The following is a 57,396-nucleotide window of genomic DNA, read 5'->3' on the forward strand; positions in this document are numbered from 1 at the left end:
CGACACCGTCGGGATCATCGGCGGCGGTGAGATCTACCGCGCCGCACTGCCGTTCGCAACCGATCTGTGCGTCACCGAGATCGACGTCGAGGTCGAGGGTGCGGATGCGTTCGCGCCGGAGATCACCGGGGGGTGGACCGTGGCGGAGTCGGGTGAGTGGGAGACCTCGTCGAGCGGAACCCGTTATCGCTTCGTCGACTACCGTCGCGCGCCGCAGGGCTGATGGTGCCGGAACGTCTGTCACCGGCCCAGGCGCGTCGAACCGCCCTGGCCGCACAGGGATTCACCGATCGCCGGCCCAGCGCCGCACCCACCATCGCGCACCTCAAACGCGTTGTCGCGCGGACGAGACTGCTGCAGATGGACTCGGTCAACATCGCGGCGCGTGCCCACTTCATGCCGCTCTACTCACGCCTGGGCCCGTACGATCCGGACCTGTTACACCGCGCGGCGTGGCGGCCGAGCCGCGGTCAGCGTCTGCTCGTCGAGTACTGGGCACACGAAGCCGCGCTCATCCCGGTGGAGGACTGGCCTCTCTTCCGTTGGCGGATGGACGAATTCGCCGACGGTCGGTACCGACACACGAAAGACGTCATGCGGCGCAACCGGACGCTGGCCGTCGATGTCCGCGCCGTGATCGAGGCGCGCGGGGCCAGCACGCCACGCGCCATCGAAGCGGAACTGGGCATCGAGCGCGAGCCCGGAGCCGCAGGCAGCTGGTGGCAACGCGGCGAGGTCAAACACCTCTGCGAGGCGATGTTCGCCGCTGGGGACCTGTCGGCGGTGCGGACCGACAACTTCGTTCGTCACTACGATCTCACCGAGCGGGTCGTCGGACCCGAGATCGCCGGACGGCATCCGGATCGTGCTGACGCGCAACGAGAGCTGATCTCACAGGCCGCGCGGTCGCTGGGCGTCGCGACCGCGGCCGACCTGGCCGACTACTACCGGATCCGGCCCGCCGACGCGCGGGCCGCGGTGGCCGACCTCGTCGACGCGGGTGAGCTGCTCGAGGTCACCGTCGACGGCTGGCGGGACACCGCCTACCTGGCGGCAGGCGCGCCGATGCCCCGGCGCGTGAACACCTCGGCGATCCTGTCGCCCTTCGACCCCCTCGTCTTCTACCGTCCGCGCGCGGAGCGGGTCTTCGGATTCCACTACCGCATCGAGATCTACGTACCCGAACACAAGCGCGTCCACGGTTACTACGTGCTGCCGTACCTGCTGGGCACCGACATCGCGGCGCGCATCGACCTCAAGGCCGACCGCAAGAACCGGACGCTGCTGGTGCTCGGGTCGTACTGCGAACCCGGGCACCCCCACGGCCGGGTCGCCGAACGCCTCGCCGCCGACCTCCGGACCTTCGCCGGATGGCTCGACCTCGACGGGGTCTCGGTGGCCGAACGCGGCGACCTCGCGGGTGAGCTCCGGCGAGTGATGCAATGCTGAGCATCGAGGATTTGTGACACTGATCCTGGGTACAGAGAACCCGATGTGGCCGATCAACCGATGGGAGACGAAGCGATGACCGTGTCGTACGACGGCAACGACTACCGACTGGTGATGTTCGACCTCGACGACACCCTTGCGCCGTCGAAGAGTCCGCTCGACGACCAGATGGTCGAATTGCTGCGACGCATGCTCGACGTCAGCCTCGGCTGCATCATCTCCGGCGGCAACTTCACACAGTTCGAGAAGCAGGTGCTGGCACGTCTGGGCAGCTTCGACAGCGTGGGTAACCTTCATCTGATGCCGACCTGCGGTACCCAGTACGTGCGGTGGTCCGGTACCGAGTGGGAGACCGTCTACGCCGAGTTCCTCAGCGACGACGAGAAGCAGCGCACCCTCGACGTGCTCGAGGCCGGGGCACGAGAACTCGACCTGTGGGAGAGCGAGACCTGGGGAGACATCCTCGAGGACCGCGGCAGCCAGATCACGTTCAGCGCGCTGGGCCAGCGGGCGCCGGTCGACGCCAAGGCGGCCTGGGATCCCGACGGCGCCAAGAAGGAATCCCTGCGCGCCTATGCGGCGGAACGCCTTCCTGATCTGGAGGTGCGCAGCGGGGGATCGACCTCGGTCGACGTGACGAAGAAGGGCATCGACAAGGCCTACGGGGCACTGAAGCTGATGGACATCCTCGGGCTCAGCACGTCGGACATCCTGTTCTTCGGTGACCGTCTCGACGAGGGCGGCAACGACTATCCCGTCAAGGCGCTCGGCATCACCTCCATCGCGGTGCACGGCTGGCCGGACACCCACGCCAAGCTCTCGGCGCTCCTCGATCAGGTCGACGCCGCCAGCCAGTAGCTAGTCGACCGGCCCGCCGGCCGGCATCACCATCTGCGTGCCGTTCGGGACGCGGTAGGACTTCGCGTAGTACTGACCGGAACGCGGGTCGGTCTTGTCGTGCACGAAGTACCAGTCCATCTGGGCGGCCGCCGGGGTGACGGTCAGCACCGAGTAGCCATGCGCGTCGAACTCGCTCCAGCGCACATGATGATTCGTCGCGCCGAAGGCCGACGACACGGCCACACCGGCGGTGTTCGCGGGCACGTTGAGCATGTCGTCGATGTTGGTCGAGGTCACCGAGGTGCCGACGAGCTCGGTGGCGACGCTGCCTGCACCCGGATAGTTCGACACGTCGACCGGGATGTCGCAGGCCCACGACGAATGGATGTCACCGGTGATGAACACGACGTTGTCCACTCCGCTGCGGCGGACGGTGTCGAGCAACCGGCGACGGTCGGCCGCGTAACCGTCCCACTGATCGGCGTTGTAGGGGATGCCCTCCTTGGGAATCCCGAGCAACGCGGTCACCGCACCGGTCGTCCGTGGATCGAGCGGGGGGAGCAGCACCGGCGCGATCATCACGGGGTTGCCGACGATCTTCCACCGGGCCTGCGAGGATGTGAGGCCGTTGGTGAGCCACGACATCTGGGCACGTCCCAGGATGGAACGCGCCGAGTCGTCGATGGCGGCCGACCGGGCGCTGACCTGGAGGTCGCGATAGGAACGGAGGTCGAGCATCGACAGTTCGAGCAGGCGGCCGTACTGCAGGCGCCGGAACAGGTGGCGACCCGCGGCATCGACCGCGGGCCGGACGGGCATCCACTCGGCGTAGGCCCGCAGGGCTGCCTGGCGACGCGCTTGCCACGACCCCTCGCCCGGCTGGTGGTTCTCGGCGCCGCCCGCCCAGGAGTCGTTCGACGACTCGTGGTCGTCCCAGGTGCAGATGAACGGGACATCGCGGTGGAGGGCGGCGAGGTCCGGGTCGGTCTTGTACTGCGCGTGCCGCGTCCGGTAGTCACGCAAGGTGGTGATCTCGTGACGCGGATCGTGGATACGCACCGCCCCGGTCTTCCCGGTGTATCCGCCCGTCTCGTACTCGTAGAAGTAGTCGCCGAGATGGACCACCGCGTCGAGGCCCGGTTGTGCTCGGAGGTGGCGGTAGGCGGAGAAGTACCCGGCCTCCCAGTTGGCGCACGACACCACGCCGAACCGGACCTTTGCGACGTCGGCGCCGGGCGCCGGGGCGGTGCGGGTACGACCGGTCGGTGAGACCGCACCCGCCGCCGGACCGGTCAGCACGGTGAACCGGTAGTGATACCGGGTACGGGGAGCGAGGCCGGCGGCGTCGACCTTGACGGTGTGATCGGTCTGCGCCGAGGTCCGCACCTCGCCGGCGGAGACGACGGTGGCGAACGCGGCGTCGAGCGCGACCTCCCAGCGCACCGAACACGGCGGTCCGATGCCGGCGCCCGGTGCGGACGCCGGGGTCTGGGTGACACGGGTCCACAGGATGACGGCGTCGGGCAGTGGGTCTCCGGAGGCGACTCCGTGGCGGAACACTTGCGCGGCAGCGGGGCCTCGGGGTGGCGACGGGGCGGCGTGCGCGATCGCGGTCGGTGTCGCCAGGGCGGTGCCGGTGACGACCGCGCCGGTACGCAGGAATCCTCGTCGTGTCGTGTCCTCGGACTTCATCGACTTTTTCACTCCCCCTGCGACGGCCGCGCAAGCAGGGACTCTACCGGTAGCGCCGCGTGCGGTCAGGGTGAATCCGTCTCGGCGCGGAGGCGGAGGGCGGCGCGGCCGGGCGGTGGGGGACAATCGGGAACCGCAGCGCCCGCGCACGCGTGGCCGAGCCGAGGCGAAAAGAGGAGACGGCGTGTCCGAGTTGGTGCCGCTGAAGGTGCAGATGGTGGCGATGACCCAGTTCGCCCCGCCGGAGGACGTGCCGTGGAGCACCGACGCCGAGGGCGGTGAGGCGCTCGTGGAGTTCGCCGGTCGCGCTTGCTATCAGAGCTGGGACAAGCCCAACCCCCGTACCGCGACGAACGCGGGCTATCTGCGGCACATTCTCGAGGTCGGCCACCTGTCGTTGCTCGAACACGCGTCGGTGACGTTCTACATCAGCGGGATCTCGCGGTCGTGCACGCACGAGCTCATCCGACACCGGCACTTCTCGTACTCCCAGCTGTCGCAGCGGTTCGTGCCCGAACACGACTCGAATGTCGTTGCGCCCCCGGCGATCGTCGGCGACGACGAGCTCGAGGAGCTGTTCGTCGCCGCCACCGACGCGTCCCGCGCGGCGTACACGGACCTCCTCGCCGCGCTGGAGGCGAAGTTCGCCGACGTCCCCAACGCGATCCTCCGACGCAAACAGGCTCGTCAGGCGGCACGTTCGGTGCTGCCGAACGCCACCGAGACCAAGATCGTGGTGACCGGCAACTACCGCGCGTGGCGGCACTTCGTGGGGATGCGCGCGACCGAGCACGCCGACGTGGAGATCCGCCAGTTGGCCGTCGAATGCCTGCGCCAGCTCATGCGGGTGGCGCCGACCGTTTTCGGCGATTTCGAGATCGGGACTCTCGCCGACGGCACCGAGGTCGCCACCTCACCATTCGTGCTGGAAGGGTGAGGATGGTCACGGATGGGGAGGCGGTAGCCTGAGCACCATGAACGCAGTCCAGGAACCGCTGCACGAGCATCCCTTCGGGACGAACGTGGTTGCGATGGTCACCCCCTTCCATGCCGATGGAAGTCTCGATCTGGACAAGGCCGCCGTCCTGGCCGACCACCTCGTCGCCAAGGGGTGCGACGGCCTGGTCGTGTCCGGCACCACCGGCGAGTCGCCGACCACCACCGTGCCGGAGAAGCTCGAGTTGCTCCGTGTCGTCCTCGACGCGGTGGGCGACCGTGCGCGCATCACCCAGGGTGCGGGCAGCTACGACACCGCCGAGAGCGTGCGGTTCGCCATCGAGTCCGAGAAGGTCGGTGCCCACGCGCTTCTCGTCGTGACGCCCTATTACTCCAAGCCCCCGCAGGCGGGCATCCTCGCGCACTTCCGGACCGTCGCCGACGCCACCGCGCTGCCGGTGCTGCTCTACGACATCCCGCCACGGTCGGTCGTACCGATCATGAACGAGACGATGCTCGCACTCGCCGAACACCCGAACATCCGAGGCGTGAAGGACGCCAAGGGCGACCTCCACTCGGCCGCCGGTCTCATCGCCAGCGCGGGGCTGGAATACCTCTCCGGCGAGGACGCACTGAACCTGCCCTGGTTGTCGATCGGTGCCACCGGTTACGTGAGCGTGATCGGCCACCTGGTCCCGGATCGCTTGCGCGACATGCAGTTGGCTGTGGAGAAGGGCGACATGCAGTCGGCTCGGGCGATCAACACGTCCATGCTCCCGCTCGTCAATGCGATGGGTCGCCTCGGCGGCGTCACGATGGTGAAGGCGGCGCTGCGCATCCTCGGACTCGACGTCGGGGACCCGCGCCTGCCGCAGGTGCCCGCGACCGGACACCAGATCGAGGAACTGATCGTCGACCTCCGGGCGGCAGGTGTACTGCTCTGATGACCGACAACGACAACAGCACCAGCGCCGACAACAACCGCCCCCGGCGACGCCGCGCGGACTCGCGCAGAGCGGGTCCGCCGGTCTCGCCGCCCGTCCAGGCCGCGGCGCCTGCGACCCCGGCTCCGGCGACCCCACCTGCCGCGGAACCGCAGACCGCGGAACCGCAGACCGCTGCGCCGAAGAGCGCGCCCGCGAAGTCCGGTGCGGCGCGCCAGACGGACTCGGGGGAGCCGAAGCACGCCGCGAAACGATCCGGCCCGTCGGCGTCGAACAACCGACGTGGACGGCATGAGCGTGGCGGCGACTCGCGGGGTCGTCGGAACGAGCCGCAGGCCACCCCGGCACCGGTCGACCGGTTGGGCACTCCGCGCCGCCTGCCCAAGGGCGGGCTCCGCGTCGTCGCGCTCGGCGGCATCGGCGAGATCGGTCGCAACATGACCGTCTTCGAGTACGACGGCCGGCTGCTCATCGTCGACTGCGGCGTGCTGTTCCCGGAGGACCAGCAGCCCGGCGTCGACCTGATCCTGCCTGACTTCCGCTACATCGAGGACCGCATCGACGACGTCGACGCGGTCATCCTGACCCACGGTCACGAGGATCACATCGGCGCGATCCCGTTCCTGCTGCGCCTGCGCAGTGACATCCCGGTGATCGGGGCGAAGTTCACGCTGGCCCTCGTCGATGCCAAGTGTCGCGAGCATCGGCTCCGCCCGAAACTCGTCGAGGTCATCGAGGGGCAGCGGACGACGCACGGGCCGTTCGAGTGTGAGTACTTCGCCGTCAACCACTCGATCCCGGATGCGCTCGCCGTCGCGATCCGCTCGCCCGCAGGCGTGGTCCTGCACACCGGCGACATCAAGCTCGATCAGCTCCCGCTCGATGGCCGCCTCACCGACCTGGCCGGATTCAGTCGCCTCGGCGACGAGGGCGTCGACCTCTTCCTCGTCGACTCGACGAACGCCGAGGTCCCCGGCTTCGTGACGCCCGAACGTCAAATCGGCGGGGTGCTCGACCAGGTGATCGGCAAGGCCCGTCAGCGGGTCATCGTGGCCTCGTTCGCGAGCCACGTCCACCGCATCCAGCAGATCATCGACGTCGCGCACAACCACAACCGTCGCGTCACGTTCGTCGGCCGGTCGATGGTGCGCAACATGCAGATCGCGCAGGATCTCGGCTACCTGTCGGTGCCCGACGGCGTCGTCGTGGACCTCGACACCGCGGCGACGCTGCCCGATCACCGCGTCGTCCTGATCTCCACCGGGTCCCAGGGTGAACCACTGTCCGCGCTGTCGCGCATGGCCCGTGGCGAGCATCGTCAGATCAACATCCGGGCCGACGACCTCGTCGTCCTGGCGTCCTCGCTGATCCCCGGCAACGAGAACTCCGTGTTCGCCGTCGTCAACGGACTGGCCAAACGCGGCGCGACCGTCATCACGCAGCAGAGCGCGAAGGTGCACGTCTCCGGCCATGCATCGGCGGGTGAGTTGCTGTATCTGTACAACGCCGTACGACCCTCGAACGCCATGCCGGTGCACGGCGAGTGGCGTCACCTGCGCGCCAACGCCGCGCTCGCGGTGGCGACCGGGGTGCCCGAAGACCGTGTGGTGCTCGCCGAGGACGGCGTCGTCGTCGACCTCGTCGACGGTCGCGCGGAGATCGTCGGACGTGTCCCGGTCGGGCACGTGTACGTGGACGGTTTGTCGGTCGGAGACGTGGGGGAGTCCACGCTCTCCGAACGCCTGGTGCTCGGCGAGGGCGGGTTCATCGCCATCACCGTCGCCGTCGACGCGACGACCGGTCGTGCGGTCAACACACCGGAGGTGTCCGGCCGCGGGTTCTCCGACGATCCCGGAGCGCTGAAGGAGGCCGCCGACATCGTCAACCAGACACTCGACTCGCTGGCCGCCGAGGGTGTCACCGACACACATCGGATCGCACAGGGCATTCGACGCGCGGTGGGTCGCTGGGTGTCCACGGCGTATCGGCGTCGTCCGATGATCGTCCCGACGGTCATGGCCGTCGGCGACTGACGGCCGTCAAGAAACGAAACCTCCGCCGTGTCGCTACGGTGGTCGTGTGACTGGTGCGCAGAACGAAAGAGCAGCCCTCGTCGAGACCCTGAGGAAGGTCGGGCCCAACGCGCCCACCCTCTGCGAGGGCTGGACCACGCGTGATCTGCTGGCCCATCTCGTCGTCCGGGAACGCCGCCCCGACACCGGGCCCGGCATCCTCATCCCCGCGTTCGCGGGGTACACCGAGAAGGTGCGGGCCCAGGCCGTCGACAAGGATTGGGACTCCCAGCTCGGACTCCTCGCGTCGGGTCCGCCCGTCTTCTCCCCGTTCAAGCTCATCGACCGATTCGCGAACCTGGCCGAGATGTTCGTCCACCACGAGGACGTCCTGCGCGGCGGAGCGGACCCGGCGGGTCCGTGGACACCTCGCAAACTGTCGCCCGAGCTCGAGGCCGAACTTCGTGGGCCCGCGAAGTCCATGGGCAAGATGACCCTCAAGAAGGTTCCGGGGCGGGTGACCCTGCGCACGACCGACGGCGACGACCTGGTGACAGCCGGCTCCGGCGACGAGGTGGTCGTCACCGGCCGAGTCGGTGAACTGGTCCTGTTCGCATTCGGACGCGAACCGCTCGACGTCACCTACTCCGGCGACGACGCCGCGATCGCTCGCGTCCGGGAGAGCTCGCGCGGCCTGTAGCCGGTCACAACTTCGACACGCGTGCCGTTGTCTGTGTTGCCCGTGTGACTGATGTGACCGACGCACACTAGTCTGTCGGTATGGCTTCGAAGGCAAGCACGGGTTCACGCGCGTCCGCGACACGTGGCGCGACCGGGACCGGCGCGCGCACGCGCAGCGGCGCGTCGGCGAGCGCCAAGCGATCCGGCGGCACGACCTCCGGGACCAGGGCAGCAGGAACACGGAATTCAGGGGCGCGGGGTTCGGGGTCCAAGAGTTCAGGGGCCAAGAGTTCAGGAGCAAAGACTTCGGGGGCCCGGGGTGCAAGCCGATCGGGTTCCGGCGGGTCGTCGCGGAAGATGACGCGTTCGGCGACCGCGTCCCCGCGGAAACGGGACACGTCCGCGTCCGCGGAGTCGGTCGACCTGCACCGTCGTTCCGTGGCCGCGGCCGGCGCGTCGGCAGTGGGGAAGGGCATCGGCGCGGGCTGGTCGCTGTTCGCCCGGGGGGTCGGCAGCGCGGCGCGGGTCGGTTCGGGTGTGGGGCGCGGACCTCGCGTCTCCGATGCCGACTTCGATCTCGACGACATCGATGGTGACGACTACGACGGTCACGGCGACGATCCGTTCGACGAGGACGGTGGCCGGCGGACCGAGGTGGGCGGCCACAGCCACCGCCGAGACGGAACCGCGCTCGGCCTGCTGGCACTCGGACTTCTCGTGGGTGCCAGCGTGTGGTTCGGGGCCGCGGGTCCGGTCGGGGCCTTCATCGAGGCGCTGACCCGTGCGGTCATCGGATCGGCGGCGGTTCTGCTGCCCCTCGCCCTGGTCGCCCTGGCGATCGTGCTCATGCGTCGTCCGGCCGCCCCGGAGCGCCGAGGACGCTACCTCGGTGGCGGCTTCCTGGTGGTGCTGCCTGCGCTCGGCCTGATGCATCTGATCGCCGGCGCGCCCCTCGACCTGCCCGGTCGTTCGGGTGCCGCGGGATTCGTCGGATTCGCCGTCGGCACTCCGCTCACGGCCGGTGTGACAGCCTGGGTGTCGGTGCCGATCCTGTTGCTGTGCATGGCTTTCGGCGTGCTGATCCTGAGTGGGCGCACGGTGCGCGAGGTCGTCGACGCCGCGGGCGGGTACCTCGGCCTCGGAGTCGCGGGCGCGCACGACGCCCCGTGGGACGACGTCGACTGGGACGCCGACGACTACGACGATCCCGATTTCGGGGACCCGGCTGACGACGCCCCTCACGGATCCGACCCAGACGGATCCGACCCAGACGGTTACGACCCAGACGGGTATGACTCCGGAGCTCTGGCGTCTCGATCCCGCCGTCGGCCTTACTCGTCCGACCCGTACGACAACTACCCGCCGGATTCGACGCCGTCGCGGTCGTCGGGTCGCACGTCGCGGCGGACCCCGCCCGGTCTCGCCGACCTCGCGCCCGTCGAGGAAGCGGTCACGGAGAATCTCGCCGATGCCCTGACCGAGCCCCTCGGTGCCGAGCCCGATCAGCCCACCGAGGTGATCGCACCGCGTACCGCGACGTCGCCGTCGCGCCGGGCCACGCCCGCGCCGCGACCCGCGAAACGGCCGGAGCCCGATCCCCAGCCGGAGTCCGCAGCCGACGAGGAGGCGTTCACCCCGTCGGAGCCCGTGGCGGAGGGCGATTACATCCTGCCTCCCCCCGGTCTGCTGCTCGAGGGTGATCCACCGAAGATGGGCAGCAGCGCCAACGACGACATGATCGACCGGATGACCGGCGTCCTCGAGCAGTTCAAGATCGACGCGGCGGTCACCGGTTACACCCGCGGACCGACCGTCACCCGCTACGAGGTCGAGCTGGGCCCGGGCGTCAAGGTGGAGAAGATCACCGCTCTGCAGCGCAACATCGCCTATGCGGCTGCCACGGACAACGTCCGCCTTCTCGCGCCGATCCCGGGCAAGTCCGCAGTGGGTATCGAGGTGCCGAACTCCGACCGGGAGATGGTGCGCCTCGCCGACGTGCTCAACGCGTCGTCGACCCGCAAGGACAAGCACCCGCTGGTGATCGGTCTCGGCAAGGACATCGAGGGCGACTTCGTCAGTGCGAACCTGGCGAAGATGCCCCACCTGCTGGTCGCCGGCTCGACCGGTTCGGGTAAGTCCAGCTTCGTCAACTCGATGCTGGTGTCGTTGCTCAGCCGCGCGACGCCCGAACAGGTTCGGATGATCCTCATCGACCCCAAGATGGTGGAACTCACGCCTTATGAAGGCATCCCGCACCTGATCACCCCCATCATCACGCAGCCCAAGAAGGCCGCCGCGGCCCTCGCGTGGCTCGTCGAGGAGATGGAGCAGCGCTACCAGGACATGAAGGCCTCGCGGGTGCGTCACATCGATGACTTCAACTCGAAGGTCCGCTCCGGGGACATCACCACCCCGCTGGGAAGCGAACGCGTCTACAAGCCGTATCCCTACATCCTCGCCATCGTCGACGAGCTCGCCGACCTGATGATGACGGCGCCTCGTGATGTCGAGGACGCGATCGTGCGCATCACCCAGAAGGCGCGCGCCGCGGGCATCCACCTGGTGCTCGCGACCCAGCGTCCGTCCGTGGACGTGGTCACCGGTCTGATCAAGACCAACGTGCCGTCGCGACTGGCGTTCGCGACGTCGTCACTGACCGACTCGCGAGTCATCCTGGACCAGCCCGGGGCGGAGAAGCTCATCGGTATGGGCGACGGTCTGTTCCTCCCGATGGGTGCGAACAAGCCGGTGCGCATGCAGGGCGCCTACATCACCGACGAGGAGATCGCTGCCGTCGTCGACTTCACCAAGGAGCAGGCGGAGCCGGAGTACACCGAGGGTGTCACCGCGGCCAAGGCCGGGGACAAGAAGGACATCGACAGCGACATCGGCAACGACCTCGACGACCTGTTGCAGGCGATCGAACTGGTCGTGTCGAGCCAGTTCGGGTCGACGTCGATGCTCCAGCGCAAGTTGCGGGTGGGCTTCGCCAAAGCGGGCCGGCTGATGGACCTGATGGAGACCCGCGGCGTGGTCGGTCCGAGTGAGGGTTCCAAGGCGCGCGAGGTGCTCGTCAAGCCCGACGACCTCGCGGGTGTCATCGCCTCGATCACCGGCGGCGGGGACGAAACGGACAGTACGGACAACTGACGCAAGTCTCTGATCAGGCGCTTCTGCAGCTCGGACACAGTTTGTATTAAGGTGGCCGGAGATCCATGAGGGGAGTATCCCCGACGCGGCGTCTCCGTCAATACGGTCCGGATGCGCGACGATGCCGATCATCGTCGCGGCCGGGACCCGGAGCGTCGGCCGCCTTGCCCGGCGGGAGAGACCTCTGGCTCGTCAGCCGTTGCTGCCTGCTGGAGGTAATTCTGTGGATGTCTCTGTATCCGTTTGGCTGATCACCTGTGCGGTGATCCTCGGACTGTTCGTGTTCGACTTCTTCACACACGTGCGCGTGCCCCACGCGCCGTCGCTGAAGGAGTCGGGCATCTGGTCGGCGGTCTACATCGGCTTCGCCGTCATCTTCGGTCTCTTCGTCTGGTGGAACTGGGGTTCCACCTTCGGCGGTGAGTACTTCGCCGGGTACGTCACCGAGAAGGCCCTCTCGGTGGACAATCTGTTCGTCTTCGTCATCATCATGGCGAAGTTCGCGGTGCCCAAGGAGTATCAGCAGAAGGTCCTGCTGCTCGGCATCCTGATGGCCCTGGTCATGCGCGGCATCTTCATCGCCGTCGGCGCCGCCGCGATCAACGCATACAGCTGGGTGTTCTACCTGTTCGGTGCGTTCCTCATCTTCACGGCGATCAAGCTCGTCCGTGAGAGTGACGATCCCGTCGAGCACGAGGAGCAGCGCGAGACCCGCCTCGAGCGGTTCGTCAAGCGATACCTGCGCACCCACGATTCCTACGACCGCGACAAGCTCTTCACCCGCGTCAACGGCAAGCGCCTCGCGACACCGATGCTGATGGTGCTCATCGTCATCGGCTTCACCGATGTCCTGTTCGCGCTCGACTCGATCCCGGCGATCTACGGCCTGACCTCTGAGCCCTACCTGGTCTTCACCGCCAACGCCTTCGCCCTGATGGGTCTGCGTCAGCTGTACTTCCTCATCGGCGGACTGCTCGACCGTCTCGTGTACCTGTCGATCGGACTCTCGATCATCCTCGCCTTCATCGGCGTCAAGTTGGTCCTGCACGCGCTGCACGAGAACACGCTGCCGTTCATCAACGGAGGCGAGCACCTGAGCGTCCCGGAGGTCTCGACGCCGCTGTCGTTGTCGGTGATCATCGGTGTCCTGGTCATCACCACGGTGGCCAGCCTGATCAAGAGCCGCGGGGTCGCCTCGAAGCCGGACGCCGAGGCGTCCGGTTCGGAGAACGCGGGGTCCGAACCGCTCGACCGCTAGGTCGACGCGACGGGTGGGCGCGGGGTCAGGCCGGGAACGGCCCGAACACCTGCGTCCACTCGTCGATGCGCACCGCGTCGACGGCCTCGTGGGCCTGGAACGGATCGTTGGCGAGGAACGCCTCCGCCGCCTCCAGGTCGGCGGCGCTGATCACGATCAGTGCACCCGAGCCGTCCGGGTAGGGCCCGGCGATGAGAACGTTGCCCGCCTTGTTCTCCTCACCGAGCCACTCCCGGTGCAGCTTGCGGTGCTGGTCGCGCAGCGCGGCCTTGGCGGGGCGGTAGGTGTACTGCACGGCGAAGTAGGGCATGGTCACTCCTGCTCGATGGTTGCCAGCATCCGGGTGTTCCCCAGCGTGTTGGGTTTGACGTAACTCAGATCGAGAAATTCGGCGACACCGGTGTCGTAGGACCGGCACATCTCCTCGAACACCTCGCGGGTCACCGGCGTGCCCTGGATCTCGGTGAACCCGTGACGCGCGAAGAACGCGGTCTCGAAGGTCAGCACGAACACCCGGGACAGCTGCAGCTCACGTGCCACACTCATCAGTCGGTCGACGAGGAGGTGGCCGATGCCTCGGCCGGCGTGCGCGGTGTCGACCGCGACGGTGCGGACCTCGCCGAGATCGGCCCAGAGGACGTGCAGGGCACCACATCCGACGACCAGGCCGTCGACGTCGGCGACCCAGAACTCCTGGACCGATTCGTACAGGGTCACCAGGTTCTTCTCGAGCAGGATCTTGCCGGCGTACTGGTCGATGAGTTCCTTGATCCGGGGGACATCCGACGTGCGCGCGCGGCGGATCGCGACCTGATCGACGGGGGGCATGAGATCCCACCTTAGTCGTGTGACAGGGCTGCCCGCCGTGCGGAGGCGACCTGTTCACCACGGTCGGCCGGTCGGCCGATACCCTGATGGGCGTGCACGTGAGAATTGCCCTGAACTGCGGCGCCCCGCCGCGCTCGGGGGTGTGCTCGTGACCGACCGGATCAGGCGGGCGGTCGACGAGAAGGGCATCGCCAACGTCGGCCGCGGACCCGACCCCATCACCGACCCCGTCGACCCCGTTCCGGTGGTCAACATCGCCAACGCGCTGACGGTGTTCCGGATCGTCCTGGTCCCGGTGTTCCTGGTGACGCTGTTCATCGACTCGGGAGAGTCCACGCTGTGGCGGTCGATCGCGACCGTGGTCTTCGGGGTCGCCGCGCTGACCGACCGTTACGACGGCCGCATCGCCCGCGAACGCGGTCTCATCACCGACTTCGGCAAGATGGCCGATCCCATCGCCGACAAGGCGCTGATCGGCGGGGCCCTCGTCGGGCTGTCGATCCTGGGCATCCTCCCGTGGTGGGTCACGGTCGTCATCGTCGCCCGTGAGGTGTGGGTGACGGCCCTGCGGTTCTGGGTGCTGCGGCACAAGGTGATCCCGGCCAGCCGCGGCGGCAAACTGAAGACGCTGCTCCAGGCTCTCGCCATCGGCATGTACCTGCTCCCGCTCGGCGACCCGGGGCAGCTCGCCGCCCACGTGCTGATGGGACTGGCGTTGGTGGCGACCATCTACACCGGGCTCGACTACACCTGGCAGGCGATCAAGGTGCGGTCCGAGCGCGACGAGCCGGCACCCGCGCCGGCAGCCACGCCCCGGCGTGCGGTCGGAGGAACCGGCGGCGGTCGGTGACTTCGACTATCGTCGGTCAGACGGTGCCGCGGGGACCCACCGGGAACCCATCGGCGATGCGGTGCGTTGGGTAGTGCAGTAGAGAGGAGACTCGATGGCGATGCTCTTACGGGAGGCGCTCGGCGACAGCCTGCGTCGGGTCCGCACACAGCAGGGTCGCACTCTGCGCGAGGTGTCCACCGGCGCACGCGTGAGCCTCGGCTATCTCTCGGAGGTCGAACGCGGGCAGAAGGAGGCCTCGAGCGAACTGCTCGCGGCGATCTGCGATGCGCTCGACGTCGAGATCGCCGATCTGCTCCTCGAGGTCGGTAGCGCGATGCGACCGGCCGGTGCCGAACCCGTCGTGGTCGGCGCGGGCCCGCTGGGCGACACCGCCGATGCGGAGACCGGCCTGAGTGCGACCAAGGTCGTGATCCCCGCACCTCCGGCGCGCCGCGACACGACGGCGCTCGCCGCGGCCTGACGGTCGACTGCCCGGCAGCCGACCGAACGACACCGTCTCATCGCGATCCCGCAGACGCTAGATTGGTCTGCAGAGTTCTCAGACCCCTGAATGGAGTACGAAGAGCATGGCGAACCCGTTCGTGAAGTTGTGGCGCTACCTTTCAGCACTCGGCAACGCGAAGATCGACGAACACGCGGACCCGAAGGTCCAGATCCAGCAGGCGATCGAGGATGCGCAGCGTCAGCACCAGGCGTTGTCGCAGCAGGCGGCGTCGGTCATCGGCAACCAGCGTCAGCTGGAGATGAAGCTGAACCGTCAGCTCGAGGACATCGAACGACTGCAGGCCAACACGCGTCAGGCGCTCACGCTGGCCGATCAGGCCGCGGCTGCCGGCGACACCCAGAAGGCCACCGAGTACACGAATGCCGCGGAGGCGTTCGCCGCTCAGCTGGTCACCGCGGAGCAGAGCGTCGAAGACCTCAAATCGCTCCATGACCAGTCGCTGCAGGCCGCCGATCAGGCCAAGAAGGCGGTCGAGCGCAACGCGATGATCCTGCAGCAGAAGCTCGCCGAGCGGTCCAAGCTGCTCAGCCAGCTCGAGCAGGCCAAGATGCAGGAGCAGGTCTCGGCGTCGCTCAACCAGATGAGCGAGCTGTCGGTGCCCGGCAACACGCCGAGCCTCGACCAGGTCCGCGACAAGATCGAGCGCCGCTACGCGAACGCGCTCGGTTCGGCCGAGTTGGCCAAGAACTCGGTGCAGGGCCGTATGCAGGAGGTCGAGCAGGCCGGAATCCAGATGGCCGGACACTCCCGTCTGGAGCAGATCCGCGCCAGCATGCGGGGTGACGCATTGCCTGCAGCCGGTACGGCCGCCCCCGGACTGCAGAAGCCTGCAGCGCAGGCCGCGCCGCCCACCACCGAGCCCCCGCAGCAGGGCTGATTCGCGTCGCACTGGTCGCCGGGTCCGACGCCGGGCACGCGTTCCCGGCGTTCGCGCTCGCCGAACGCTTCACCGCCGCGGGTGATGAGGCGACCGTGTTCACCTCGCTCGACTGGTCGCCGGCGGCGCACCGGCGGGGCATCGACCTGGCCGAGCTCCCGGCTCTGGGCGCCGAGGATGCCGACGACGACACCGACGCGGGTGCCAAGTTGAGTGCACGCGCGGCCCGCATGGCCGTGCCGCTCGCGGAGCAACTACGCACCTGGAGAGCCGACGTCGTCGTGTCCGATGTCATCACCGTCGCGGGCGGGTGGGCCGCACAGTTGTGCGGACTGCCGTGGGTCGAACTGTCACCGCATCCGCTGTACCTTCCGTCGCGAGGTCTTCCGCCCATCGGGTCGGGGCTCGCCCCGGGCCGTGGTGTGCGAGGTCGCCTCCGCGACGCCCTCATGCGGGCCGCCACCGCCGCGTCCATCCGAAAAGGGCTGCGGCAGAGACGAGATGCTCGTCGAACGATCGGGCTCGGGGGAGTGAATCCGGAGCCATGGGCTCGTCTGGTGGCCACGCTGCCCGGCCTCGAGGTCCCGCGCCCGGACTGGCCGGCGGACACCCACATCGTCGGCCCACTGGTGTGGGAACCGACCGACGAGGTGTTCGGGCGGCCGGCAGGCGACGCACCGCTCGTCGTCCTCGCGCCGTCCACGGCACAGACCGGCGCACCCGACATGGTCGGTGTCGCGCTCGACGCGCTCGGTGCCTCCATGCTGGGGCGTCCGGTCCGCGTGGTGGTCTCGGGACTCCGACAGCCCGATGACGCCGCCCTCGCGCGTTTCGGCAACGATGCGAACGCCGAACTGCCGACGTCCGGCCTGTTGACGTCTGGTCTGGGACGGCAGGACGAAATCCTCCCGCACGCCGATCTGCTCATCTGCGGGTCCGGTCACGGCATCCTCGCCAAGGCGATGACGGCCGGTGTGCCGGTGATCGCGGTTCCCGGTGGGGGAGACCAGTGGGAACTCGCCACCCGAATGGAGCGCGCCGGTGCGGGACGCGTCGTGCGTCCGGTCGCCGCCGCCGCGCTCGCCGACGCCGTGCGCAACGTGCTCGACGATCCGGCGTATGCGCGCGCCGCGCGTGTGATCGGCGACTCGGTGGCCGACACCGTCGACCCGGTGGCGGTCGTGCGGCGCGTGTTCGCCGTCGCGTCCGCATCACCTAGGCTGGGCTCGTGCGCCTGACCGAGTTCACCGAGTTGATGACCGTGGAATTCGGTGTGTCCGCGACAGATTCGATCCTGTCCGATCACGTCCTGATCGATGTCGGCGGGCGCACCGGGTCCCAGGCGATCGACGACGGGGTCGACCCCCGAGACGTGTGGATCGCCATCTGCCGCGACTTCGACGTACCGCGCCATCGCTGGTGACGCGCGTCCGCGTGTCGCACTTGCCATCGAACAGGTGTTCGTTCATCCTGGTGCCAGACCGAACCATTCGATGGAACCAGACGGACCGCCCCTGCGTCTGAAGAGTTGTCGGACCCACCGGCTACCTTTCACCACATGAACGCCCGGACCGCACAGACCGCCCGCCGGAAACCCGGCCCGCAACCGAGGAGAACTGCCATGGCACCCGCGCCCCAAGACCGTGAGAAGGCACTCGACCTGGCCCTCGCGCAGATCGACAAGAACTTCGGCAAGGGCTCGGTGATGCGTCTGGGCGAGGAGACCCGTCAGCCCATCGAGATCATCCCGACCGGCTCGATCGCCCTGGATGTGGCCCTGGGCATCGGCGGTCTGCCCCGCGGTCGCGTCGTCGAGATCTACGGCCCGGAATCCTCGGGTAAGACGACGGTCGCGCTGCACGCGGTCGCCAACGCCCAGGCGCTGGGCGGCATCGCGGCGTTCATCGATGCCGAGCACGCGCTCGATCCCGACTACGCCGCCAAGCTCGGTGTCGACACCGACGCGCTGCTGGTGTCGCAGCCCGACACGGGTGAGCAGGCGCTGGAGATCGCGGACATGCTGATCCGGTCCGGTGCGCTCGACATCCTGGTCATCGACTCGGTTGCCGCGCTCGTCCCCAAGGCCGAGATCGAGGGCGAGATGGGCGACAGCCACGTCGGTCTGCAGGCCCGCCTGATGAGCCAGGCGCTGCGCAAGATGACCTCCGCGCTCAACCAGTCGAAGACCACCGCGATCTTCATCAACCAGCTGCGCGAGAAGATCGGCGTGATGTTCGGTTCGCCCGAGACCACCACCGGCGGTAAGGCGTTGAAGTTCTACTCGTCGGTGCGCCTGGACGTCCGGCGTATCGAGACCCTGAAGGACGGCACCGACGCGGTGGGCAACCGGACCCGCGTCAAGGTCGTCAAGAACAAGGTTGCCCCGCCCTTCAAGCAGGCCGAGTTCGACATCCTCTACGGCCAGGGCATCAGCAAGGAGGGGTCGCTGATCGACATGGGTGTAGCCGAAGGCTTCATCCGCAAGTCGGGATCGTGGTTCACCTACGAGGGCGATCAGCTCGGCCAGGGCAAGGAGAACGCCCGCAAGTTCCTCCTCGAGAACGTCGACATCCGCGACGAGATCGAGAAGAAGATCAAGGAGAAGCTCGGAATCGGAGCGACGGTCGATGCCGACGACATCGCCCCCGCCCCGGTGGAGTTCTGAGGCCGGTTTTGGGCGAGGCACCGGACCCCGAGGAGACGCGGCCGCGTCGGGAGAAAGATCCCGAGCGGAAGGGACCCAGCGCATGGGACTCGGCACTGCGACTCCTCGGGGTTCGTGCGCGTTCACGGCAGGAGATGCGTGACCGCTTGAACCGCAAGGGTTTCGACGCGGACACCGTCGACGAGGTGATGGAGCGGCTCGACCGCCACGGTCTGCTCGACGACGAGGAGTTCGCGTCCGAGTGGGTCCGTTCCCGGCACCTCAACTCAGGGAAGGGACGCGTCGCGTTGCGGCACGAACTCCGGACCAAGGGAGTCGACGAGTCCGTGATCGCCGAGGCTCTCGCCGACATCGATCCCGCCGGCGAGCGCGAGATCGCAGCCGGACTGGTGGAGCGCAAACTGACCGCGTCCATGGCCGATCGGATCGCCGGTGACCGAGCAGAACGCGACAAGGCCATGCGGCGTCTCGTCGGAATGTTGGTGCGGCGCGGGTACTCCCAGTCGCTGGCGTTCGACGTGGTGGGTGAGGCGCTCAACGCGCTGCAGAGCAGCGGCTGAGCACCCCACCTCCGGTATCACCGTCCGGTCGGCAGATTCTCCGAAGCAGCGAGCTCGGTCGCCTCGGGATCGGCCGGCGGCGCCGACGACCGGCGTCCCTGGCGAAGTCGCCGCTCGAGAGCGGTGGCGAAGGTCGACAGACCGAAGTTGATGAGAATCATGATGACCGCGACCACGATCAGCGCGGGGATGTAGTTTCCGTATCGCGAGGCCGACAGAAGTCCGCTCCGGACCACCTCGGAGTACCCGATGATGTAGCCCAGCGCGCTGTCCTTCAACGCCACGACCATCTGTGAGATGAGTGCGGGCATCATGGCCGTGATCGCCTGGGGGAGCAGAACGATGCGCATCATCTGGCTCTTGCGCAGGCCCAGCGCCATCGATGCCTCGGTCTGCCCCTTCGGTAGCGAGTTGATCCCCGAACGCAGGATCTCGGCCATCACCGAGGCGTTGTAGAGCGTCAGACCGGTGACGACCGCGGCGAAGGCCAGCGCCGACGACGGGAAGATGCCGTAGATCGCGAAGAGGAACCAGGTGAACACCATCAGGATGAGTACCGGGATGGCGCGGAACACCTCGACGAACAACCCGGCGAGTGCGCGCACCCACCGATGGTCGGAGAGCCGCCCGATGCCGAGGACGGCCCCGAGGATCAGTGACAGCACGATGGACACCGCTGCGGCGGAGAGGGTTCGCCACAATCCGGGCAGGATGTACCCGGTCCAGGTGCTCCAGGTGACGAAGGGTGACCACTTCTCGCCGGTGAACTGATCGTTGGCCGCCAGCACGGTGACGACATAGATCGCGATCGCGGCGAGGACGACGACGAACGCGACGGCCAGGAGCCGGTTGCGGGCGCGGGCGCGCGGACCGGGGGCGTCGTAGAGGACGGTTGCGTCAGCACTCATCGTTTGACCGCCAGTCGCTTGGCGAGGTAGCCGAAGACGGCGCCCTCGGTGAGGGTGATGATCATGAACCCGACCGCGATGACGCCGAAGATGACGAACAACTGATCGGAGAACGTCTCGATCTCGGTCTTCATCAGGGCCGCCGCCTCGGCGACGCCGATGACCGACGCCACGGTCGTGTTCTTGGTCAGCGCGATCAGGACGCTGCCGAGGGGTCCGATCACCGATCGGATGGCCTGCGGCAGCACGATGACGCCGAAGACCTGGGTGAACGACAGCCCGAGGGACCGTGCCGCCTCGGCCTGACCGAGTGGAACGGTGTTGAAGCCCGAGCGCAGGGTCTCGCACACGAAGGTCGAGGTGTAGAGGACGAACGCGAGCACCGCGAGCCAGAAGTTGTTCGACTCGATCGTCGGGGCGAACGTGAGACCGAGATTCTGGTAGAGGCCGATCGCGCAGAACAGCACCACGAGGGTGAGCGGTGTGTTGCGGACGATGTTCACGTAGACCTCGGCGAAGGCACGCATCACCGGAACCGGGGAGACGCGCATCCCGGCGAGGATCGTGCCCCAGACCAGCGAGCCGATGGCGGAGTAGAAGGTCAACTGGATGGTCACCCAGAAGGCGGGCCACAGCTCGGGGCCCATGCTCTCCCACAGAGAGACGTCATTCATCGGTTGTTCTCGTTCCTCACTGGAGCCCGGGCGGGCACGGCGTCGACGGTGAATCCAGGAACGTCAGGTCGCCGGGGTCGGGCCGGTAGGGGAATTTCGAATCCGGCCGGTCCGCACGGGCGATGATCTCGTCCACGTAGGGGTTGCCGAGGGCTTCGCGCAGCGCCGCGTTCCATGCGGACTCCCCGTCGCCTGCGGGGGCGAGCATCGCGTCGAGAGCCTTGTTCACGGCGTCGACGGATGCGGTGTCGTCGAGGGCGAGCCCGACGCCGTATCGCTCGGTGGAGAACGGGCTTCCGGCGGTCTTCAGCGCGTCCTTGACACACGCGTCCTTCAGGTACGTCATCTCGACGAGCTTGAACTCGCCCTCCCAGAAGTTGGAGTACCCGGCGAGGATCGCTTCGTCGGTGGTCACGGCGTCGACCTTGTCGCGCCGCAGGGCCTCCACACAGGCCGAGTAGGAGTCGTACTCCTGGAGCTGCACCGCGGGCAGCTGCGCCTTGACATTTTGGGCGGGGGTGGAGCCGGTGACCGAACAGAGCTTCTTGCCCTTGTCGAGATCGGCGAGCTCGTCGATGGTGTCGTCGTCGGCTCGGACCATGAGGCCCTGGTAGGTGACGAGATACGGGCCGCCGAAGGAGACCTTCTTCGATCGGGCCGCGTTGATGGAGTACGTGGCGGCGATCAGGTCGACCTCGCCGTTGTCGATCATCGCCTCACGTCGGGCCGAGGGCGTCTCCCGCCACGTGATCTCCGGGTGGGGGACGCCGAGCTCGTCGGCGATGTGGTCGACGACATACCTCGACACCGAGGCGTCGAAGCCCTCGACGTTGCCGTCGGGTTCGTAGAGGCCGAGACCGGGCTGATCGAACTTGACCCCGAGCACGACCGATCCGTCACGGATCGAATCGATCAGGTTGCGGGGCTCGGTGCTTCCGCAGGCGGACAGGACGGTGGCGAGCAGCGCACCGACCGCGAGTATCACACCGGTGGTGCGTACCTGTCTCATGTCAGTGCCCCAGGATCTTGCCGAGGAAGTCACGGGCGCGATCCGTCTGCGGATTGTCGAAGAAGGTGTCCGGCTCTGAGTCCTCGATGATGGCGCCGTCGGCCATGAAGATGACCCGGTCGGCGGCCTTGCGGGCGAAGCCCATCTCGTGGGTGACGACCAGCATCGTCATGCCCTCCTTGGCGAGGGAGACCATGACGTCGAGCACCTCGTTGACCATCTCCGGGTCGAGCGCCGAGGTCGGTTCGTCGAACAGCATGATCTTCGGGTCCATCGCCAGTGACCGGGCGATCGCCACCCGCTGTTGCTGCCCGCCCGAGAGCTGCGCCGGGTACTTGTCCTTCTGGCTGGCGATGCCGACGCGCTCGAGGAGTTCGAGTGCCCGCTTGGCGGCCTCGTCCTTCGACTTCTTGCGCACCTTGGTCGGCGCCAGCGTGACGTTCTCGAGAATCGTCTTGTGCGAGAACAAATTGAACGACTGGAAGACCATGCCGACGTCGGCGCGCAGCCGCGCGAGGTCCTTGCCCTCGGCGGGCAGTATCGCGCCCTCGACGAGGATCTCGCCGTCGTCGATCGGCTCGAGCCGATTGATCGTGCGGCACAACGTGGACTTGCCCGATCCCGACGGTCCGAGGACCACGACGACCTGGCCCGCCGGCACCTCGAAGTCGATGTCCTTCAGCACGTGCAGCGAGCCGAAGTACTTCTGCACCCCCCGCATCGCGATCATCGGCTGGGACCCGGGGTCCGCGGACTTGCTCGGCGAAATGGTCATTGGGAAACCCTATCCGCCGACCTGGATCCGGGTGACCTGTGGGAGTCGATTTGCCTGCGCCCCGTACCCTCATAGGAGTGAGTATCGAGTTGTCGGATCGGCCTGAGCAGGCAGCACCCGCCGCCCGGCGTTACCAGGTACGGACCTACGGCTGCCAGATGAACGTCCACGATTCCGAACGCATCGCCGGCCTCCTCGAGGACGCGGGGTACGTCCGTGCCGCGGAGGGCGACGACGCCGATCTGGTCGTGTTCAACACGTGTGCGATCCGTGAGAACGCCGACAACAAGCTGTACGGCAATCTGTCGCATCTGGCCCCGGTCAAGTCGGACCGACCCGGGATGCAGATCGCGGTCGGTGGGTGCCTGGCGCAGAAGGACAAGGACACGGTGCTGTCGAAGGCGCCGTGGGTCGACGTCGTGTTCGGCACCCACAACATCGGGTCGTTGCCCGCACTGCTGGATCGGGCCCGCCACAACGACGCCGCGCAGGTGGAGATCCTCGACGCCCTGGAACGGTTCCCGTCGAACCTGCCCGCCAAGCGTGACTCCGCGTACTCGGGTTGGGTGTCGGTCTCGGTCGGCTGCAACAACACGTGCACGTTCTGCATCGTGCCGTCGTTGCGTGGCAAAGAGGTCGACCGCCGGCCGGGCGAGGTGCTCGCCGAGGTGCAGGCACTCGTCGACCAGGGTGTCGTCGAGGTGACGCTGCTCGGCCAGAACGTCAACGCCTACGGCATGTCCTTCGCCGACCCGGACCAGCCCCGCAACCGGGGAGCCTTCGCCGAACTGCTGCGCGCGTGCGGCGACATCGAGGGACTGGAGCGGGTGCGGTTCACCTCGCCGCATCCGGCCGAGTTCACCGACGACGTCATCGAGGCGATGGCGCAGACCCCCAACGTGTGCCCGCAGCTGCACATGCCCCTGCAGTCGGGCTCGGACCGCGTCTTGCGCGCGATGCGCCGCAGCTACCGGCAGTCGAAGTTCCTCGGCATCCTCGACAAGGTCCGCGAGGCGATGCCGCACGCGGCCATCACCACCGACATCATCGTCGGATTCCCGGGGGAGACCGAAGACGACTTCCAGGCCACCCTCGACGTCGTCGAACGGGCCCGGTTCTCCAGCGCGTTCACCTTCCAGTACTCGCCACGTCCCGGAACCCCCGCCGCCACGATGGCCGAGCAGGTGCCCGCCGAGGTCGTCGCCGACCGCTACCAGCGCCTCATCGCGCTGCAGGAGCGGATCTGCCTCGCCGAGAACGAGGCTCTGGTCGGCACCGAGGTGGAACTGCTCGTCGTCGCCGACGAGGGACGCAAGTCGGCGAAGACCCGGCGCATGACCGGCCGAGCTCGCGACGGCCGACTCGTGCATTTCGCGGCAGGGAACGCCGGTGGCATCCGTCCGGGCGATGTGGTGCACACCGTGCTCACCGACGCCGCTCCGCATCACCTGATCGCCGACGGCGGGATCATCACGCACCGTCGCACCCGCGCAGGCGATGCACACGAACAGAGCCGTACCCCCACCACCGGGCCGGTCGGCGTCGGTCTCGGACTCCCCGCCGTGGGTGTCCCCGCGCCGCTGCCGACCGCGGACGCCGGTTGCGGCAGTGCGTGCGGTAACTGACCACATCACGAAGTGAGGGGATGAGCATGTCCGACACCACACCGGATCCGGGACGCTCGGCGTCCGGAGCCGACTCCGACGGGTCGCCGGGATCCGCGGCCGACCAGTCGGCGTTCGAGCAGTACGAGGGCGACCTGCGCAAGGCCGAGCGCCGCGTGGCCGGCGAGATCGACCCGGGTGCACGTGCCGTGGTGGTGGCGGTCGCCGTGGTGGTCGCGATGGTCTCGATGGTGTTGCCGCACACCGGATCCGTGACCGGTCTCGAGGTGTTGACATTAGCCCCCGAGGCCGCAGCCGAGCGCGTGACCATCGTGTCGAAGATCTTCGTCTACCTCGTCACGATCTTCGGGATCGTGGTCTCGATGCTGGCCCTGCTGACCCGCCGCTGGGTCCTCGCGTGGATCGCGCTGTGCGGCTGCGCCATCGCGTGCGTGGCGGGAATGCTGGCCTGGTGGACACGCAACACCCCGGGTGTCGGCGGGGTCGAACCGCCGTCCGGTGTCGGCATCGGCCTCGTACTGGGGTGGATCTCGGTCTTCGTGCTGACCTTCCACTGGTCGCGGGTGGTCTGGGCCCGCAGCTCCTATCACCTGGCCGTCGAGGCCGAGCGTCGCCGGCAGGCCGCCGAACAGGACGCGTACGCGTCCGCGCTGTACCAGAAGAAGCCGCAACAGCCCTGAGCGGACTGTTGCGGCCGGTGCCGAGAGCTCGGCGGTCGTGCCTCAGCGGTCGGTGATCGCGTTCTCCGCGGCGTCGGCCCACTCGCGCCACTGTGCGGCCTGGTCGCGAAGCTTGGCCGCGTCGCGCTCCTTGCCTCGCTCGGCGGCCTTGCGGGCCTGATCCTCGAGTTGCGCCGCACGATCGGCGAACTGCGCCGCGCGCGCCATCGCCTCGGGATCGGTGCGCTGCCACTGCGCGTCCTCGGCGTCGCGGATGCGCTTCTCGAGAGCCCGTGCGCGTGCTTCGAGACTCTGCATCTGGTCGCGCGGCACCTTGCCGAGCTCATCCCACTGCTCGCGGAAGTTCCGGAACTCGCGACGGGCGGCCTCGAGGTCGGCGTTCGGATCGATGGACTTCTCGGCGGCGTCGAGCAGGGCCACCTTGGCCGTCGCATTCGCCGCGAACTCGGCGTCGCGTTCGGAGGAGGCGGCGTTGCGGGCGCCGAAGAAGACGTCCTGAGCGGCCTTGAACCGCTGCCAGAGAGCCTCGTCGGTGTCGCGCGGGGCGCGACCGGCCGCCTTCCACTCGCCGAGCAGTTCGCGGAACTTCGCCGACGTGGGACCCCAGTCGGTTGACCCGGAGAGTTCCTCGGCCCGCGCGATGAGGGCTTCCTTGCGCTCCTTCGCGCCGGCCCGCTCGCGGTCCAGCTCGGCGAAATGGGCGCCGCGCCTGCGGTTGAACGCGTCACGTGCCTTGGCGTACCTCTTCCACAGCGCGTCGTCGGTCTTGCGGTCGACACCCTTGATCGACTTCCACTCGTCGAGGATCTCCCGGAGTCGGTCGCCCGCACTCTTCCAGTTGGTCGCCTCGGCCCCGATCTGCTCGGCCTCGGCGGCCAGCACCTCCTTGCGCGCAATGGCGTCGGACCGGGTCTTCTCGCGCTCGGCCTTGATGGTCTCGGCCACCTCGTCGGCGCTGCCGACGATGGCCTCGAGCCTGCGCGCGAGCGCGGCGACATCACCGATCACGTGCGCGTTGGGCAGGTCGTCGAGCAGCTGCCTCGCCGCGCCCTGCGCCTTGCGCGGGTCGCCCGAGCGGGCGGACAGCCGCTCCTCGAGGATCTCGACCTCGGTGGCGAGGTCGTCGAACCGGCGACCGAAATGGGCCAGGCCTTCTTCGACGGTGCCCGCCTGCCACGACGCGATCTCCCGCTCGCCCTCGTCGGTCTTGAGCCAGACGACCCCGGCCTCGTCGATGCGCCCGTAGCGGTGCGGGTCGCCGGCGACGATGTGGGTCACGACCGGTTCGTGCGTGGCGCCCGGACGCGGGCCGGGTTTGGGACGCGGGCCGGGTTTGGGACCCGGACGGGGACCGGACTGGGCTGCAGGTGCCGGCTGAGGAGGAGTCGGCTGGGGGGCCGGTGACGGATCGGTGGGGTTGGTCATCTGCTCGTGTCCTGCCGCTCAGTGGTGCCGCGCGTCACGGCTGCCGGTCGCTGGGTCGATTCTCGCCCGGCATCCTACGCGCGGGTGAGCGTCGACAGTACGGATCCATTCAAGCAGTTCAGGCCTGTCGATGTGGCGTGCACGCCGACTTGGCCGGTTCCGCCGCGGGTTCGCCCGACGTCGGTGCCGGGGGAGTCGACTAGCGTCGTGGTGTGCTTGCGGCCGTCGTCTTCGTACCGAGTGCTCCTCTGCTGGTACCCGAGGTGGCCGGGCCGGGGGCACACGACACCGACCCGGTACGGCGCGCCTCCCTGGAGGCGGTCACCGGCGTCGCCCCCGGAGTCGACCGCTGGATCGCGGTCGGGACGGCCGACGACCCGACCCCCGGCCTGATCGCGGAGCCGGCCTACGGGACCTTTGCGCGGTTCGGTGTCGATGTCCCGGTCGGTGTTGATGTCCCGGTCAGGGTCGACGCGCCGGTCACCGGGGACGGCCGGACCCGAGGGGTCACCGGCCGGATGAGTCTGTCGGTGCTCATCGCCGGCTGGATCGCCGCGTGCGCGTCGCTGGGTCCGGTGAGGGTGTACAGCGTCGGCGCCGCGACGACACCCGCCGACTGTCTCGCCATCGGCGCGGATCTGGGTGCCGAGCTGGTCGAAACGTCGGAGCGGATCGGGGTGCTCGTCGTCGGGGACGGATCGACGGCTCTCACCGACAAGGCTCCCGGCGGTGGGCGCCGGGAGTCCGCGGTGGCCCTCAACTCCTCGATCGTCGCGGCGGTGGCGTCCGCCGACACGGCGGCCCTCGCCGAGCTGGATCCGCACGACTGCGAGTCCGAGGGCGTCGGTGGCCGACCCGCGTGGCAGGTCGCCGCCGGCATCGTCGGAGATCAGCCGGTGCGGCCCGCTGTGACGTTCGCCGACGCGCCTTTCGGCGTCGGCTACCTCGTCGCCACGTGGATCGCCGATTCCGGAACGACCGGGGTCGACCGATCAGCCGGAGAACGCCTCCGATGAGGAGCACACCCACGCCCGTCGCGGTCATCGGCCCCACCGCGGGTGGCAAGTCCGACCTCGCGCTCGACCTCGCCGAGCGGCTCGGCGGCGAGATCGTCAACATCGATGCGATGCAGCAGTACCGGGGCATGGACATCGGTACGGCCAAACTCCCGGTCGCCGAGCGCCGCGGTATCCCGCATCATCAGCTCGACGTGCTCGACGTCACCGAGGTGGCCACGGTCGCGCGCTACCAGGAAGCGGCCCGCGCCGACGTCGATCACCTTCTCGCCGCGGGCCGCGTGCCGGTGATCGTCGGCGGCTCGATGATGTACATCCAAGGGCTCCTCGACGACTGGCAGTTCCCGGCGACCGACCCCGCGGTCCGCGAGCGGTACGAGTCGATGCTGGCGGAGGTCGGGGTCGGGCAGATGCATCAGGTGCTCGCCGCGGTCGACCCCGCGGCCGCCGCAACGATCCTCGACACCGACGCCCGGCGGATCGTCCGGGCCCTCGAGGTCGTCGAACTCACCGGTGCCCCCTTCGCGGCGTCCCAGCCGAGGATCGGCGAACCCCGTTGGGGCACCATCATTCTCGCGCTCGACCGGGACACCGGTGAACTCGACGAACGCATCCGCCGCCGTACCCGGCTGATGTTCGACGCCGGGCTCGTCGACGAGGTCGCGGCACTCTGTGACCTCGGCTTGCGCGCGGGACGGACGGCGTCCCAGGCCATCGGATACAAGCAGGTCCTCGCCGCGCTCGACGGGGAGTATGACCTGGCGCAGGCCGAAGAGCTCACGTTCATCGGGACGCGCCGGTACGTGCGCAGACAGCGGTCGTGGTTCCGTCGCGATCATCGGGCGATCTGGCTCGACGCCGGTGAACCCGGCCTCCTCGACCGAGCTCTACGGGCCGTCGAACAGCAGGCCCCGTAGGCTGTCGACCGTGACCTCTGCTCCGATGCGTGCGCCCGCCGACCTGCGTTTCGTGAAGGGCCACGGCACCCAGAACGACTTCGTGGTGCTCGCCGACCCCGACGCGGAGCTGGCCCTCGACAGCGAGATGGTCGCGGCGCTCTGCGATCGCCAGCGGGGGATCGGTGCCGACGGGCTGTTGCGCGTCGCGCGGGCGGGGGCCCTGGTGTCCGGCGGTGTCCTGGACGCGCTGCCCGACGGCGTCGCCGACGACGACTGGTTCATGGACTATCGCAACGGCGACGGATCCGTGGCCGAGATGTGCGGCAACGGTGTCCGCGTCTTCGCGCACTTCGTCCGGGCGACCGGCCTGGTGGCCACCGACGAGTTCTCGGTCGGTTCGCGGGCGGGCGCCCGTCCGGTCACCATCCACTCCTTCGACGACGTGCACGCCGAGGTGACCGTCGAGATGGGCGTCGCACGTCTCGACGGCTCGTCGGTCGTCCGGATCGGCGACGACATCTACCCCGGAGCCATGGTGGACGTCGGCAACCCGCACCTGGCCTGCGTCGTCGCGGACATGACCGCCGACGATCTCGCCGCCGTCGACTTCGGGGCCGGGGTGACGATCGAGGCACAAGACTTCCCGCACGGCGCCAACGTCGAGCTGCTCACACCTCCCGTCGAAGGGTCCGACGGCGGGTTGACCGCGCACATGCGGGTCTTCGAGCGCGGCGTCGGGGAGACGCGTAGCTGCGGGACCGGGCTGGTGGCGGCCGCCCGTGCGGCCTTCGACTCGCGTGGCGCGGAGTCGGGCGAACTGCGGATCACCATCCCCGGCGGCGAGGTCACCGTGACGATCCGTCCCGACGGCTCCACCCTGCGCGGGCCCTCGATGCTCGTCGCCGAGGGCGCACTCCGCGCCGGCTGGGATCGCTGAGCTCGATATTCAGGTGCTCGACGGTCGGCGGACGTGAGACCATGGATCTCGTATGACCGAATCACGAGAACACATCATGTCGCCGGCCGACCTCGACGCTCCGCACACCGCGGACCCGACCACCGGTGAACTCCAACTCTCCGAGCGCGCCTCCCTGCAGCGCGTCGCGGGACTCTCCACCGAACTCACCGACGTCACCGAGGTCGAGTATCGACAGCTCCGGCTGGAACGAGTGGTCCTGGTCGGCGTGTGGACCGAGGGCAGCGCGGCCGCGGCGAAAGCCAACATGACCGAACTGGCCGCGCTCGCCGAGACCGCGGGATCGCAGGTCCTCGACGCCGTCATCCAGCGTCGGTCCAAACCCGATCCGGCGACCTACATCGGCAGCGGCAAGGCGGAAGAACTCCGCGAGATCGTCGTGTCGACCGGCGCCGACACCGTCATCTGCGACGGTGAGCTCACACCCGCCCAGCTCAACGCGCTGGAGAAGGTCGTCAAGGTGAAGGTCATCGACCGGACCGCCCTCATCCTCGACATCTTCGCCCAGCACGCCACCTCGCGGGAGGGCAAGGCGCAGGTCTCGCTCGCCCAGATGGAATACATGATGCCGCGTCTACGCGGCTGGGGTGAGTCGATGTCGCGGCAGGCGGGTGGTCGTGCCGGCAGCAACGGCGGCGTGGGTCTGCGTGGTCCCGGTGAGACCAAGATCGAGACCGACCGTCGTCGCATCCGGGAACGAATGGCCAAGCTGCGTCGCGAGATCCGCGGGATGAAGAAGGCGCGGACGACGAAACGCGCTGCGCGCAAGAGCAGCTCGATCCCGACGATCACCGTGGCCGGGTACACCAACGCAGGCAAGTCCAGTCTCGTCAATGCGATGACCGGTGCGGGCGTCCTCGTCCAGGACGCGCTGTTCGCCACCCTCGACCCGACGACCCGGCGGGCGACGCTGGAGGACGGACGCGCGGTGGTCTTCACCGACACCGTGGGCTTCGTCCGGCACCTCCCGACCCAGCTCGTCGAGGCGTTCCGGTCCACGCTCGAGGAGGTCGTCGACGCGGACCTGCTCCTGCACGTCGTCGACGGCGCGGATGCGTTCCCGATGGAACAGATCTCGGCCGTGCGACAGGTGATCAACGAGATCGTGGCCGAGGAGGGCGTCACCGCCCCGCCGGAACTGTTGGTAATCAACAAGATCGACGCGATCGACGGCAATCGGCTCACCGAATTGCGCGGCGCGCTCGGCTCGGATGCCGTGTTCATCTCCGCACGGACCGGTGAGGGGTTGCCCGAATTGTTCGATCGCGTACGCGAGTTCGTGGGGCGTGAGGATGTCGAACTCACCATCGACGTGCCCTTCCACCGCGGCGACATCGTGTCCCGGATCCACAGCGAGGGCGAGGTCATCTCGTCCGAGCACACCGAGTCGGGTACGACGATGAAGGTCCGCGTCCCGGCCGCTTTCGCGGGCGAGATCGCGGACCTCCAGGTCTGAATCGGCGCAGTATGGGCTCAGGCCGGGCCTAAGTCGGTTCGGACCGGCCTAGTCGGCGTCGAGGTCTTTCTCGACGAGCGCGACGATGGCGTCGAGCGTGCCCGGATCGTCGGCGGTCACCACGACGCGGGTGCCTTTCTCGGCACCGAGCGTCATGATCATCAGGGCCGATCCGGCGTCGACGGGCTCGGCGCCCTCGAGGCCGAGGGTCACCGTGTTGCCGGTGTCGGCGACCGCTTCGGCGATGATCGTCGCGGGGCGGGCATGCAGGCCGACGGCGGATCCGACGGTGGCGGTGGTGCTGGGCATGGGGACTCCTTCTGGGTGGTGTTCGTAGTCGGGCAGTTGTCGGGCGGCGACGGACTCAGGCGGCAACGGCGTCGAGTTCGTCGAATGCTACGGCGTCGCGGCTGCGGTGTACCTGCTTGGCGGCGATCACCAGCACCGACGACAGCACGGTTCCGGCGACGAGTGCCACCAGGAACAGCACCCAGTTGTTCATCGCGAAGAACACGAAGATGCCGCCGTGGGGAGCTCGCAGTTCGACGCCGAAGGCCATGATCAGAGCGCCGGAGAGGGCGCCGCCGGCCATCATCGACGGGATGACGCGGAACGGGTCGACCGCGGCGAACGGGATGGCGCCCTCGGAGATGAACGACGCGCCGAGGAGCCAGGCCGCCTTGCCGTTCTCCCGCTCGGGCTCGGTGAACAGTCCGGGACGCAGGACCGTCGCGAGCGCGAGGGCCAGGGGCGGGACCATGCCGGCGCACATCACGGCCGCCATGATCTGGTACTGCGCGGTGCCTGAGGTCGCGGCGTCGGCGATGCCTGCGGTCGCGAAGAGGTACGCGGTCTTGTTCACCGGTCCGCCGAGGTCGAAGCACATCATCAGGCCGAGCACGATCCCGAGGACGATGGCCGATCCGCCGGACATGCTCTCCAGGCCGCTGTTCATCTGCTCGGTCAGCCAGGCGAGGGGTTTGCCCAGAACCATGTAAAGCAACCCGCCGACGATCATGCTGCCGAACAGCGGGATGACCACGACCGGCATCAGTCCGCGCGCCCACTGGGGCACCGGGGTTCGTGCGATCCACAGGCACACCACGCCGGCGATGAGTCCGCCGATCAGCGCGCCGATGAAGCTGGCGCCCACCGCGAGCGAGACGATGCCGGCCACGAAACCGGGCGCGATGCCCGGCCGGTCGGCGATCGCGAACGAGATGTAACCGGCGAGCACCGGGACCGCGAGTCCCATCACCCCCGAGCCGATCGCAAAGCTCACCGCGCCCAGGTACTGCAGGAGTCCGCCGGACGGGAGGTCCCAGAGACTGTTGTTCAGGGCGATGAATGCGCCGTCACTGAGCGTGCCGCCGTCGTCGAGGGTCGTGTTGGCGACCTCGTAACCGGCGAGCAGGAAGCCGAGGGCGATGAGCAGTCCGCCCGCGGCGACGAACGGGATCATGTAGCTGACGCCCGTCATCAGCGCCTGGCGGGTACGACCGGCAAGTCCCACTCCCGACGATGCGGTGTCGCCGGAGTCGGCATCGGCTCCGTCGCCGGACACGCGCGCCGCGTTCGGGTTGCGACCCGCGGCCACCGCCTCGGCGATCATGGCGTCGGGTTCGTTGATGGCGCGCTTCACGCCGGAGGCGATGACGGGTTTGCCGGAGAACCTGTTGCGGCCCTTGACTCCGACATCGGTGGCGAAGATGACGGCGTCGGCGGAGGCGATCACGTTCGGATCGAACACGGTGGTCGCCGACGATCCCTGGGTCTCCACGGCGAACTCGACCCCGGCACGCTCGGCGGCGTACTTGAGTGCGTCGGCGGCCATGTAGGTGTGCGCGATGCCGGTCGGGCACGCGGTGATGGCCACGATCCGCGGCTTGGCGGTGTCCGTTCCGGCTGTGGTGTCCGGTGTCGCGGACCCGGCCGTCGGCGGGGTCGCCGTCCCGGTCGCCGGGGCCTGCGGAGCCGCCGGGGCTTTCGGTGCGGCGGGTGCGGGGTCGATGGCCTCGTTGACCAGCTCGATGACGCGATCCGGCGTCTCCGCTTCACGGAGGGCGGTGACGAAGTCGGGCCGGACGAGCGACCGCGCGAGCGAGCTGAGCAGCTTCATGTGCGCGCTGGCGCCGCCCTCGGGCGCGGCGATGAGGAACACGAGGTCAGCCGGTCCGTCGGGGGCGCCGAAGTCGACCTTTCGGGACAGCCTGGCCATCGCCAGACTGGCCGTGGTCACCGATGCGGTGCGGGCGTGGGGGATGGCGATTCCGCCGGGAAGCCCGGTGGCCGACTTCGCTTCCCGGTCCAGCGCGGCCCGGGCGAGGTCGGCGGGGTCGGTCGTGCGGCCGGCCGTGGCGAGTGCGTCGGCCAGATTCGTGATGACGGCGGCGGGGTCGTCGCCGGCGTCGACGTCGAGACTCACCGTCTGCGCGGTGATGATCTGCTCGGTCATGGGATGTCCTTCTCGGGAGATGCGGAGGGATGAAAACCGTTGGTTGAGATGCGGTTCGGGGGCGTGGGTTCGGTGGTGCAGTCAGGTCATCCGGGCGGCTCCCGACAGTTCGGTCACCACGACGCCGTCCAGGTCGAGGTGGTCGGGGGTGGGTGCCTGCGTGCCGGCGAGCGCGGCTGCGGCGGCGCCGTAGGCGACCGCGTGCCGCAGGCAGTCTGCGGGTGCGGCGCCGGTCGTCTGCGCGATGAGGAAACCGGCCAGCGACGAGTCGCCCGCGCCGACGGTGCTGCGCGGCGTGATGGGCGGCGGTGTCGCGGACCAGGTTCCCGACGCGGTCACCAGGACCGCGCCCGCCGCCCCGAGGGTGGCGAGGACGCTGCCGCCGATGCGTTCGACGACCATCGACGCCGCGTCCACGACCGGCCCGAGATCGTTGCGGCGCAGGGCATCCCGGAGATGTGCGGGATCGGCACCGGTCAACTCGGCGAGCTCGTCCTCGTTGGGTTTGATGAGGTCGACGCGACCGTCGACCGTCGCGCGCAGCGGGGCGCCCGAGGTGTCCACCGCCACCCGGCAGCCGGCGAGTGCGAGCTCGTCGGCGACCGTCCGGTACCAGGTGTCGGGTACCCCGGGCGGCAGCGAGCCGCACAGGGTCACCCACTGCGCCTCCCCGGCCTGCGCGCGGATCAGTCCGAGGAGCGCATCGAGGTCGGCGGCCGCCAGTGGAACGCCCGGTGCGTTGATCTTGGTTGTGGTGCCATCGGACTCCGCGATCGTGATGTTGGATCGGACCTCCCCGTCGACGGGGATGGCGTCGTAGGGGAGTCCGAGGTCGTCGAGTGCGGTGAGCAGCGCGTCGCCTGCCCGTGCCGGGAGCAGTGCCCGGGTGGCCAGCCCGGCCGCCGCGACGACGCGGGCGACGTTGACGCCCTTGCCGCCCGGTTCGGCGCGGACGACGCCGGCTCGCTGTACCTCGCCGCGGGCGAGCGGCGCGGCCAGTTCCAGGGTGCGGTCCACGCTGGGGTTCGCGGTGACGGTGACGATCATGCGATCACGACCTCGACGCCGCGCGCCGACAGCGCCGCGGAGAACGCCGGGTCGATGCCGGCGTCGGTGATCAGGACATCGACGTCATCGACACCGGCGAACGAGGAGAACTCTTCCCGGTTCATCTTCGAACTGTCGGCGAGTACGACGACGCGCTGCGCCGCGCCCACCATCGCAGCCTTCACCGCGGCTTCGTCGGGATCGGGGGTGGACAGCCCGTGCGTCTCGCTGAGCCCGTTGGTGCCGATGAAGGCAGTCGTGACGCGTAGCCGGCGGATGGCTGCCACGGTCTCCGCGCCGACGGTGGCCTGGGTCAGGCCGCGCACCCGGCCACCGAGTGCGTGCAGGCCCTCGGGGTGCCGGCCCGCGAGAAGGCCGGCGATAGGCAGGCTGTTGGTGATCAGGGTGAGGTCGCGGTCACCGGCCGTGGCCTCGGCCGCCCGATAGGTGGTGGTGCCGGCGTCGAACAACACCGAACCGCCGTCAGGGGGGAGGAAGCGGATCGCCGCGCGGCCGATCGCCGCCTTCTGTTCGATCTGACTGGACTCGCGCTCGTCGATGCCGAGTTCGCCGATGACGCGCATCACCTCGGCCCGGACGGCACCGCCGTGCACGCGCTGCAGATGCCCGGCTCGCTCGAGCACGGCGAGATCGCGACGGACGGTCTCGCTCGTCACGTCGAACTTCTCCGCGAGCGCGGCGACGGAGGCCCGTCCTGCGACACGGACCTCGTCGACGATGGCCTGCTGTCTCTCCTCGGCGTACACACCGGCTCCGATCCACGGTCTCGGCAACCCCCGGTTGTTGATGCATGTGGGATTGCATGTTGTAGTAATTTTGTTTACGCCTGTTTGTGTTGACAAGTCAAGGACTTTTTGTAACGGTGGTCACATCGACGTTCGAGTGAGAGGTATGACGATGGCGGAGATCCTCACAGGGACACCGGTGGTCGGTGGACTGGCGTACGGCCCGGCTCTCTGGCCCGGCGAGCGGCCCGACCACTCACCCGAGAAGCTCGGAGTCGGGGTCGAGGTCGCCGAGGACGGTCGTGCCGACGAGGCGTCGCGCTTCACCGGCGCGGCCGCAACCGTCGCCTCCCGCCTGCGCGAGCGCGCATCGCAGAACACCGGCGTCACCGCCGAGGTGCTCGCTGCGACCGCGGGACTCGCCGAAGACCGGGGATGGGTCGGTGCCGCCAAGGGCCTGATCGCGAAGGGCTCCTCCGCCGAGGCGGCGGCAGTGGCGGCGACCGAACAGTTCGCCGCGGTGTTCACAAAACTCGGCGGACTGATGGCCGAGCGCGTCACCGACCTCAACGACGTGCGTGACCGGGTGCTGGCCGAGCTGCTGGGTCTGCCCGAGCCGGGCGTCCCGACACCGCAGGAGCCCTCGGTTCTGATGGCCGACGACCTGGCGCCCGCTGACACCGCAGGACTCGACCCCGCGATGACGACCGCTCTGGTGACCCGCCTGGGTGGGCCCACCAGCCACACCGCGATCATCGCCCGTCAACTGGGCATCCCCTGCGTCGTCGCAGTGTCGGGACTGTCCGACATCGAGGCCGGCACGCCGGTCCTCGTCGACGGCAACACCGGTCTCATCGAGGTGCGTCCCGACGACGAGATGGCACGCGATCGTGTCGCCGAGCATCGGCGGCATGCCGAACTCGTCGCGGGTTGGTCCGGCCCGGGGGTCACGGCCGACGGGGTCGCGATCGCTGTACTCGCGAATGTCGCCGACGGTGCGTCGGCGCGCGCCGCCGTCGACCACCCGGTGGAGGGTGTGGGTCTGTTCCGCACCGAATTGGCGTTTCTCGAGCGGGCCGACGAACCGACGGTCGACGAGCAGGCCGCGATCTACCGCGAGGTGCTCGACGCGTTCGCGGGTCGGAAGGTGGTCATCCGGACCCTGGACGCGGGCTCGGACAAGCCGCTGCGGTTCGTGCGACATCCCGACGAGGCGAATCCGGCCCTCGGTGTCCGGGGCGATCGAATCGCGCTTGCGCATCCGGAGATCCGCACCCACCAGCTCGACGCGATCGCGCAGGCAGCCATGGGATCCGACGTCGCTCCGTGGGTGATGGCGCCGATGATCGCCTCGCCGACGGAGGCCGCGAACTTCGCCGCCGAGGTCCGCGGGCGGGGACTGGTCGCAGGCGTGATGATCGAGGTGCCCGCGGCGGCGATACTCGCGCACGCCGTCCTCGCGGAGGTCGATTTCGTCTCGATCGGGACCAACGATCTGACCCAGTACACGATGGCAGCCGACCGGATGTCGGCGGACCTGGCGGCGCTGACCGACCCGTGGCAGCCGGCCGTGCTGCACCTCATCGCCTCAGTCGCCGCCGCGGGACGCGATCAGGGAAAGCCCGTCGGCGTGTGCGGCGAGGCGGCAGCCGATCCCAACCTCGCCTGTGTCCTCGTCGGCCTCGGCGTCACATCACTGTCGAGCGCACCGGTCGCCTCGGCAGCCGTCGGGGCCCGGCTCGGTGAGGTCACCGAAGAGGCATGCCGAGCGGCTGCGCAGGCGGCGCTGGATGCCGTCGATCCCGCGACGGCCCGGGTGGCGGCGGCCGCGGTGCTCGACGGCTCGGTCGAGCCATCTGTCGATGACGGGGTCAGACGCGCCGCATCACGGTGACGACCTTGCCCAGGATGACGGCGTCGTTACCCGGGATCGGGTCGAACAACTCGTTGTGCGGCATGAGCCAGACGTTGTCGCGCTGACGCTTGAACGTCTTGACCGTCGCCTCACCGTCGATCATGGCCGCGACGATGTCTCCGTTGTCGGCCACGTTCTGCTGGCGGACGACCACCCAGTCGCCGTCGCAGATGGCGGCGTCGATCATCGACTCGCCGACGACGCGCAGCAGGAACAGTGATCCCTCCCCGACCAGCTCGCGGGGCAGCGGGAACACGTCCTCGACGGCTTCCTCGGCGAGAATGGGTCCGCCGGCGGCGATCCGACCCAGGACCGGCACGAAGGTCGGCTCGGGCAGTTGGCCCGTGGCCGGCGTGTCGGGTGAGGGAGTGTCGTTGGGTGCGATGTTGACCGCACGGGGACGGTTGGCGTCGCGCTTGAGCAGGCCCTTGCGTTCGAGTGTCCGCAGCTGATGGGCCACCGACGAGGTGGAGTTGAGGCCGACCTCGTCGCCGATCTCGCGGATGCTGGGTGGATATCCTCGTTCGCGAACCGACCGGCGGATCACCTCCAGCACCCCGCGCTGGCGCGGGGTGAGTGAAGCCTCGGCGGCGGCGACGTCGGCCGGGGCCAGGATCTCGGCGCCCTGCGCTCGGCCGCGCTTATCGCCGGTGTCACTCATGTTCGGTTCCTCTCGTCTTCGGAACGTGCTGGTAGAAGGCCTCGTTGCTGTCATCGCCCGGGACCGAGCCTAGCGGAGTACAACCTTCACCTCAAACATTTGTTCGATGTGTCGCGAGACTTTGTCGGAGTCCCGTGCTACAAATTCGAACATCAGTGCATCGAACACCTGATCGATGTTCGAACCACATGAGCAACACGGACACCGCGTACCCGCAATCATCGACACCTCGGAGGGCACCATGCGCACCGCCACTCTCATCGATCCCCGTCCCACTGATCCCCGTCCCATTGATTCGGGCCGCTTCGATTCCGGCCGCACCCGCACCGCGCCGCGGCGGACCGACGTCCCTCGCCCGGTGGTCGACCGTCCGGTCGACAACCGGCCCGGCTCGGCGTCGCGCCCCTCGACGACGCGCGCTGCGCAGACGCGCTGTGCGTCACCGGTGGGTACGCGAGGGCGGGGCCCGGTCCCGTCGGATGCCGCGGTCTTCCGTCGGCGGCGTCGCGCGGCGGTCGCGATCCTGGCGGGTGTCGGTTTGGCGCTGACGGTCTGGGTCATCAGTGTGGTGGGGCAGAACTACGCGGCGTCCGTGGCCCCGGCGGCCGTGAGCGCCGAGGTCGTCCATGTCCGATCCGGTGATTCGTTGAGCACCATCGCCTCGCGGGTGGCGCCCGACATGCCCCGCGAGGTCGTGATCGACGAGATCGTGGCGATGAACGACCTCCCGTCGAGTGCTCTGCAGGTCGGTCAGCCGCTGCTCACCCCCCGGTACCGCTGACACCGGGCGGTATCCTCGATGGCACAGGGACCGGCCGAGAACCGGCGGGGCGCAGGGTTTCGATGCGTTCCAGTGTCCCGCGACCTGCGTGAGGACCCGATGCGCTGCCCCTTCTGCAAGAACGACGACACCAAGGTCATCGACTCACGTGTCGCAGACGAAGGGCAGGCCATCCGCCGCCGGCGCTCCTGTGTGGAGTGTGGGCGTCGCTTCTCGACCGTCGAGAGTGCGGTTCTCGCGGTGGTGAAACGCAACGGTGTGACCGAACCCTTCAGTCGCGAGAAGGTCATGCGTGGCGTCCGGCGCGCATGCCAGGGCCGGCACGTGGCAGAGGACGCGCTCGCCAAGCTCGCGCAGCAGGTCGAGGACACGGTCCGGGCGAGTGGATCGGCCGAGATCCCCAGCAATGAGGTTGGTCTGGCGATCCTGGGGCCGCTGCGCGACCTCGACGAGGTGGCCTATCTGCGGTTCGCGTCGGTCTACCGGTCCTTCGACTCGGTGGAGGATTTCCAGCGCGAGATCGACGATCTGCGCACGGCCCACGGCGGAGTGCGTGCCGAGGCCGTGTCAGCCGAGCCTGTCCAGAGCTCGTAGCACCCGCTTCTCCGACACGGGGAACGCCGTACCCAGCCGCTGGGCGAACAGGCCCACCCGGAGTTCCTCGACGAGCCACTGCGCTTCGTCGTCGACGATCCCGCGACGGTGCTCGGGTACCTGCTCGACCCGCTGCGCCCAGCGCTCGATCACCCGGTCCAGCACCGCCACCCCTGCCTGGTCCCGCGCTGCCGACGCCGGCAACGCGTCGAGGCGTGCCTGCGCCGCTTCGAGGTAGCGCGGCAGGTTCTCCAGGTGGCGTCGGGGAGTCGCCACGACGAATCCGTCGAACACGAGGTTGTCGAGCTGTTCGGCGACGTCGTCGGCCGCGAGCGAGCCGGCGTGTCGCTCGATCGCGGATCGGACCGGGGCCACGCGAGCCAGTGCGTCGACGGCCAGCGCGAAGTAGGTCGGTGCCGCCTCGGCGACCCGGGGGCGGAGCCGGTCGACGAGTGCCGTGAAGGTCTCGGGCGTCCGGACTGCCGCCAGCGCGGCGCCGTCGAGATCGGTTGCGGCGTCACGGATGGCGCGACGCGTGCAGTCGGCGAGCAGCGTGTCGGTATCCGCATACGGGCTCTGGCTGAGCGCCAATCGGTCCGCGGAACCCAGCGAGCTCGCGATCCGCTTGTGCAGCGGTGGTAGGGCGAGATCCAGGAGAGCGATGAGCCCTCGGCGCATCTGTCGGTTGCGGGCCTCGGGTGTCGCCGCGTCGCGCAGGATGACGCCCCGGGTGCGGCCGGCGGCATCGTTGACGGCATCGATCGCCGGGTACCGCGTGAGCCGTTGCCCTGCGACATCGACCGTCTTCTCGTCCGACAGTGTGCCGATGCCGTCGGCGGTCCAGCTGCGGTACAGCGTGCGGGACACCGTGGTGGGCGCGGTGGACTTCCCGGTGCTCTGCAGCTCGGCGAGCGAGTCGGCCCGCGCCACGGTCCGGCCGGCGTCGTCGACGACGGCGAAATGCATTCGTAGGTGGGGCGGGACCTTCTCGGCGTCGAAATCGCCCGGGGTGACGGTCATTCCGGTGATGGTGGACAGCTCCCGCGCGAGTCCGGCGGTCAGCGGTTCCTTGCGCGGCGTCAGGCGGCCCAGGGCGAGTTCGGCGAATCGCTGTGCGGGGGACATGCTCTTGCGCAGTTGTTTGGGCAGCGACTTCACGAGAGCGGTCGCCAGCTCCGATCGCATTCCGGGGACCGACCAGTCGAAGCCCGCGGGTCGGATGTGGGGGAGGAGCTCTCGCGGGATGATCACCGTCACACCGTCGTCGGGAGCGCCGGGTTCGAAGCGGTAACGCAGTTCCAGCCGTGTGTCGCCCTGCTGCCAGGCCCCGGGATAGTCGGTGGGCGCCACCTCGGTACCCGAGGTCACGTCTTCGGGGTGGAGGTCGAGTAGACCCGGCTGGGACCGCCGCGTCTTCTTCCACCAGGTGTCGAAGTGGCGTGCCGAGGTGACCTCGGTGCCGATGCGCTGGTCGTAGAACTCGAACAGCTGGTCTTCGGTGATGATCAGACCTCGGGTACGCGTGCGGTTCTCGACATCCGACGCGGCGTCGAGCAACTCGCGGTTGCGAGCGAAGAACGGGTGGTTGGTCCGCCAGTCCCCGTCGACGAGCGCGTGGCGGATGAACAGTTCGCGCGAGACGACGGGATCGATCGGGCCGTAGTCGATGCGCCGGCGCGCGACGAGGGGGACGCCGTAGAGGGTCACCCGTTCGTAGGCCATCGCCGAACCCCGCTTGCCCGACCAGTGCGGTTCGCTGTACGTCCGTTTGACGAGGTCGCCCGCGAGCTTCTCGGCCCACAGCGGATCGATCCCGGCGACGGTGTGGGCGAACAGCCGGGAGGTCTCGAGGATCTCGGCGGCCATGATGAAGGGCGGTGGCTTCTTGGCGAGGGGCGAGGCGGGGAAGATCATCAGCGAGGTGTTGCGCGCGCCGGTGAACTCGCGGCCCTCGGTGTTGCGCGCGGCGATGTTGCTCAGCAGACCCGACAGGATGGCCCGGTGGACGGCGTCGGCGTCGAGTTCGGTCGGCGTCGTCGTCCAGCCGATGTCCTTGACGATCTCGGTGAGCTGCCGGTGCAGGTCCTGCCACTCGCGGATGCGCAGGAAGTGCAGGAACTCACGTTCGCACATGCGCCGGAAGCGACTGCCGGACAGCTCTTTCCGTTGCTCGCCGAGGTAGCGCCACAATTCGACGTAGGACAGGAAGTCCGACTGGGGCACCACGAAGCGCCGGTGCTGTGCATCGGCGGCCTCGCGGTGTTCGGCGGGGCGTTCCCGGGGGTCGGGCAGCGACATCGCGGCGGCGATGACGAGCAGATGATCGAGGCAGCCCAGCTCCTGTCCGGCGATGAGCATGCGCGCGATCCGCGGGTCGACCGGGATGCGCGACATCGAGCGACCCACCGGGGTGAGGCGGGGCGGGCCGCCCTCGCGCGGGACGGTGATGGCGCCGAGTTCGGTGAGGATGCCCAGGCCGTCGCGGATCGCGCGGTCGTCGGGTGGCTGCACGAACGGGAAGTCGGCGATCTCGCCCAACTTCAGGGAGGTCATCTGCAGGATGACCGCGGCGAGGTTGGTGCGCAGTATCTCCGGGTCGGTGAACGCGGGCCGGGAGTCGAAGTCGTTCTCGCTGAACAGGCGGATGCAGACGCCCGGCGCGACGCGACCGCATCGGCCGGCGCGCTGTCGGGCGCTGGCCTGCGAGACCGGCTCGATGGGAAGGCGGTTCACCTTGGTCCGAGTCGAGTATCGGCTGATGCGCGCCGTACCCGTGTCGATGACGTAGCGGATGCCCGGCACGGTGACCGAGGTCTCGGCGACGTTGGTCGCGAGCACGATGCGGCGGCCGTCGGAGGGCGAGAACACCTTCTGCTGATCGGCGATCGACAACCGTGCGTACAGCGGCACGATCTCGGCGCCTCCGTGTCTGCCGGGCCCGGTCCGACGCCGCAACGCGTCCGCGGTCTCCCGGATGTCGCGCTCGGTGGGCAGGAACACGAGGATGTCTCCGCGTCCGCCCGCCCAGAGTTCGTCGATCGCCGCGTCGATGCCCTGGATCTGATCGAGATCGGCGTGCTCGCCGCCGCCTGCGTCGTCTCCGGCATCCGGCCGTTCCTGCAGGCTTAGCGGCCGGTACCGGATCTCGACCGGGTAGGTGCGACCCGACACCTCGATGATCGGTACCGACTGCTCGGCGGTGCTGAAATGCCGTGCGAAACGCGCGGGTTCGATCGTCGCCGAGGTGATGATCACCTTCAGATCGGGACGCCGGGGCAGGAGCCGACGCAGGTAGCCGAGGATGAAGTCGATGTTCAGGCTGCGCTCGTGGGCCTCGTCGATGATCAGCGTGTCGTAGCGCCGCAGCATCGGGTCGGTGGCGATCTCCCGCAGCAGGATGCCGTCGGTCATGACCCTGATCAGGGTGTCGGCGCCGGATCGGTCGGTGAAACGGACCGAGTAGCCGACGGCGTCGCCGAGTTCGGTCCCGGTCTCGTCGGCGATCCGGCGGGCGACCGAACTGGCCGCGATCCGCCGTGGCTGGGTGTGTCCGATCGTCCCGCGCAGACCCCGGCCGAGTTCGAGACAGATCTTCGGCAGCTGGGTGGTCTTGCCCGAGCCCGTCTCGCCGGCGACCACGACCACCTGGTGATCGCGGATGGCCTCGGCGATCTCCGCACGCGCTGCGGAGACGGGCAACTCGTCGGGGAAACGCAGGACCGGGACGCTCGCGCGGCGACGGTCGAGCCGGTTCCGGGCTTTCTCGACGTCACCGACGAGCTGCTCCCACTTCCCTGGATCCGGACGTGACGCCAAGCGGTCGATGCGACGGCGCAGCCGGTCGGCGTCGACGATGCCCACGTCGTCGAGCGCACTGATCAGGTCTGCGCGGGACACGTTCGACGGGGGTGGGGAAGCAGGGGCCGACATGATGGTTCCAGGATATGGGGCGGTGCCGTTGAGGGTTCACTCCCACCGGCCGCGCGGGACTCACCCCACCCGCCGCGCGGGCCCGTGCGGACGGCATCATGGGGTCCATGGCTGAGGGTTCGAACACAGGAAATAACGGGTCGCTGTGGCACGGTTTCGCCGACATGGGCGCGGTGACCGCGAGTGGGCCGTTCGTCGTGACCAGGGGTGAGGGAGCGCGGATCTGGGACCGCGACGGCAACTCCTACCTCGACGCCACCGCGGGCCTCTGGTTCACCAACGTGGGTCACGGCCGCACCGAGATCGCCGAGGCGGTGGCCGCCCAGCTGGGTACCCTCGCGCATTATTCGAACTTCGGCGACTTCGCGAGCGACGTCACCCTGAGGCTCGCCGACGAACTCGCCGCGATCGCACCGGTGCCGGGGTCGAAGATCTTCTTCACATCGGGTGGCAGCGACTCGATCGACACCGCGGTCAAGCTGGCCCGCCGCTACTGGGTGGAGCAGGGCCGGGAGTCCAAGCGGGTCGTGGTCAGCCGCACGAAGGCCTACCACGGCATGCACGCCGCGGGCACGTCACTGGCCGGCATCCCGCTGAACCACGACGGGTACGGCGAACTCATGCACGACGTCCAGAACGTCGACTGGGACGACGCCAAGAGTCTGCTGGGGCTCATCGAGCGCGTGGGCGCCGACAACATCGCCGCCTTCTTCTGTGAACCGATCATCGGTGCGGGCGGCATCTACCTCCCGCCGGACGGATACCTCGCCGAGGTGCGCGACATCTGCCGCGAACACGACATCCTCTTCGTCGTCGACGAGGTCGTCACCGGGTTCGGCCGGATCGGCGGGGACTCGTGGTTCGCGTCGGCACGCTTCGACCTGCACCCGGACATGATCACCACCGCCAAGGGACTCACGTCCGGCTACGTGCCGATGGGAGCGGTGTTCATCGCGCCCCGGATCGCCGAGCCGTTCTTCGCCGGTGGGGTGTGGTGGCGTCACGGGTACACCTACGGAGGTCATGCCGCGGCGGCCGCCGCCGCCCTGGCCAACCTGGATATCATCCGGCGGGAGAACCTGCTCGCCGAGGCGTCGCGCCTCGAAGGCGATCTTGCAACGGCGCTCTCGCCGCTGGCCGACCTGCCTGCGGTCGCCGAGGTCCGGACGGGGCTCGGCGCGGTCACGGCGGTCCAGCTCGCCGATCCCGCCACCGCTCCGGCCGCGGTTCTCACGCTGCGCGAGCACGGCGTCAGCACCCGCGCGGCGGGTCAGGGTGCGCTGCAGGTGTCCCCGGCGTTCGTCATGACCACCGAGCAGGTCGGCGAACTCGCCGATCGGATGCGCGCCGCGCTCAGCTGACGCCCGCATGACACGACGAAGCCCGGCTGCCGGAACGGCAGCCGGGCTTCGTGTGTGACAACGTCTGTCAGGCGTTGGCGAGTACCTCGGTGGTGGCGATGGCCTGCGCCACGCCACTGACGATCGAGGCGACCTTGAGCGCCTCGAGGATGGCCTCGCGGTCCACGCCGGCCTCGCGCAGGGTGTTCTCGTGCGCGGCGACGCAGTGGCCGCAACCGTTGATCGACGACACGGCGAACGACCACAGCTCGAATGCGGCCTTGTCCACGCCCGGGTTGCCGATGATGTTCATCCGCAGTCCGGGACGCAGGTCGTCGTACTTGCCGTCGAGGAAGCCGCGCCCGCGGTAGAACACGTTGTTCATGCCCATGATCGACGCCGCGCCCAGCGCCGCGTTGTAGGCCTCGGCGGAGAGCGTGTCGGCGGCCTCGTCGGCGATCTCGCTGAGCACCTTGGCATTACGGCTCGCCGCTGCGGTCGACAGCAGGGTCCCCCACAACTGCTCCTCGCTCAGCGCGGTGGTCCGGCTGATGGATCCGAGGTTGAGTTTGAGGTCCTTGGCGTACTCGGGGAGTGCGTTCTTGAGATTCTCGATGCTCATCTGTTCTCCTCTCAGACGCCGGCCGTCATGAGCTCGCCGGCGTCGATGGTCGGATCGCCCTTCTTCCAGTTGCACGCGCACAGTTCGTCGGACTGCAGGGCGTCGAGCACACGCAGCACCTCGTCGACGTTGCGGCCCACCGAGCCCGCGGTGACCGACACGAACTGGATCTCGTTGTTGGGGTCGATGATGAAGGTCGCGCGGTCGGCGACTCCGTCGGCATTGAGAACGCCTGCGGCAGTGGCCAGTTCGCGCTTGAGGTCGCTCAGCATCGGGAAGGGGAGGGTCTTGAGGTCCTCGTGCTGGGCGCGCCACTGGAAGTGGACGAACTCGTTGTCGACCGATGCGCCGAGCACCTGGGTGTCACGGTCGGCGAACTCGTCGTTCAGCTTGCCGAACGCGGCGATCTCGGTGGGGCAGACGAAGGTGAAGTCCTTCGGCCAGAAGAACACGATGCGCCACTGACCGGGGTGATCGTCGGAGCTGACGGTGGTGAAGTAGTCATCGGGCTGCTGGGCGTTGACCTTGCTGAGGTCGCCGCCGATGACGGCGGTGAGGTTGTAGGCGGGGAACTGGTCACCGATGGTGAGCAGGGCCATGTTTCGCTCCTTCAGCTGGTGAATGTACGGAACCTGCGCGCGAAAGAGTTTCGCGACGTACCTGCACCATCGTGCCGGATCCTGGCCAAAAGCGAAACGTGATGATTAGCACTACACTGATAGGCATGCCCGATAAAACTTATCAGCCGACGGTGGCCGGCCTCCGCGCTTTCGTCGCCCTCGCACACCGACGTCACTTCGGTTCTGCGGCAGCCGATCTCGGCGTGAGTCAACCGTCGCTGTCGCAGGCGCTGTCGGCGCTCGAAGCCGGTCTGGGTGTGGCCCTGGTGGAACGTACGACGCGGCGTGTCCTCTTGACCGCGGACGGCGCCGAGTTGTTGCCTCGGGCCATCGCGGTGACCGAGGCGGTCGACGAGTTCACCGCCGCCGCCGCCGGCGCGGGCCGCCCGTTGCGCGGCACCTTGCGACTGGGGGTGATCCCCACGGTGGCGCCCTATATCTTGCCGACGCTGCTGCGCGGACTCGGCGAGCGGTTGCCCGACCTCGCCCCGCGCGTCGTGGAGGAGCAGACCACGCGCCTTGTCGAACAACTGCGAGCCGGCTCGCTCGACGTCGCGCTCCTCGCACTGCCCGTGGAGATGCCGGGCCTCGTCGAAGTCCCCATCTACCGTGAGGATTTCGTCCTCGCCCTCCCGTCGGGCCATGCGCTCGCCGGGCGGCGGCGGGTCGATCCCACCGCCCTCGCCGACCTGCCACTGCTGCTCCTGGACGAGGGGCACTGCCTGCGCGACCAGGCGCTCGAAGTGTGCCGCCTGGCCGGGGTCCGACCCGACCTCGGGCAGACCCGCGCGGCGTCCCTGACGACGGCGGTGCACTGCGTGGTGGGCGGACTCGGCGTGACCCTGATACCGCAGACCGCGGTCGCGTCCGAGACCGCCGCCGGCGACCTCGCGACCGCAACGTTCGCGGCGCCTCGCCCCGGACGGCGTATCGGGTTGGTCTTCCGCGGGGCGGCCCGCCACGACGACGCCTATCGCGAACTGGCCACTGTCATCGGGGATCTGGTCGAGCGGACGGGAGCGGTCACGCGGATCTGACGTGCGTCAGGCGTCCTGCCGGAGGGCGGCGGCCTCGGCCTCGGCCTCGGCCTCGGCGGCCTGGGCCGCCAGCGCCTCCCACTCGTCGACGAGACTCGAGTCGACCTCTCGGACCATCGTGCCCAGTTCTTCGACGATCCGCTCGATCTCCGGGGTCACCACACTGGTCGGGACGCCTTGCCGCAGTACGCGATAGCAGTCCGACAGGTAGCGCAGCAGCACCCCTTCGCTGCGGGCGAGACCGTACCCGGAGATCAGTTCGGTGAAGGTCATGGCCTTCTCGAGCATCTCCCGCAGAACCGATTTGGGTGCGGGCGGGAACGAGGACACCCATGGGTGTCCGCGCCGGTAGATGTCGAAGGCGGCGAAGATCTCCTCGGCGAGGGGCTGCGGCCAGGTGATCTCCTCGAGTCGGGACATGCGTTCCTCGTACTCGATGCCGTCGGCCTTCATCTCCGCGATCGCGGCGTCGCGGGCGACCTTGCGCTGGGCGAGGAGCAGCGGACGGGGGTTCTCGAGGGTCGATTCGAGAATCGAGATGACATCCAGTGCGTAGGTGGATGATTCGGGGTCGAGGATCTCGAAGGTCGCGAGCGCGAACGAGGAGAGCGGGTTGGTGAGCGCGAAGTTCTCCGGCATGTCGACGCTCAGCGCGATGTGTCGTCCCGTCTCGTCCGCCTCGGCGAGTTGCACGACGATCCCCGCGTCGCGGAGGCCGCGGTAGAGCTCGATCGTGTGCTTGATGTGCCGGAGCTGCCGGTCGCGGGGCTCGTGGTTGTCCTCGAGCAGATGACGCACCGCCGCGAAGCAGTCACCCGGACGCCCGAGCACTTCGAGCAGCATGGCCGTGGTCATCTGGAAGTGGCTGCGCAGGGGCTCGTCCGGGGCGTCGACCAACTGCGTGAACGTCTTCTCACCCCACGAGACGAATCCCTCGGGCGGCTTCTTGCGGACCAGCTTTCGCAGCTTCTTCGGGTCTTCGCCGGCCTTGGCGACGGCGCGTGCGTTCTCGACGTCGTGGTCGGGTGCCTGCGCCACCACGTAGCCGATCGTGTCGAAACCGGCTCGCCCGGCCCGTCCGGCGATCTGGTGGAATTCGCGGGCACGCAGCCTCCGCACCCGACGACCGTCGTACTTGCTGAGACCGGCGAAGAGCACCGTGCGGATCGGGACGTTGATGCCGACGCCGAGCGTGTCGGTCCCCGCGATCACCTTCAGGAGGCCCTGTTGCGCAAGGCGTTCCACGAGCCGCCGGTAGCGGGGCAGCATGCCCGCGTGGTGCACCCCGATCCCCGCGCGCAAGAGTTTGGACAGGGTGTTGCCGAAACCGGTGGAGAAGCGGAAGTCACCGATGGCGTCGGCCACGGCTGCTTTCTCGGCCTTGTCGCAGATCTTGGCACTGAGCAGGGCCTGCGCCCGTTCGACGGCAGCGGCCTGGGTGAAATGCACGACGTAGATCGGCGCGCGTCCCCGATCGACGAGCTCCTCGATCGTCTCGTGGATCGGCGTCATCGCGTAGGAATGTTGCAGCGGCACCGGCCGTTCGGCTCCGGTGACCTCGACGGTGTCCCGCCCGGTGCGCCTTGTCAGATCGTCGACGAAGAAGGACACGTCGCCCAGCGTCGCCGACATCAGCAGGAACTGTGTCGACGGCAGTTCGATGAGGGGGACCTGCCAGGCCCAGCCACGATCGGGTTCCCCGTAGTAGTGGAACTCGTCGGCGACCAGGGTGCCGATGTCACCATCGCCGCCCGCGGCGAGTGCGAGGTTGGCGACGATCTCGGCTGTCGCGCAGACGATCGGCGCATTCGGATTCACCGCGGCGTCACCGGTCAGCAGACCGACCTGATCGGCGCCGAACATCGCGCACAACTCGAAGAACTTCTCGCTGACGAGCGCCTTGATGGGGGCGGTGTAGAACGCCCGCTCGCCGCGGCACCGCGCGAAGTAGAGCGCGCCCGCGGCCACCAGCGACTTACCCGACCCGGTCGGGGTCGCCAAGATCACGTGGCTGCCGGCGAGCAGTTCGAGCAGGGCCTCTTCCTGGTGCTCGTAGAGCTCCAGGCCCCGTCCGGTCCACCACTCGGTGTACCGCTCCAGCGCGGTGTCCTCGTCGTCGGCGGGGACCAAAACATGCGTCGAGGCCGCGGGGATCAGATCGGTGATTGCGGACCCTCGTCCCCGGTGCCGCCGTCGCCCGTGTTCCCGGTGCCCGTCTCTCCGCGCCCCGAGTCCCCGTTCTCCACCTGCTGCGCGAGGAACCGTTCGAGTTCGGCACCGAGCTCGTCGCCGCTGGGCAGCTCCTCCTCGGCGGCCAGCAACGACGCCCGCTCCTGAGCGGCCTGGCTGAAGGTGTCGTACTGGGTCTCGAGCGCGGACACGACCGACTCGATCTCGGAGTTGCCCTCGACCTCGGTGTCGACCTGGGCGCGTACCTTCTCCGCCGCGCTGTCGAGTGCCGCGAGGGGCAGCTCCAGGCCGGCGAGCTCGGCGACCGCGGCGAGCAGCCGCGCGGACGCGGCCGGGTAGTTGGTCTGTGCGAGATAGTGCGGCACGTGGACCGACAGCCCGGAGGCCCGGTAGTCGTGTCGGCCCATGTGGTACTCGAGCAGCATCGACGCGCTGGCGGGCAGCTTCATCGCCGAACCCCAGCGAGGGAGGTCGCCCAGGGCGTCCGGGTCGCTGCCGTGTGCGGTGATCGACGGCGGCCGGGTGTGCGGCACGGCCATCGGGATCGCGTTCAGGCCGATCACGTCGGTCACGCCGAGGCCGTCGCTGAGACGACGGACCGCTTCGACGAACTGCTCCCAACGGAGGTCGGGCTCCGAGCCCGCGAGCAGGAGGAAGCCCTTGCCTGCGTTGTCCCGGATGGCGTGCAGGGTCAGCGAGGGCATCTCGACGTCGGTGAAGGTCTCGCCGCTGAACGAGATCGTCGGACGACGTGAGCGATAATCCATCAGCTCGTCGGACGAGAACGTCGCGACGAGCTCGGACTCGAGGCTGTCGCGCAGATGGGCGGCCGCCAGCGCGACGGCGTGCCCGGCATCGGCGAAACCCTCGAGCGCGTGGATCAACACCGGTCCGGTGCCGTCGGGCCTGGTCACCTGCGGAGCGGGAAAGGCGAGTTCATACAGCGCGTCATCGCGCGCGGGCTGCTCGTCCACGTCGTCCCTCCTTCACATAGCAGCGGTTCTCCAGAACAGCTGAACGTCCATTGTCTCCCACCGTGCCCGTCGGCAGCCACCCGCATCGCCCCCGTGCCCGGGCAGGGCATCATCGGAGTCCAACCGCCTCGGCGCGCCGGTGATTCCCGGATGGGTGTGTCACGGGCGCATCCCTCGACCGCCGATGGCACAGTGGTGCGTTGTGACCCTGCCGACTCGTGCCCGCAGACGCCCAACAGTGCCCCTGGCGGCCGCCGCGTGCGTGGTGGCCGCGACGATCGTGGTGTCCGGCTGCGCGGTGTCCGGCGACCCGGTGGCGTCGAGCCCCGACATGTCGACGCTCTCGGTCAAGGCCCAGGACTTCCCGGCCGGCGCGAGCCCCATCCCGCCGTCTGCGGTGGCGAACGCACTCGCCGACGTCACCGGTGCCCCGATGCCCGCACAGACGAACACCGAGGTGTCGCCGCCGGAGTGCACTCCGGCGGCGGTGTCCGCCGACGGGGCGGTGGCCTTCCTCGGTCCCGGGCCGGGGGAGCGGGCGACCCTCACCACGATCGTCGCCGGCGTGGACGCCCCGCTCGACGAGTTGGTCGAGCAGGCGAAGCGATGCCCGACGATCACCACGAGCACGTACGGGGCGTCGTCGACCATCACCACCGAGGTCCTGCCGCCGTCGGCCGTGCTGGGCGAGGTCGACACGGCGACCATCCGGCGGACGATCGTCACCGGGGGCGGGGTCCCGTCGACCACGAGCACACTCGCCCTCGTGGGTCAGCACGACGACGTTCGCGTCTACGCCGAATATCGTTGGCCCGCAGCAGGTCCGGTGTCACCCGAGGCTGCCGGTGCGCTCGACGAACTCTTCACGAAGGCGACCGCGGCGGCCTTCGGCTGATCGGAGCCTGCCTGTGGATGGCCCGTGACCGGTTGTCCACAGGCCTGGCGGGGCGGGTTCGCGGGGCCGCCGTCGGCCGGATGCTGATGCGCATGCCGCTCCCGTCCCCCTCCCGCTCGCCGGGTCCCCACGACCCGACGACTCTGCTCACCGCGATCCCGGCCGCCCTCGGCTTCGTTCCCGAGCGGTCCATCATCGTGATCGCCTTCACCGCCGACCGCAGCATCACCGCCACCATGCGCCACGATCTGGCACTCCACCCCGACGGCACGCCCACGCGGGAGCTGTCCGCCGTCCTCGCCGGACTCGCCGACATCACGGAGTCGTACGGGACCGAGGAGGTGGTGGCCGTCATCGCCGATGATCGCCACCCGGCCGACGACCCCCGCTATCGGCGGATCCTCGCGATGGCCGACCGGCACTTCTCCGCGCTCGGCGGCGTGGCCGCGGGTTTCGGGATCGGTGAGTTCGTCGCGGGGGCACCCTGGACGGTCACGTGGTGCCCGGACGGCCGGGCATGGGCGGTCGACGTGACCCCGGAGGCCTGCGGGCTCCTCGACGACCCGCACACATGTGCCGCGGCCGTGGCGGAGATGGTCCGATCGGGCCGGCGAATCCTGCTGCGTCGTTCGGAGATACGGGCGATGCTCGATCCGGTCGAGGGTGAGTGTGGTCCGGGTCGGCCCGGACCCGGTTGCGCGGGGTGCATCGTGCCGCAGCGGGTTACCGCGGCCGGCAGAGACGACGCCTCCGACTCCGATGACCCGGGAGTGTCGGCGCTCGCGCTGGACCTGGTGATCGACTCGGTCGTCGATGCGAATCTGCCACTGGACTGTGCGACCGTCGCCCGGTTACAGGAGGCGATCGTGCGGTTGGACGTACGCGACGCCGCGATGGCGCTGGCCGTCACCGCGTTTCGCGAACACGCCGAGCGTGTCTGGCGGGAGCTGACCCGACGACTGACAGGCCGGGGTCGGGCGAGCGCCGCGACCCTGCTGGCGCACCTGCACTACATCGGTGGGGAAGGGGTCTACGCCGGCGCCGCGCTCGACGTGGCGATCGAGTGCGACCCGGACGCGGCGATGGCGAACCTGCTCGACACCGCGCTCCGCAACGGGGTACGGCCGAGCAGACTCTGGGACATGATCGACACCTCGTACGCCGTCGCCGCCCGACTGGGGGTGTCCATCCCGGCGGTCACACTGCGCGCCGCCGGGTGACCGTGGTCGTCAGACCTTCTCGACGACCTTCTCCACGAACACCGAGTGGGCCATGTCGGCCGACAGTTCGAGTCCATCGTGTCCCGGGGTGTCGATGGTGATGGTGCCCGCTGAATTCGACACCGTCACACGCGCATTGGGAACCACACCCGCCTCGCGCAGGGCGCCGATGAGCCCGGTGTCGGACTGGGCGTGCTCGGAGAGCCTGCGCACGATCACCGGCACGGTCTCACCGGGCGGCAGGTCGGCGAGGCGGGTGGCGCCGTCGTCGGACGTGGACACCTCGACCCCCAGGAGCTCGAGGCCCGGGATCGGATTGCCGTAGGGCGATGTCGTGGGGTTGTCGAGGACGGCGAGCAACCGGCGCTCGACGTTCTCGCTCATGACGTGCTCCCAGCGGCAGGCCTCCTCGTGAACCTGATCCCAGGGCATCCCGATCACATCGACCAGCAGTCGCTCGGCCAGACGGTGCTTACGCATCACCGCGACCGCGAGCGTGCGACCCCGTTCGGTGAGCTCGAGGTGACGGTCGCCGGCCACACGCAGGAGACCGTCGCGCTCCATCCGGGCGACGGTCTGCGACACGGTGGGGCCGGATTGGTCCAGACGCTCGGCGATCCGCGCCCGCAGGGGCACGATGCCTTCTTCTTCGAGATCGTAGATCGTCCGCAAGTACATCTCGGTGGTGTCAACCAGGTCGTTCACTGTGCGCAATCCCTTTCGTCCCCGCCAAGATTACCCTCTCCGCGGCCGGTGACCGCGGTCTCATCGCGCGCACGTGCCGGTGCGACCGGCGTCACCATACGCGCCGGTGCCCGAAACCACATCCGTGGCACCCGCGCGACATGTGCCACTAGCCTGAACCCGTGACCAACACTACGAGCGCCCGATGACGACGGCCGTCATCTGGAGCGAGGACTTCCTGTCCTACCGCTGGGCCCACACCCATCCGATGAACCCGGTCCGGCTCGCGCTGACGATGACCCTCGCGCAGAGCTTGGGGATTCTCGACGACGTCGACACCGTACCCCCGCAGGCCATCGACGACGATGCCCTGACCGTCGTCCACAGTCGGGACTACATCGACGCGGTCCGCGCGGTCGGTTCCGGGACCGCGTCGTTGTCGGGCCCGCTGCTCGAGCGGCTGTTCGGTCTCGGCGACGCGGACAACCCCGTCTTCTCCGGCATGCACGAGGCCGCCCGTCTGCTGGTCGGCGGCACGCTGGCCGCCGCACAGACCGTGGTGTCGGGGGCGGCGACGCGGGCGGTCAACATCGGTGGTGGCATGCATCACGCGATGCGCTCGCGCGCGGCGGGGTTCTGCATCTACAACGACTGCGCCATCGCGATCAGATACCTGCTCGACAATGGCTTCGACCGGATCGCCTACATCGACGTCGACGCCCACCACGGCGACGGTGTGCAGGTCGAGTTCGCCGCCGACCCGCGGGTGATGACCGTGTCGCTGCACCAGCACCCGGCGACGCTGTGGCCGGGAACCGGATGGCCGACCGAGGTCGGGGACGGCGACGCCGCAGGCAGCGCCGTCAACCTCGCGCTGATGCCCAACACCGAGGACCGGCTGTGGCTGCGGGCCTTCCACGCAGTGGTGCCATCCCTGATCGCGGAGTTCCGGCCGCAGATCATCGTCAGCCAGTGCGGGGCCGACAGCCACCGCGCCGACCCCCTCACCGACCTGTCGCTCACCGTCGACGGTCAGCGGGCCGCGATGATCGCGATGCGCGATCTCGCCGACAAGTACTGCGAGGGCCGATGGATCGCCGTGGGCGGTGGCGGGTACGGCGTGGTGAACGTCGTGCCGCGCAGCTGGACACACCTGCTCGGCGTCGCACTCGACCGCGAGGTCGACGTGGCCGCGGCCATCGACGAATCCTGGTGCGCCACAGCCGAGCAGATCTCCCAACAGGTGCACTCCGACTACGCCGCCCCGCCGGTCGCGGTCATGGGCGACGGCGGCATCGTCGACTATCAACCGTGGACGGGCGACGACGGCCAGGAGCCGCCCGAGGGCGTCGGTGCCAACGCCCAGCGTCAGACCGACCGCGCGATCCTCGCCACCCGCCGCGCGGTGTACCCGCTCCATGGCCTCGACCCGGAGGATCCCCGTGACTGACGACTCACCGGCGACATCGGGCGCCCCCGCGACGCTGGCCGACCAGCCGGAGCCACGCAGCGCCTGGGATTACCCACGGCACTGGATCGCCGACGTCCTGGCCTCCGACGGCGGCGTCGTCCACCTGCGCCCGATCGTCCCTGACGACGCCGACCGCATCGTCGCCTTCCACTCCACGCTGTCCGAGCGAACGCGATACATGCGCTACTTCGGGCCGACGCCGACCCTGCCGCCGCGCGAGGTCGCCCGGATGACGACCGTCGACCATCAGCAGCGCGTGGCGATCGTCGCGGTGCTGGGCGGTGAGATCATCGCCGTCGGCATCTACGAGGGCCTCGGCTTCGACGGCAAACCCGAGTCGGCGGAGGTGGCGTTCGTCGTCGCCGACGAACACCAGGGCCGCGGACTCGGACCGATCCTGCTCGAACACCTGGCAGGCGCCGCCGCCGAGAACGGGTTCACCAGGTTCGAGGCCGAGGTGCTCAGCGAGAACCCGAACATGGTCGCGGTCTTCCGGGACGCCGGCTACCAGCTCGCACGCAGCTTCGACGGTTCGACGGTGCACGTCGAGTTCCTGATCGACCCCACCGAGGCGCTGCTGTCGGTGCGCAACGCACGTGAACGCGCGTCCGAGGCGCGCAGCGTGGCGAACCTGCTGCGGCCGACGTCGGTGGCGGTCATCGGCGCTTCCACCGACCCGAACAAGGTCGGCAACGCCCTGCTGGCCAACATCATCGCCGGCGGCTTCACCGGGCCGGTCTTCCCGGTCAACGGTCCCGCTCGGGTGGAGGAGGACCCGGGGCCGACGCGTCCGGGTGTGCCCGGCACGGGTCGGGAACGTTCGTCCAACCGGCGTCGGACTCGCGAGCGACCGCCCTCGGTGCGGGGTATCCGCGCCTACGAGACCGTGCGCGACATCCCGGACCCGGTGGATCTGGCAGTGGTCGCGGTGCCGGCCGCCCGCGTCGACGATGTCCTCGACGACTGCCTCGTCAAGGGCGTGCGCACACTCGTCGTGGTGTCGTCCGGTTTCGGCGACTCCGGGGAGGAAGAGGGGCTCGAGAACGAGCGCCGCCTCGTGGCGCAGGTCCGCGAACACGGGATGCGACTCGTCGGCCCCAACGCCCTGGGCGTGGCCAACAACGACCCGTCGATCGCTCTCAACGCCACGCTGGCACCGCGCATCCCGGCGGCGGGCCGGGTGGGGTTCTTCTGTCAGTCCGGCGCACTCGGCATCGCGATCCTCGACACGGCGGCCCGACGCCAGATCGGTCTGTCGACGTTCGTCTCCGCCGGCAATCGCGCCGACGTCTCCGGCAACGATCTCCTGCAGTACTGGGACACCGACACCACCACCGACGTGATCCTGCTCTACCTGGAGAGCTTCGGTAACCCGCGCAAGTTCTCGCGGATCTCGCGACGGGTCTCGCGCTCGAAGCCGATCATCGCGGTGAAGTCGGGACGTGGAGCGATGACACCGGTGCGGGCCGCGCGGTCGGCGGCCACGCTGGACGACCAGATCGCCCGCATGATGCTCGAGCAGGCCGGGGTCATCCAGGTCGACACGATCCCCGAACTGTTCGACTGCGCCGCTCTGTTCGCCTATCAACCGCTGCCGCGTGGGCCGCGGGTGCGCATCATCGGCAACTCCTCGGTCCTGGGCAGCCTGGCCGCCGACACCGCCCGCAGCGGGGGTCTGGAGGTCGTCGACGCCGTCGACCTGGGTGCCGGGGCCTCGGAAGAGGAGTTCGAACTGACCGTCTCGGCGGCCATGGCCGATCCGGGAGTCGATGCCATCATCGTCGTCTTCGTGCCGCCCGTGGCCGTCGGCGCCGACTGGCACGCACGCGCCCTGATGGCCGCCGCCAACACACCTGACGCCGACGGTGCGAAGCCGATCGTCACGACGTTCCTCGCCGTCGACGGCATCCCGCCGGGGCTGACCAGACCCGGCCCCAACGGCATGCCGGACAAGGGATCGATCCCGTCGTACGGCTCGCCGGAACGTGCGGCCGCGTCACTCGCCAGAGCATGGCAGTACGCGCGGTGGACGATGCGGCCAGAGTCGGTGGTGCACCGCGCCGAGGGCACCGATCCCGAGTCGGCACGTATGTACGTCCGCGAGGCGATGGACGTCGACGCGGCTCCCGCCGGCGCGTCCGGCGCCGACGCACAGCCGGACGGCGGTGCCGGGCGGCGTCCCGGCGAACGTCTGCTCGGCCAGGTCGAATCGGCGAAGTTGCTGCGGTGGTACGGCATCGACGTGGTGCCGTTCCGCGAGGTCACCACGATGCACGAGGCATCCGCCGCGGCGCGCGAACTCGGTTTCCCGGTCGCGGTGAAGGCGACGTCTCCGCGATGGCGGGGGCGCCTCGATCGAGAGGGTGCGCGACTGGACCTGCCCGATGCGACGACGGTGGTCACGGCGTTCGCCGAGCTGACCGAACTCACCGGTGATTCCGTGCTGCACGTGCAGAAGATGGCGCCGAAGGGCGTCGGAACGGTCATCCGCGTCGAGGACGACCCGTCGTTCGGATCGGTGATGTCCTTCGGGCTGTCCGGGCGGACGTTCGATCTGCTCGGAGATCACGGGTACCGGGCGATCCCGCTGTCGGAACTCGACGCCCGCGAACTGATCGACGAGCCCCGCTCGGCGCCGCTGCTGTCGGGGTACCGCGGAGAGGAGCCTGCCGACAAGGAAGCGCTCGTCGACCTGCTGCTGCGGATCTCGACCCTCGTCGACGACATCCCGGAGGTCCGAGAGGTCTTCTGCGACCCGATCCTGGCGTCGGTGGACGGGGCCGCGGTCCTCAACGCCGAGATACGCGTCGGCCCGGTGCCCGACAGACGGGACACCGGGCCCAGGCGACTCGGTTGAGACGGACGACTCAGTTGCGGAGGCGGTACTGCGTGCGGACGATCAGCTCGCGTAGGCGCGCAGACGTTCGGCGCGATCACCGTGGCGCAGCTTGCCCATGACCTCGCGTTCGATCTGACGCACGCGCTCGCGGGAGAGCCCGAACATGCGGCCGATCTGGTCGAGGGTGCGGGGCTGACCGTCGTCGAGGCCGTAACGCATCCGGATCACCTGCTGCTCGCGCTCATCGAGGGTGGCGAGCACCGCACGGATGTCGGAGTGCAGGAGACCGGCGATGACGGCGTTCTCGGCGGAGGTGGCCTCGGCGTCTTCGATGAAGTCGCCCAGGGGTGCCTCCTCGTCGCTGCCGACCGGCATGTCGAGGCTCACCGGGTCCCGGCTGTGGTCGAGCAGATCGGCGATCTTCTCCGCGGGGATGCCCGACTCGTTGGCGAGTTCGTCGTCGGTGGCCTCACGTCCGAGCTGCTGATGGAGCTCTCGCTTGATGCGCGCCAGCTTGTTGACCTGCTCCACGAGGTGGACGGGGAGCCGGATCGTGCGACTCTGATCGGCCATGCCGCGGGTGATGGCCTGGCGGATCCACCAGGTGGCGTACGTCGAGAACTTGAAGCCCTTGGCGTAGTCGAACTTCTCCATGGCGCGGATCAGACCCAGGTTGCCCTCC

The 57,396-nt window shown here is 69.0% G+C and carries 51 protein-coding genes (2 of these 51 only partly in view); 31 read left to right on the plus strand and 20 right to left on the minus strand.

Annotated features, from left to right (window positions below; translation table 11 throughout):
• The 3 genes from MAY35_RS03100 to MAY35_RS03110 all read left to right on the plus strand — a co-directional run.
• Positions 1–223 carry the final stretch of a dihydrofolate reductase gene (locus MAY35_RS03100; RefSeq protein ID WP_238419377.1) on the plus strand. Its footprint begins 281 nt before the window's first position, so only the last 223 of its 504 coding nucleotides appear in the window; its start codon lies off the left edge, out of view; its stop codon occupies positions 221–223.
• The gene (locus MAY35_RS03105) at positions 223–1,449 is read left to right on the plus strand and encodes a winged helix-turn-helix domain-containing protein (protein WP_238419156.1); all 1,227 of its coding nucleotides are present in this window, start codon (positions 223–225) and stop codon (positions 1,447–1,449) included. Before MAY35_RS03100 ends, MAY35_RS03105 begins: the two co-directional genes overlap by 1 nt.
• 75 nt (positions 1,450–1,524) lie before the next feature.
• Positions 1,525–2,307 carry an HAD-IIB family hydrolase gene (locus MAY35_RS03110; protein WP_238419157.1) on the plus strand — a complete coding sequence of 261 codons (783 nt, stop codon included), beginning with the start codon at positions 1,525–1,527 and terminating at the stop codon, positions 2,305–2,307.
• Here MAY35_RS03110 and MAY35_RS03115 read toward each other — a convergent pair whose 3' ends face one another.
• Complete coding sequence (locus MAY35_RS03115; protein ID WP_238419158.1) at positions 2,308–3,981, minus strand: alkaline phosphatase; 1,674 nt, start codon at positions 3,979–3,981, stop codon at positions 2,308–2,310.
• 184 nt (positions 3,982–4,165) lie between these two features.
• Between MAY35_RS03115 and thyX the strand changes: the two genes are divergently transcribed.
• From thyX to MAY35_RS03145, 6 genes are all read left to right on the plus strand, one after another.
• Entirely contained in the window at positions 4,166–4,918 is a 753-nt protein-coding gene (thyX, locus tag MAY35_RS03120) for an FAD-dependent thymidylate synthase (RefSeq protein WP_238419159.1), read from the plus strand.
• Positions 4,919–4,955: 37 nt separating this feature from the next.
• On the plus strand, positions 4,956–5,861 hold the full coding sequence (gene dapA, locus MAY35_RS03125; protein ID WP_238419160.1) for a 4-hydroxy-tetrahydrodipicolinate synthase: 906 nt from the start codon (positions 4,956–4,958) through the stop codon (positions 5,859–5,861).
• Complete coding sequence (locus tag MAY35_RS03130; protein ID WP_238419161.1) at positions 5,861–7,894, plus strand: ribonuclease J; 2,034 nt, start codon at positions 5,861–5,863, stop codon at positions 7,892–7,894. Before dapA ends, MAY35_RS03130 begins: the two co-directional genes overlap by 1 nt.
• A 46-nt stretch (positions 7,895–7,940) precedes the next feature.
• Entirely contained in the window at positions 7,941–8,573 is a 633-nt protein-coding gene (locus MAY35_RS03135; RefSeq protein WP_238419162.1) for a TIGR03085 family metal-binding protein, read from the plus strand.
• Positions 8,574–8,653: 80 nt separating this feature from the next.
• Positions 8,654–11,704, plus strand: a complete 3,051-nt coding sequence (locus MAY35_RS03140; RefSeq protein ID WP_238419163.1) for a DNA translocase FtsK — start codon at positions 8,654–8,656, stop codon at positions 11,702–11,704.
• 223 nt (positions 11,705–11,927) lie between these two features.
• Positions 11,928–12,962 (plus strand): TerC family protein, encoded by a 1,035-nt coding sequence (locus MAY35_RS03145; RefSeq protein ID WP_238419164.1) that lies wholly within the window; start codon positions 11,928–11,930, stop codon positions 12,960–12,962.
• A 25-nt stretch (positions 12,963–12,987) separates the two neighbouring features.
• Here MAY35_RS03145 and MAY35_RS03150 read toward each other — a convergent pair whose 3' ends face one another.
• A complete protein-coding gene (locus tag MAY35_RS03150; protein WP_238419165.1) occupies positions 12,988–13,272 on the minus strand; it encodes a YciI family protein in 285 nt (94 codons plus the stop codon).
• Positions 13,273–13,274: 2 nt separating this feature from the next.
• On the minus strand, positions 13,275–13,790 hold the full coding sequence (locus MAY35_RS03155; protein WP_238419166.1) for an amino-acid N-acetyltransferase: 516 nt from the start codon (positions 13,788–13,790) through the stop codon (positions 13,275–13,277).
• Between the two features lie 148 nt (positions 13,791–13,938).
• On the opposite strand from MAY35_RS03155, the gene pgsA reads away from it, so the two are divergent.
• The 7 genes from pgsA (at position 13,939) to MAY35_RS03190 (ending at position 19,250) form a co-directional block, all read left to right on the plus strand.
• Positions 13,939–14,640: a CDP-diacylglycerol--glycerol-3-phosphate 3-phosphatidyltransferase gene (gene pgsA / locus MAY35_RS03160; protein WP_238419167.1), complete on the plus strand. Its 702-nt coding sequence runs from the start codon at positions 13,939–13,941 to the stop codon at positions 14,638–14,640.
• 94 nt (positions 14,641–14,734) lie between these two features.
• Positions 14,735–15,103: a helix-turn-helix domain-containing protein gene (locus MAY35_RS03165; RefSeq protein WP_238419168.1), complete on the plus strand. Its 369-nt coding sequence runs from the start codon at positions 14,735–14,737 to the stop codon at positions 15,101–15,103.
• 106 nt (positions 15,104–15,209) lie between these two features.
• Positions 15,210–16,025 carry a phage shock protein PspA gene (gene pspA, locus MAY35_RS03170; protein ID WP_238419169.1) on the plus strand — a complete coding sequence of 272 codons (816 nt, stop codon included), beginning with the start codon at positions 15,210–15,212 and terminating at the stop codon, positions 16,023–16,025.
• Complete coding sequence (locus MAY35_RS03175; protein WP_238419379.1) at positions 16,025–17,263, plus strand: glycosyltransferase; 1,239 nt, start codon at positions 16,025–16,027, stop codon at positions 17,261–17,263. The genes pspA and MAY35_RS03175 overlap by 1 nt, the downstream gene beginning before the upstream one ends.
• Positions 17,254–17,448 carry a DUF3046 domain-containing protein gene (locus MAY35_RS03180; RefSeq protein WP_238419170.1) on the plus strand — a complete coding sequence of 65 codons (195 nt, stop codon included), beginning with the start codon at positions 17,254–17,256 and terminating at the stop codon, positions 17,446–17,448. Before MAY35_RS03175 ends, MAY35_RS03180 begins: the two co-directional genes overlap by 10 nt.
• A 198-nt stretch (positions 17,449–17,646) precedes the next feature.
• The gene (recA, locus tag MAY35_RS03185; protein WP_006436452.1) at positions 17,647–18,690 is read left to right on the plus strand and encodes a recombinase RecA; all 1,044 of its coding nucleotides are present in this window, start codon (positions 17,647–17,649) and stop codon (positions 18,688–18,690) included.
• 8 nt (positions 18,691–18,698) lie between these two features.
• Positions 18,699–19,250 (plus strand): regulatory protein RecX, encoded by a 552-nt coding sequence (locus MAY35_RS03190; protein WP_238419171.1) that lies wholly within the window; start codon positions 18,699–18,701, stop codon positions 19,248–19,250.
• Positions 19,251–19,267: 17 nt separating this feature from the next.
• On the opposite strand, the gene MAY35_RS03195 is transcribed toward MAY35_RS03190, so the two are convergent.
• Genes MAY35_RS03195 through MAY35_RS03210 form a run of 4 tightly spaced genes read right to left on the minus strand, consistent with a single transcriptional unit; the run spans position 19,268 to position 22,571 of the window.
• Positions 19,268–20,158 (minus strand): amino acid ABC transporter permease, encoded by an 891-nt coding sequence (locus MAY35_RS03195; protein ID WP_238419172.1) that lies wholly within the window; start codon positions 20,156–20,158, stop codon positions 19,268–19,270.
• Positions 20,155–20,832: an amino acid ABC transporter permease gene (locus tag MAY35_RS03200; RefSeq protein ID WP_238419173.1), complete on the minus strand. Its 678-nt coding sequence runs from the start codon at positions 20,830–20,832 to the stop codon at positions 20,155–20,157. Before MAY35_RS03200 ends, MAY35_RS03195 begins: the two co-directional genes overlap by 4 nt.
• Before the next feature lie 16 nt (positions 20,833–20,848).
• A complete protein-coding gene (locus tag MAY35_RS03205) occupies positions 20,849–21,841 on the minus strand; it encodes a glutamate ABC transporter substrate-binding protein (RefSeq protein WP_238419174.1) in 993 nt (330 codons plus the stop codon).
• Between the two features lies 1 nt (position 21,842).
• Positions 21,843–22,571: an amino acid ABC transporter ATP-binding protein gene (locus tag MAY35_RS03210; RefSeq protein WP_238419381.1), complete on the minus strand. Its 729-nt coding sequence runs from the start codon at positions 22,569–22,571 to the stop codon at positions 21,843–21,845.
• Between the two features lie 134 nt (positions 22,572–22,705).
• Between MAY35_RS03210 and miaB the strand changes: the two genes are divergently transcribed.
• A complete protein-coding gene (gene miaB / locus MAY35_RS03215; protein WP_238419387.1) occupies positions 22,706–24,241 on the plus strand; it encodes a tRNA (N6-isopentenyl adenosine(37)-C2)-methylthiotransferase MiaB in 1,536 nt (511 codons plus the stop codon).
• Between the two features lie 20 nt (positions 24,242–24,261).
• The gene (locus MAY35_RS03220) at positions 24,262–24,921 is read left to right on the plus strand and encodes a hypothetical protein (protein ID WP_374237915.1); all 660 of its coding nucleotides are present in this window, start codon (positions 24,262–24,264) and stop codon (positions 24,919–24,921) included.
• A gap of 42 nt (positions 24,922–24,963) precedes the next feature.
• Here MAY35_RS03220 and MAY35_RS03225 read toward each other — a convergent pair whose 3' ends face one another.
• Positions 24,964–26,346 (minus strand): DUF349 domain-containing protein, encoded by a 1,383-nt coding sequence (locus MAY35_RS03225; protein WP_238419176.1) that lies wholly within the window; start codon positions 26,344–26,346, stop codon positions 24,964–24,966.
• Positions 26,347–26,558: 212 nt separating this feature from the next.
• On the opposite strand from MAY35_RS03225, the gene MAY35_RS03230 reads away from it, so the two are divergent.
• The 4 genes from MAY35_RS03230 to hflX are packed head-to-tail and all read left to right on the plus strand — an operon-like array spanning position 26,559 to position 30,693.
• Positions 26,559–27,362 carry a hypothetical protein gene (locus MAY35_RS03230; protein WP_238419177.1) on the plus strand — a complete coding sequence of 268 codons (804 nt, stop codon included), beginning with the start codon at positions 26,559–26,561 and terminating at the stop codon, positions 27,360–27,362.
• Positions 27,359–28,279: a tRNA (adenosine(37)-N6)-dimethylallyltransferase MiaA gene (miaA, locus tag MAY35_RS03235; protein WP_238419178.1), complete on the plus strand. Its 921-nt coding sequence runs from the start codon at positions 27,359–27,361 to the stop codon at positions 28,277–28,279. Before MAY35_RS03230 ends, miaA begins: the two co-directional genes overlap by 4 nt.
• Before the next feature lie 25 nt (positions 28,280–28,304).
• Positions 28,305–29,198, plus strand: coding sequence for a diaminopimelate epimerase (dapF, locus tag MAY35_RS03240; protein ID WP_238419390.1), 894 nt, complete (start codon positions 28,305–28,307; stop codon positions 29,196–29,198).
• Positions 29,199–29,250: 52 nt separating this feature from the next.
• On the plus strand, positions 29,251–30,693 hold the full coding sequence (gene hflX / locus MAY35_RS03245; protein WP_238419183.1) for a GTPase HflX: 1,443 nt from the start codon (positions 29,251–29,253) through the stop codon (positions 30,691–30,693).
• A 48-nt stretch (positions 30,694–30,741) separates the two neighbouring features.
• Here hflX and MAY35_RS03250 read toward each other — a convergent pair whose 3' ends face one another.
• The 4 genes from MAY35_RS03250 to MAY35_RS03265 form a co-directional block, all read right to left on the minus strand.
• The gene (locus tag MAY35_RS03250) at positions 30,742–31,002 is read right to left on the minus strand and encodes an HPr family phosphocarrier protein (RefSeq protein WP_238419184.1); all 261 of its coding nucleotides are present in this window, start codon (positions 31,000–31,002) and stop codon (positions 30,742–30,744) included.
• Positions 31,003–31,057: 55 nt separating this feature from the next.
• Positions 31,058–33,148: a fructose-specific PTS transporter subunit EIIC gene (locus MAY35_RS03255; RefSeq protein WP_238419185.1), complete on the minus strand. Its 2,091-nt coding sequence runs from the start codon at positions 33,146–33,148 to the stop codon at positions 31,058–31,060.
• An 81-nt stretch (positions 33,149–33,229) separates the two neighbouring features.
• Entirely contained in the window at positions 33,230–34,195 is a 966-nt protein-coding gene (locus tag MAY35_RS03260) for a 1-phosphofructokinase family hexose kinase (RefSeq protein WP_238419187.1), read from the minus strand.
• Positions 34,192–34,962 (minus strand): DeoR/GlpR family DNA-binding transcription regulator, encoded by a 771-nt coding sequence (locus tag MAY35_RS03265; protein WP_238419188.1) that lies wholly within the window; start codon positions 34,960–34,962, stop codon positions 34,192–34,194. The genes MAY35_RS03260 and MAY35_RS03265 overlap by 4 nt, the downstream gene beginning before the upstream one ends.
• 151 nt (positions 34,963–35,113) lie before the next feature.
• On the opposite strand from MAY35_RS03265, the gene MAY35_RS03270 reads away from it, so the two are divergent.
• Complete coding sequence (locus MAY35_RS03270) at positions 35,114–36,835, plus strand: phosphoenolpyruvate--protein phosphotransferase (protein WP_238419189.1); 1,722 nt, start codon at positions 35,114–35,116, stop codon at positions 36,833–36,835.
• Here the strand turns inward: MAY35_RS03270 and lexA are convergent.
• The gene (gene lexA, locus MAY35_RS03275; protein WP_238419194.1) at positions 36,813–37,517 is read right to left on the minus strand and encodes a transcriptional repressor LexA; all 705 of its coding nucleotides are present in this window, start codon (positions 37,515–37,517) and stop codon (positions 36,813–36,815) included. The genes MAY35_RS03270 and lexA overlap by 23 nt on opposite strands.
• 175 nt (positions 37,518–37,692) lie before the next feature.
• Between lexA and MAY35_RS03280 the strand changes: the two genes are divergently transcribed.
• Positions 37,693–38,298, plus strand: coding sequence for a LysM peptidoglycan-binding domain-containing protein (locus MAY35_RS03280; RefSeq protein ID WP_374237916.1), 606 nt, complete (start codon positions 37,693–37,695; stop codon positions 38,296–38,298).
• A 99-nt stretch (positions 38,299–38,397) separates the two neighbouring features.
• Positions 38,398–38,892, plus strand: a complete 495-nt coding sequence (gene nrdR / locus MAY35_RS03285) for a transcriptional regulator NrdR (protein WP_238419395.1) — start codon at positions 38,398–38,400, stop codon at positions 38,890–38,892.
• Here the strand turns inward: nrdR and hrpA are convergent.
• Complete coding sequence (gene hrpA, locus MAY35_RS03290) at positions 38,866–42,822, minus strand: ATP-dependent RNA helicase HrpA (RefSeq protein ID WP_238419195.1); 3,957 nt, start codon at positions 42,820–42,822, stop codon at positions 38,866–38,868. The genes nrdR and hrpA overlap by 27 nt on opposite strands.
• Positions 42,823–42,929: 107 nt before the next feature.
• Here hrpA and MAY35_RS03295 point away from each other — a divergent pair, with 107 nt between their 5' ends.
• Complete coding sequence (locus tag MAY35_RS03295; RefSeq protein WP_238419197.1) at positions 42,930–44,183, plus strand: aspartate aminotransferase family protein; 1,254 nt, start codon at positions 42,930–42,932, stop codon at positions 44,181–44,183.
• Positions 44,184–44,250: 67 nt separating this feature from the next.
• Here the strand turns inward: MAY35_RS03295 and MAY35_RS03300 are convergent, their stop codons facing one another.
• A complete protein-coding gene (locus MAY35_RS03300; protein ID WP_004019398.1) occupies positions 44,251–44,784 on the minus strand; it encodes an alkyl hydroperoxide reductase in 534 nt (177 codons plus the stop codon).
• Positions 44,785–44,795: 11 nt separating this feature from the next.
• Positions 44,796–45,383 (minus strand): peroxiredoxin, encoded by a 588-nt coding sequence (locus MAY35_RS03305; protein ID WP_004019399.1) that lies wholly within the window; start codon positions 45,381–45,383, stop codon positions 44,796–44,798.
• Between the two features lie 125 nt (positions 45,384–45,508).
• Between MAY35_RS03305 and MAY35_RS03310 the strand changes: the two genes are divergently transcribed.
• Entirely contained in the window at positions 45,509–46,441 is a 933-nt protein-coding gene (locus MAY35_RS03310) for a hydrogen peroxide-inducible genes activator (RefSeq protein WP_238419199.1), read from the plus strand.
• A gap of 6 nt (positions 46,442–46,447) precedes the next feature.
• On the opposite strand, the gene MAY35_RS03315 is transcribed toward MAY35_RS03310, so the two are convergent.
• A complete protein-coding gene (locus tag MAY35_RS03315; protein WP_238419200.1) occupies positions 46,448–48,571 on the minus strand; it encodes an RNA helicase in 2,124 nt (707 codons plus the stop codon).
• Positions 48,572–48,594: 23 nt separating this feature from the next.
• Positions 48,595–49,605 (minus strand): PAC2 family protein, encoded by a 1,011-nt coding sequence (locus tag MAY35_RS03320; protein ID WP_238419201.1) that lies wholly within the window; start codon positions 49,603–49,605, stop codon positions 48,595–48,597.
• Positions 49,606–49,807: 202 nt separating this feature from the next.
• Between MAY35_RS03320 and MAY35_RS03325 the strand changes: the two genes are divergently transcribed.
• Together MAY35_RS03325 and MAY35_RS03330 are read left to right on the plus strand one after the other, a co-directional pair.
• Positions 49,808–50,500, plus strand: coding sequence for a hypothetical protein (locus MAY35_RS03325; RefSeq protein WP_308192431.1), 693 nt, complete (start codon positions 49,808–49,810; stop codon positions 50,498–50,500).
• A 92-nt stretch (positions 50,501–50,592) separates the two neighbouring features.
• Positions 50,593–51,720 carry a DUF4192 domain-containing protein gene (locus MAY35_RS03330; protein WP_238419203.1) on the plus strand — a complete coding sequence of 376 codons (1,128 nt, stop codon included), beginning with the start codon at positions 50,593–50,595 and terminating at the stop codon, positions 51,718–51,720.
• A 9-nt stretch (positions 51,721–51,729) separates the two neighbouring features.
• Here the strand turns inward: MAY35_RS03330 and MAY35_RS03335 are convergent, their stop codons facing one another.
• Positions 51,730–52,425, minus strand: coding sequence for a metal-dependent transcriptional regulator (locus MAY35_RS03335; protein ID WP_238419204.1), 696 nt, complete (start codon positions 52,423–52,425; stop codon positions 51,730–51,732).
• Between the two features lie 184 nt (positions 52,426–52,609).
• Here MAY35_RS03335 and MAY35_RS03340 point away from each other — a divergent pair, with 184 nt between their 5' ends.
• Together MAY35_RS03340 and MAY35_RS03345 are read left to right on the plus strand one after the other, a co-directional pair.
• Complete coding sequence (locus tag MAY35_RS03340) at positions 52,610–53,854, plus strand: acetoin utilization protein AcuC (protein ID WP_238419206.1); 1,245 nt, start codon at positions 52,610–52,612, stop codon at positions 53,852–53,854.
• A complete protein-coding gene (locus MAY35_RS03345; protein WP_374237917.1) occupies positions 53,823–56,732 on the plus strand; it encodes a GNAT family N-acetyltransferase in 2,910 nt (969 codons plus the stop codon). The genes MAY35_RS03340 and MAY35_RS03345 overlap by 32 nt, the downstream gene beginning before the upstream one ends.
• Before the next feature lie 42 nt (positions 56,733–56,774).
• Here MAY35_RS03345 and MAY35_RS03350 read toward each other — a convergent pair whose 3' ends face one another.
• Positions 56,775–57,396, minus strand: the 3' portion of a protein-coding gene (locus MAY35_RS03350; RefSeq protein ID WP_238419398.1) for a sigma-70 family RNA polymerase sigma factor. Its footprint extends 317 nt past the window's final position; only the last 622 of its 939 coding nucleotides appear in the window; the start codon falls outside the window, past its right edge; its stop codon occupies positions 56,775–56,777.

The organism is Gordonia sp. 'Campus' (genome assembly GCF_022206305.1).
Lineage (GTDB): Bacteria > Actinomycetota > Actinomycetes > Mycobacteriales > Mycobacteriaceae > Gordonia.

Excerpts from the sequence above, each read along its gene's own strand:
- MAY35_RS03210 (WP_238419381.1), bottom strand. The coding sequence starts at position 22,571 with ATGATCGCGATGCGGGGGGTGCAGAAGTACTTCGGCTCGCTGCACGTG.
- MAY35_RS03345 (WP_374237917.1), top strand. The coding sequence starts at position 53,823 with ATGGCCTCGACCCGGAGGATCCCCGTGACTGACGACTCACCGGCGACA.
- MAY35_RS03300 (WP_004019398.1), bottom strand. The coding sequence starts at position 44,784 with ATGAGCATCGAGAATCTCAAGAACGCACTCCCCGAGTACGCCAAGGAC.
- recA (WP_006436452.1), top strand. The coding sequence starts at position 17,647 with ATGGCACCCGCGCCCCAAGACCGTGAGAAGGCACTCGACCTGGCCCTC.
- MAY35_RS03150 (WP_238419165.1), bottom strand. The coding sequence starts at position 13,272 with ATGCCCTACTTCGCCGTGCAGTACACCTACCGCCCCGCCAAGGCCGCG.
- MAY35_RS03155 (WP_238419166.1), bottom strand. The coding sequence starts at position 13,790 with ATGCCCCCCGTCGATCAGGTCGCGATCCGCCGCGCGCGCACGTCGGAT.
- hflX (WP_238419183.1), top strand. The coding sequence starts at position 29,251 with ATGACCGAATCACGAGAACACATCATGTCGCCGGCCGACCTCGACGCT.
- MAY35_RS03310 (WP_238419199.1), top strand. The coding sequence starts at position 45,509 with ATGCCCGATAAAACTTATCAGCCGACGGTGGCCGGCCTCCGCGCTTTC.
- MAY35_RS03250 (WP_238419184.1), bottom strand. The coding sequence starts at position 31,002 with ATGCCCAGCACCACCGCCACCGTCGGATCCGCCGTCGGCCTGCATGCC.
- MAY35_RS03220 (WP_374237915.1), top strand. The coding sequence starts at position 24,262 with ATGAGCATGTCCGACACCACACCGGATCCGGGACGCTCGGCGTCCGGA.
- MAY35_RS03115 (WP_238419158.1), bottom strand. The coding sequence starts at position 3,981 with ATGAAGTCCGAGGACACGACACGACGAGGATTCCTGCGTACCGGCGCG.
- MAY35_RS03130 (WP_238419161.1), top strand. The coding sequence starts at position 5,861 with ATGACCGACAACGACAACAGCACCAGCGCCGACAACAACCGCCCCCGG.
- MAY35_RS03280 (WP_374237916.1), top strand. The coding sequence starts at position 37,693 with ATGTTCGAACCACATGAGCAACACGGACACCGCGTACCCGCAATCATC.
- nrdR (WP_238419395.1), top strand. The coding sequence starts at position 38,398 with ATGCGCTGCCCCTTCTGCAAGAACGACGACACCAAGGTCATCGACTCA.
- pspA (WP_238419169.1), top strand. The coding sequence starts at position 15,210 with ATGGCGAACCCGTTCGTGAAGTTGTGGCGCTACCTTTCAGCACTCGGC.
- MAY35_RS03105 (WP_238419156.1), top strand. The coding sequence starts at position 223 with ATGGTGCCGGAACGTCTGTCACCGGCCCAGGCGCGTCGAACCGCCCTG.
- MAY35_RS03225 (WP_238419176.1), bottom strand. The coding sequence starts at position 26,346 with ATGACCAACCCCACCGATCCGTCACCGGCCCCCCAGCCGACTCCTCCT.
- MAY35_RS03330 (WP_238419203.1), top strand. The coding sequence starts at position 50,593 with ATGCCGCTCCCGTCCCCCTCCCGCTCGCCGGGTCCCCACGACCCGACG.
- MAY35_RS03255 (WP_238419185.1), bottom strand. The coding sequence starts at position 33,148 with ATGACCGAGCAGATCATCACCGCGCAGACGGTGAGTCTCGACGTCGAC.
- MAY35_RS03260 (WP_238419187.1), bottom strand. The coding sequence starts at position 34,195 with ATGATCGTCACCGTCACCGCGAACCCCAGCGTGGACCGCACCCTGGAA.
- MAY35_RS03195 (WP_238419172.1), bottom strand. The coding sequence starts at position 20,158 with ATGAGTGCTGACGCAACCGTCCTCTACGACGCCCCCGGTCCGCGCGCC.
- hrpA (WP_238419195.1), bottom strand. The coding sequence starts at position 42,822 with ATGTCGGCCCCTGCTTCCCCACCCCCGTCGAACGTGTCCCGCGCAGAC.
- dapA (WP_238419160.1), top strand. The coding sequence starts at position 4,956 with ATGAACGCAGTCCAGGAACCGCTGCACGAGCATCCCTTCGGGACGAAC.
- MAY35_RS03295 (WP_238419197.1), top strand. The coding sequence starts at position 42,930 with ATGGCTGAGGGTTCGAACACAGGAAATAACGGGTCGCTGTGGCACGGT.
- MAY35_RS03165 (WP_238419168.1), top strand. The coding sequence starts at position 14,735 with ATGGCGATGCTCTTACGGGAGGCGCTCGGCGACAGCCTGCGTCGGGTC.
- MAY35_RS03270 (WP_238419189.1), top strand. The coding sequence starts at position 35,114 with ATGGCGGAGATCCTCACAGGGACACCGGTGGTCGGTGGACTGGCGTAC.
- MAY35_RS03140 (WP_238419163.1), top strand. The coding sequence starts at position 8,654 with ATGGCTTCGAAGGCAAGCACGGGTTCACGCGCGTCCGCGACACGTGGC.
- dapF (WP_238419390.1), top strand. The coding sequence starts at position 28,305 with ATGCGTGCGCCCGCCGACCTGCGTTTCGTGAAGGGCCACGGCACCCAG.
- MAY35_RS03200 (WP_238419173.1), bottom strand. The coding sequence starts at position 20,832 with ATGAATGACGTCTCTCTGTGGGAGAGCATGGGCCCCGAGCTGTGGCCC.
- MAY35_RS03110 (WP_238419157.1), top strand. The coding sequence starts at position 1,525 with ATGACCGTGTCGTACGACGGCAACGACTACCGACTGGTGATGTTCGAC.
- MAY35_RS03205 (WP_238419174.1), bottom strand. The coding sequence starts at position 21,841 with ATGAGACAGGTACGCACCACCGGTGTGATACTCGCGGTCGGTGCGCTG.
- MAY35_RS03305 (WP_004019399.1), bottom strand. The coding sequence starts at position 45,383 with ATGGCCCTGCTCACCATCGGTGACCAGTTCCCCGCCTACAACCTCACC.
- miaA (WP_238419178.1), top strand. The coding sequence starts at position 27,359 with ATGAGGAGCACACCCACGCCCGTCGCGGTCATCGGCCCCACCGCGGGT.
- lexA (WP_238419194.1), bottom strand. The coding sequence starts at position 37,517 with ATGAGTGACACCGGCGATAAGCGCGGCCGAGCGCAGGGCGCCGAGATC.
- MAY35_RS03340 (WP_238419206.1), top strand. The coding sequence starts at position 52,610 with ATGACGACGGCCGTCATCTGGAGCGAGGACTTCCTGTCCTACCGCTGG.